General features: G+C 65.2%; 50 protein-coding genes and 1 pseudogene. 25 read left to right on the forward strand and 26 right to left on the reverse strand.

Going from position 1 to position 47,443, the window contains the following annotated elements; all coding sequences use genetic code 11:
* Positions 1–441: 441 nt before the first annotated feature.
* Positions 442–867 (reverse strand): PLDc N-terminal domain-containing protein, encoded by a 426-nt coding sequence (locus J2X01_RS09580; protein WP_310056214.1) that lies wholly within the window; start codon positions 865–867, stop codon positions 442–444.
* A gap of 170 nt (positions 868–1,037) precedes the next feature.
* Here J2X01_RS09580 and J2X01_RS09585 point away from each other — a divergent pair, with 170 nt between their 5' ends.
* On the forward strand, positions 1,038–1,346 hold the full coding sequence (locus J2X01_RS09585) for a DUF4229 domain-containing protein (RefSeq protein ID WP_310056216.1): 309 nt from the start codon (positions 1,038–1,040) through the stop codon (positions 1,344–1,346).
* A gap of 116 nt (positions 1,347–1,462) precedes the next feature.
* Here J2X01_RS09585 and J2X01_RS09590 read toward each other — a convergent pair whose 3' ends face one another.
* Genes J2X01_RS09590 through J2X01_RS09610 form a run of 5 tightly spaced genes read right to left on the reverse strand, consistent with a single transcriptional unit; the run spans position 1,463 to position 5,774 of the window.
* Positions 1,463–2,344, reverse strand: coding sequence for a 1,4-dihydroxy-2-naphthoate polyprenyltransferase (locus J2X01_RS09590; protein ID WP_310056219.1), 882 nt, complete (start codon positions 2,342–2,344; stop codon positions 1,463–1,465).
* 49 nt (positions 2,345–2,393) lie between these two features.
* On the reverse strand, positions 2,394–3,548 hold the full coding sequence (locus J2X01_RS09595; RefSeq protein ID WP_310056221.1) for an AMP-binding protein: 1,155 nt from the start codon (positions 3,546–3,548) through the stop codon (positions 2,394–2,396).
* A 9-nt stretch (positions 3,549–3,557) separates the two neighbouring features.
* Positions 3,558–4,511, reverse strand: a complete 954-nt coding sequence (locus J2X01_RS09600; RefSeq protein WP_310056223.1) for a 1,4-dihydroxy-2-naphthoyl-CoA synthase — start codon at positions 4,509–4,511, stop codon at positions 3,558–3,560.
* Between the two features lie 21 nt (positions 4,512–4,532).
* Positions 4,533–4,973, reverse strand: a complete 441-nt coding sequence (locus J2X01_RS09605; protein WP_310056226.1) for a VOC family protein — start codon at positions 4,971–4,973, stop codon at positions 4,533–4,535.
* A 39-nt stretch (positions 4,974–5,012) separates the two neighbouring features.
* Entirely contained in the window at positions 5,013–5,774 is a 762-nt protein-coding gene (locus J2X01_RS09610; protein WP_310056228.1) for a CPBP family intramembrane glutamic endopeptidase, read from the reverse strand.
* Between the two features lie 52 nt (positions 5,775–5,826).
* Here J2X01_RS09610 and J2X01_RS09615 point away from each other — a divergent pair, with 52 nt between their 5' ends.
* The 5 genes from J2X01_RS09615 to J2X01_RS09635 all read left to right on the forward strand — a co-directional run bounded on the left by J2X01_RS09615 (position 5,827) and on the right by J2X01_RS09635 (position 12,053).
* Positions 5,827–6,798, forward strand: coding sequence for a metal ABC transporter substrate-binding protein (locus J2X01_RS09615; protein WP_310056230.1), 972 nt, complete (start codon positions 5,827–5,829; stop codon positions 6,796–6,798).
* Positions 6,795–7,616, forward strand: a complete 822-nt coding sequence (locus J2X01_RS09620; RefSeq protein WP_310056233.1) for a metal ABC transporter ATP-binding protein — start codon at positions 6,795–6,797, stop codon at positions 7,614–7,616. Before J2X01_RS09615 ends, J2X01_RS09620 begins: the two co-directional genes overlap by 4 nt.
* 3 nt (positions 7,617–7,619) lie before the next feature.
* The gene (locus J2X01_RS09625) at positions 7,620–8,495 is read left to right on the forward strand and encodes a metal ABC transporter permease (protein WP_310056235.1); all 876 of its coding nucleotides are present in this window, start codon (positions 7,620–7,622) and stop codon (positions 8,493–8,495) included.
* A gap of 128 nt (positions 8,496–8,623) precedes the next feature.
* A complete protein-coding gene (locus tag J2X01_RS09630) occupies positions 8,624–10,297 on the forward strand; it encodes an ABC-F family ATP-binding cassette domain-containing protein (RefSeq protein WP_310056238.1) in 1,674 nt (557 codons plus the stop codon).
* A 295-nt stretch (positions 10,298–10,592) separates the two neighbouring features.
* A complete protein-coding gene (locus J2X01_RS09635; protein WP_310056242.1) occupies positions 10,593–12,053 on the forward strand; it encodes an amino acid permease in 1,461 nt (486 codons plus the stop codon).
* 109 nt (positions 12,054–12,162) lie between these two features.
* Here the strand turns inward: J2X01_RS09635 and J2X01_RS09640 are convergent, their stop codons facing one another.
* Positions 12,163–12,702, reverse strand: a complete 540-nt coding sequence (locus tag J2X01_RS09640; RefSeq protein ID WP_310056245.1) for a hypothetical protein — start codon at positions 12,700–12,702, stop codon at positions 12,163–12,165.
* A 488-nt stretch (positions 12,703–13,190) separates the two neighbouring features.
* Between J2X01_RS09640 and J2X01_RS09645 the strand changes: the two genes are divergently transcribed.
* The 3 genes from J2X01_RS09645 (at position 13,191) to J2X01_RS09655 (ending at position 14,564) form a co-directional block, all read left to right on the forward strand.
* Positions 13,191–13,607: a hypothetical protein gene (locus J2X01_RS09645; protein ID WP_310056247.1), complete on the forward strand. Its 417-nt coding sequence runs from the start codon at positions 13,191–13,193 to the stop codon at positions 13,605–13,607.
* Between the two features lie 94 nt (positions 13,608–13,701).
* Positions 13,702–14,088 (forward strand): SHOCT domain-containing protein, encoded by a 387-nt coding sequence (locus J2X01_RS09650; RefSeq protein ID WP_310056249.1) that lies wholly within the window; start codon positions 13,702–13,704, stop codon positions 14,086–14,088.
* A gap of 23 nt (positions 14,089–14,111) precedes the next feature.
* The gene (locus tag J2X01_RS09655; protein ID WP_310056252.1) at positions 14,112–14,564 is read left to right on the forward strand and encodes a universal stress protein; all 453 of its coding nucleotides are present in this window, start codon (positions 14,112–14,114) and stop codon (positions 14,562–14,564) included.
* A gap of 37 nt (positions 14,565–14,601) precedes the next feature.
* On the opposite strand, the gene J2X01_RS09660 is transcribed toward J2X01_RS09655, so the two are convergent.
* The 6 genes from J2X01_RS09660 to J2X01_RS09685 all read right to left on the reverse strand — a co-directional run bounded on the left by J2X01_RS09660 (position 14,602) and on the right by J2X01_RS09685 (position 18,774).
* Complete coding sequence (locus tag J2X01_RS09660; protein ID WP_310056255.1) at positions 14,602–15,369, reverse strand: dienelactone hydrolase family protein; 768 nt, start codon at positions 15,367–15,369, stop codon at positions 14,602–14,604.
* 183 nt (positions 15,370–15,552) lie between these two features.
* Positions 15,553–15,864 carry a thioredoxin family protein gene (locus J2X01_RS09665; RefSeq protein WP_310056258.1) on the reverse strand — a complete coding sequence of 104 codons (312 nt, stop codon included), beginning with the start codon at positions 15,862–15,864 and terminating at the stop codon, positions 15,553–15,555.
* A gap of 30 nt (positions 15,865–15,894) precedes the next feature.
* Positions 15,895–16,587 (reverse strand): DsbA family protein, encoded by a 693-nt coding sequence (locus J2X01_RS09670; protein ID WP_310056261.1) that lies wholly within the window; start codon positions 16,585–16,587, stop codon positions 15,895–15,897.
* Positions 16,587–17,477, reverse strand: coding sequence for a cation diffusion facilitator family transporter (locus J2X01_RS09675; RefSeq protein ID WP_310056265.1), 891 nt, complete (start codon positions 17,475–17,477; stop codon positions 16,587–16,589). Before J2X01_RS09675 ends, J2X01_RS09670 begins: the two co-directional genes overlap by 1 nt.
* Positions 17,474–17,800 carry an ArsR/SmtB family transcription factor gene (locus tag J2X01_RS09680; RefSeq protein WP_310056267.1) on the reverse strand — a complete coding sequence of 109 codons (327 nt, stop codon included), beginning with the start codon at positions 17,798–17,800 and terminating at the stop codon, positions 17,474–17,476. Before J2X01_RS09680 ends, J2X01_RS09675 begins: the two co-directional genes overlap by 4 nt.
* Positions 17,801–18,597: 797 nt before the next feature.
* Positions 18,598–18,774 carry a CsbD family protein gene (locus J2X01_RS09685; RefSeq protein WP_035739049.1) on the reverse strand — a complete coding sequence of 59 codons (177 nt, stop codon included), beginning with the start codon at positions 18,772–18,774 and terminating at the stop codon, positions 18,598–18,600.
* 178 nt (positions 18,775–18,952) lie between these two features.
* Here J2X01_RS09685 and J2X01_RS09690 point away from each other — a divergent pair, with 178 nt between their 5' ends.
* From J2X01_RS09690 to J2X01_RS09710, 5 genes are all read left to right on the forward strand, one after another.
* Entirely contained in the window at positions 18,953–19,411 is a 459-nt protein-coding gene (locus J2X01_RS09690) for an SRPBCC family protein (RefSeq protein WP_310056270.1), read from the forward strand.
* 14 nt (positions 19,412–19,425) lie between these two features.
* On the forward strand, positions 19,426–20,097 hold the full coding sequence (locus tag J2X01_RS09695) for a pentapeptide repeat-containing protein (protein ID WP_310056272.1): 672 nt from the start codon (positions 19,426–19,428) through the stop codon (positions 20,095–20,097).
* A gap of 155 nt (positions 20,098–20,252) precedes the next feature.
* A complete protein-coding gene (locus J2X01_RS09700; RefSeq protein ID WP_310056274.1) occupies positions 20,253–21,482 on the forward strand; it encodes a thiolase family protein in 1,230 nt (409 codons plus the stop codon).
* Positions 21,482–22,309 (forward strand): enoyl-CoA hydratase/isomerase family protein, encoded by an 828-nt coding sequence (locus tag J2X01_RS09705; RefSeq protein WP_310056276.1) that lies wholly within the window; start codon positions 21,482–21,484, stop codon positions 22,307–22,309. Before J2X01_RS09700 ends, J2X01_RS09705 begins: the two co-directional genes overlap by 1 nt.
* A 2-nt stretch (positions 22,310–22,311) precedes the next feature.
* Complete coding sequence (locus tag J2X01_RS09710) at positions 22,312–23,184, forward strand: 3-hydroxyacyl-CoA dehydrogenase family protein (RefSeq protein WP_310056279.1); 873 nt, start codon at positions 22,312–22,314, stop codon at positions 23,182–23,184.
* A gap of 113 nt (positions 23,185–23,297) precedes the next feature.
* Here the strand turns inward: J2X01_RS09710 and J2X01_RS09715 are convergent, their stop codons facing one another.
* Complete coding sequence (locus J2X01_RS09715; protein WP_310056282.1) at positions 23,298–24,311, reverse strand: medium chain dehydrogenase/reductase family protein; 1,014 nt, start codon at positions 24,309–24,311, stop codon at positions 23,298–23,300.
* Between the two features lie 290 nt (positions 24,312–24,601).
* Here J2X01_RS09715 and J2X01_RS09720 point away from each other — a divergent pair, with 290 nt between their 5' ends.
* Positions 24,602–25,210, forward strand: a complete 609-nt coding sequence (locus J2X01_RS09720; RefSeq protein WP_310056285.1) for a GNAT family N-acetyltransferase — start codon at positions 24,602–24,604, stop codon at positions 25,208–25,210.
* Here J2X01_RS09720 and J2X01_RS09725 read toward each other — a convergent pair.
* Positions 25,207–26,058 (reverse strand): SGNH/GDSL hydrolase family protein, encoded by an 852-nt coding sequence (locus tag J2X01_RS09725; RefSeq protein WP_310056289.1) that lies wholly within the window; start codon positions 26,056–26,058, stop codon positions 25,207–25,209. The two genes, J2X01_RS09720 and J2X01_RS09725, sit on opposite strands and share 4 nt — an antisense overlap.
* Positions 26,059–26,323: 265 nt before the next feature.
* On the opposite strand from J2X01_RS09725, the pseudogene J2X01_RS09730 reads away from it, so the two are divergent.
* Positions 26,324–26,647 (forward strand): annotated as a pseudogene (locus J2X01_RS09730) (tyrosine-protein phosphatase); the annotation flags it as partial.
* Between the two features lie 281 nt (positions 26,648–26,928).
* Here the strand turns inward: J2X01_RS09730 and J2X01_RS09735 are convergent.
* The 6 genes from J2X01_RS09735 to J2X01_RS09760 form a co-directional block, all read right to left on the reverse strand.
* The gene (locus J2X01_RS09735; RefSeq protein ID WP_310056295.1) at positions 26,929–27,162 is read right to left on the reverse strand and encodes an aldo/keto reductase; all 234 of its coding nucleotides are present in this window, start codon (positions 27,160–27,162) and stop codon (positions 26,929–26,931) included.
* Positions 27,087–27,704, reverse strand: a complete 618-nt coding sequence (locus tag J2X01_RS09740) for an aldo/keto reductase (protein WP_310056299.1) — start codon at positions 27,702–27,704, stop codon at positions 27,087–27,089. The genes J2X01_RS09735 and J2X01_RS09740 overlap by 76 nt, the downstream gene beginning before the upstream one ends.
* 17 nt (positions 27,705–27,721) lie before the next feature.
* Positions 27,722–28,702 carry an aldo/keto reductase gene (locus J2X01_RS09745; protein ID WP_310056302.1) on the reverse strand — a complete coding sequence of 327 codons (981 nt, stop codon included), beginning with the start codon at positions 28,700–28,702 and terminating at the stop codon, positions 27,722–27,724.
* Positions 28,703–28,718: 16 nt separating this feature from the next.
* Entirely contained in the window at positions 28,719–28,985 is a 267-nt protein-coding gene (locus tag J2X01_RS09750; RefSeq protein ID WP_310056304.1) for an SDR family oxidoreductase, read from the reverse strand.
* The gene (locus J2X01_RS09755; protein WP_310056307.1) at positions 28,982–29,416 is read right to left on the reverse strand and encodes an SDR family oxidoreductase; all 435 of its coding nucleotides are present in this window, start codon (positions 29,414–29,416) and stop codon (positions 28,982–28,984) included. The genes J2X01_RS09750 and J2X01_RS09755 overlap by 4 nt, the downstream gene beginning before the upstream one ends.
* A 174-nt stretch (positions 29,417–29,590) precedes the next feature.
* Positions 29,591–30,556, reverse strand: coding sequence for a helix-turn-helix transcriptional regulator (locus tag J2X01_RS09760; protein ID WP_310056343.1), 966 nt, complete (start codon positions 30,554–30,556; stop codon positions 29,591–29,593).
* Positions 30,557–31,571: 1,015 nt separating this feature from the next.
* Between J2X01_RS09760 and J2X01_RS09765 the strand changes: the two genes are divergently transcribed.
* A complete protein-coding gene (locus tag J2X01_RS09765; protein ID WP_310056310.1) occupies positions 31,572–31,853 on the forward strand; it encodes a hypothetical protein in 282 nt (93 codons plus the stop codon).
* A gap of 322 nt (positions 31,854–32,175) precedes the next feature.
* Here J2X01_RS09765 and J2X01_RS09770 read toward each other — a convergent pair whose 3' ends face one another.
* From J2X01_RS09770 to J2X01_RS09785, 4 genes are all read right to left on the reverse strand, one after another.
* Positions 32,176–33,138, reverse strand: a complete 963-nt coding sequence (locus J2X01_RS09770; RefSeq protein ID WP_310056313.1) for a carbohydrate kinase family protein — start codon at positions 33,136–33,138, stop codon at positions 32,176–32,178.
* 102 nt (positions 33,139–33,240) lie between these two features.
* Complete coding sequence (locus tag J2X01_RS09775; protein ID WP_310056315.1) at positions 33,241–34,035, reverse strand: ATP-binding cassette domain-containing protein; 795 nt, start codon at positions 34,033–34,035, stop codon at positions 33,241–33,243.
* On the reverse strand, positions 34,032–35,078 hold the full coding sequence (locus J2X01_RS09780) for an ABC transporter permease (protein WP_310056318.1): 1,047 nt from the start codon (positions 35,076–35,078) through the stop codon (positions 34,032–34,034). Before J2X01_RS09780 ends, J2X01_RS09775 begins: the two co-directional genes overlap by 4 nt.
* 114 nt (positions 35,079–35,192) lie before the next feature.
* Positions 35,193–36,311 (reverse strand): substrate-binding domain-containing protein, encoded by a 1,119-nt coding sequence (locus tag J2X01_RS09785; protein ID WP_310056320.1) that lies wholly within the window; start codon positions 36,309–36,311, stop codon positions 35,193–35,195.
* A 161-nt stretch (positions 36,312–36,472) separates the two neighbouring features.
* Here J2X01_RS09785 and J2X01_RS09790 point away from each other — a divergent pair, with 161 nt between their 5' ends.
* The 4 genes from J2X01_RS09790 to J2X01_RS09805 all read left to right on the forward strand — a co-directional run bounded on the left by J2X01_RS09790 (position 36,473) and on the right by J2X01_RS09805 (position 41,503).
* Positions 36,473–37,471 (forward strand): LacI family DNA-binding transcriptional regulator, encoded by a 999-nt coding sequence (locus tag J2X01_RS09790; RefSeq protein ID WP_310056344.1) that lies wholly within the window; start codon positions 36,473–36,475, stop codon positions 37,469–37,471.
* 53 nt (positions 37,472–37,524) lie between these two features.
* Entirely contained in the window at positions 37,525–37,818 is a 294-nt protein-coding gene (locus J2X01_RS09795) for a putative quinol monooxygenase (RefSeq protein WP_310056323.1), read from the forward strand.
* Positions 37,819–38,098: 280 nt separating this feature from the next.
* Positions 38,099–40,720 carry a GH32 C-terminal domain-containing protein gene (locus J2X01_RS09800; RefSeq protein ID WP_310056326.1) on the forward strand — a complete coding sequence of 874 codons (2,622 nt, stop codon included), beginning with the start codon at positions 38,099–38,101 and terminating at the stop codon, positions 40,718–40,720.
* Between the two features lie 450 nt (positions 40,721–41,170).
* Positions 41,171–41,503 (forward strand): recombinase family protein, encoded by a 333-nt coding sequence (locus J2X01_RS09805; RefSeq protein WP_445344434.1) that lies wholly within the window; start codon positions 41,171–41,173, stop codon positions 41,501–41,503.
* 85 nt (positions 41,504–41,588) lie between these two features.
* On the opposite strand, the gene J2X01_RS09810 is transcribed toward J2X01_RS09805, so the two are convergent.
* A complete protein-coding gene (locus J2X01_RS09810; protein WP_310056345.1) occupies positions 41,589–42,092 on the reverse strand; it encodes a MarR family winged helix-turn-helix transcriptional regulator in 504 nt (167 codons plus the stop codon).
* A gap of 67 nt (positions 42,093–42,159) precedes the next feature.
* On the opposite strand from J2X01_RS09810, the gene J2X01_RS09815 reads away from it, so the two are divergent.
* The 4 genes from J2X01_RS09815 to J2X01_RS09835 all read left to right on the forward strand — a co-directional run bounded on the left by J2X01_RS09815 (position 42,160) and on the right by J2X01_RS09835 (position 46,930).
* Positions 42,160–42,804, forward strand: a complete 645-nt coding sequence (locus J2X01_RS09815; RefSeq protein ID WP_310056328.1) for a lactate utilization protein — start codon at positions 42,160–42,162, stop codon at positions 42,802–42,804.
* A 21-nt stretch (positions 42,805–42,825) separates the two neighbouring features.
* Positions 42,826–43,287, forward strand: coding sequence for a Gfo/Idh/MocA family oxidoreductase (locus tag J2X01_RS09820; protein ID WP_310056331.1), 462 nt, complete (start codon positions 42,826–42,828; stop codon positions 43,285–43,287).
* Positions 43,288–43,368: 81 nt separating this feature from the next.
* Complete coding sequence (locus J2X01_RS09825; RefSeq protein WP_310056334.1) at positions 43,369–45,858, forward strand: ATP-dependent Clp protease ATP-binding subunit; 2,490 nt, start codon at positions 43,369–43,371, stop codon at positions 45,856–45,858.
* A 718-nt stretch (positions 45,859–46,576) separates the two neighbouring features.
* The gene (locus J2X01_RS09835) at positions 46,577–46,930 is read left to right on the forward strand and encodes a hypothetical protein (protein WP_310056337.1); all 354 of its coding nucleotides are present in this window, start codon (positions 46,577–46,579) and stop codon (positions 46,928–46,930) included.
* Positions 46,931–47,443 lie beyond the last annotated feature (513 nt).

Below are 47,443 nucleotides of genomic sequence, written 5' to 3' on the forward strand. Positions count from 1 at the left end.
CGAGATCCCGAGCCCGGGTTCGTCGTCGGCTCAGCCCGGAAGCGCGGGCTTGGGCCACGGTGAAGGGCTGGTTTCGAAGCTGCGGGGGAAGCTCACTAGGTGGGTGCATATGAGCATTCTGGCCGCGAGGGAAGGGGGCTCAGAGGTTATCCACAGTGTGGGGGAATAGTGCTCTTGTGAGCGGCCTACGCGGGTGCGGTTTAGTGGCGGCGATTCGACCAAGATGGCCGCCATGAAGCGTGGATAGCGGCCATGTGTGGCGAACGGACGCCGGGGGCGCCTTGTTGGCGGCGATTCGACGAAGATGGCCGCCATGAAGCGTGGATGGCGGCCATGTGTGGCGAACGGACGGGGAGCGCTCCGGCGTGGCGGGGGTTTTTGGTGGGGACGGCGGCCGCGGGCGAGGGTCGAAGGTGGCAAGGCCCTCGGGCCGGAGCGGTGCTACTTAATCTCGTCGGTGCCCTGAGTGTCGCCGCTGCCGCGGGTTTCGCCGGATTCGGAGCCGTGGGTGCCTGACGTGCCTTTGGCGCCGTCGGCCTTGCGCTCCTTGGCGTCCAGTTCGTCCTTGAGCTTCTTGAGCCTGTCGGCTTCGGCCTGCTGGCGGCGGCGGAGTTCGAGGTTACGCAGGAAGTCCGGGTCGTCGTCGGGCGCCAGCGTGTGGCTGTAAGTGGGACGCGCGGCGGTGGTGCCACGGGGTCGGCCGATCAGGAACCACAGGATGGCTCCGATCACGGGGATGACGATCTGCACCACAATCCAGGCCGGCTTCGAGATGCCCTTGGTCTGGCGCGGGTCGGTGCGGATCACGTCGACCAGTCCGTAGACGAATACGACGAGAACGGCGACGATGACCACTACACGGAGCATGTAATCAGTCTAGCCTCAGGGGGACGCTCCGGAGTCTCCCGTTCCCCTGTCTGGGACGACGTCCGCTGTTGGACGCAGGAACGCCCGGCTGGGCCGGTGGCGTGGCCTCGTTGCAGCCTCGTTGCAGCATCCGTGGGCCGGGGCAGCCGGCAGGCGGCTAAACTTGGAGTGTGGCTTTCCTGAAATACTCCCTGATCCGGCTGGCGCTCTTCGCGCCGCTGTTCGCGCTGTTCGTCTACCTCCAGCTCGGATGGCTGCTCGCTGTCCTCTGCGCGGGAATGATGGCGTTCGCGATCAGCTTCCTCTTCTTCCAGAAGCAGCGCGACGCCGCTGCCGCTTCACTCCAGCGGCAGTTCTCGGGCAAGGCCAAGCCGTTGCGCAGCGCCGGGGAAGTGGACGACGCCGACGCCGAGGACCGCCTGGTCGACGCGCACCCCGACATCACCGTCCACACGGACAGCCGCCCGAAGGACTCCTAGATCTTCCAGGGCTTCTGCAGCCGCGGGACCCGTAGCTCCCGCGGCAAGCAGCGCCAGCGCGGCCCGCATCAGCGCCGCCCGCATCAGCGCCGCGGCCCGCAAACCGCTCCGTGGCGCTAGAACCCGTGGCTGAGCACGAGGCCGAGCGAGAACAGCACCGCGTAGCCGAGGTTGATCAGTCCGGTCTGTTTGAGCACCGGGATCAGGCTCTTGCGCCGCCGGCCCGCGATCATCAGCCAGGACGGCATCAGGCAGGCCGGGATCAGCAGCAGCACAATCAGCATCCACGGCCGGGTCGGCGCCAGCACAATCGGCAGCAGGATCGCGACGGCCAGCATCAGCACGTAGCTTTCCCGGGCGTACTTGTCGCCGAGCCGCACCGCCAGGGTTTTCTTTCCGGCCTTCCGGTCGGTGGGGATGTCGCGGACGTTATTGGCCATCAGCAGGGCGCAGGCGATGAGGCCCGTGCCGATCGCGCCGATGATGGCGGCGAGGCTGATCTGCCCGGCCTGCGTGTAGGTCGTACCGAGGGTGGCCACAAGACCGAAGAACACAAAGACGAACAGGTCGCCCAGCCCCATGTAGCCGTACGGATTTTTCCCGCCCGTGTAGCCCCACGCCGCCAGGACACAGCCCAGGCCCACCAGGATCAGCCACCACGTCTGCGAGAGGATGACCAGCGCCAGGCCGAACACCATCGCCAGCCCGAACGCGGCGAAGGCGGCGTACTTGACGTTCTCGGGCTTCGCGGCGCCGGAGCCGACCAGCCGGAGCGGGCCCACCCGGTCCTCATCGGTGCCCCGGATGCCGTCCGAGTAGTCGTTGGCGTAGTTCACGCCAACCTGCAGCAACAGGGCCACCAGCGCGGCCAGCACCGCGTTAAGCGGACGGAAGGCGTCCATCTCGTACGCGGCCGCGGTGCCGATCAGGACCGGCGCGATCGCGGCCGGCAGGGTGCGCAGTCGGGCGCCTTGGATCCATTGAGCGGCTGTAGCCACGTGTCAGTACCTCGTGTTGGTTTGGCGAAGCCGGGAGTGCCCGGCCTATCTATTTTCCCTGATGCAGCTCTGTGAGCCGAACCGTCATCGAAAGGCGGTCCGGTTTCCCGTTCGGCAGCATCAGCAGTTCACCGGCCGCCAGCACGGTCTTCGGGGCCAGGCTGCCCAACGCCCGCGCCCAGGCAGCGCCGGCGGTGAAGTTCCGGAGGGCGTCCGGCGAGCTGTCCGCCACCGCCACGTACGCGACGAGGGCCTGGCCCCACTCGGCGGAGGGGACACCGGCGACGAAGGCGGCCCGCACGCCGTCGAGCTTTTCCAGCTCCGCCTGCACATGCCCGGCCGAGACCTTCACGCCGCCAGTGATGACGACGTCGTCGGCCCGGCCCAGGACGGTCAGCTTCCCCGCGTCGTCCAGCTCGCCGAGATCGTTGGTCCGGTACCAGCGCACGCCGCCGTCCGCCACGAACGTCGCAGCGCTGAGCTCCGGCGCGCCCAGGTAGCCGGCGGCGATGGTTTCGCCGCCGAGCAGGATGCGCCCGTCGTCGGCCACCCGGACCACGACGCCGTCCAGCGGGACACCGTCGTACACACAGCCGCCGCAGGTCTCCGCGGAGCCGTAAGTGGTCACCACCCGCACGCCGGCATCCCGCGCCGCCGCCAGCAGCTCCGGCGCCGCCGGACCGCCGCCGAGCAGGATCCCGTTGAAGCGGCGCAGCACGGCGAGGGTCTCGGCCGAGGGCGAGTCCAGCAGCCGCTGCAGCTGGGTCGGCACCAGCGAGGTGAAGCGGAGCTTGTCCGTGAGCTCCAAAGCCGCGGCGGTGAACGCCTCCGGGGTAAAACCGCCGCTGAGGTCCATCGCCCACGGCCGGGTCCCGGCAAAAAGCGAGCGGACCAGCACCTGGACGCCGGCCACGTACTGTACAGGCAGGGCGAGCAGCCACTGGCCTTCACCCTTGAGCGCCAGGGCGGTGGCCATCGAGGAGGCCGCCAGCGCATCGAGGGTCAGCACGGTCGCCTTGGGCGTGCCGGTGGAGCCGGAGGTCCGCACCACGACGGCGGCGTCCGCCACGCCGGGGGTCTCGACCGGCACCGCGACCGGGGCACCGTCCGGCCCCGCGGCGAGTTCGACGGCGGGGCCCTCACCGCGGAGGGCAGCGGCCAGCGCCGTGAGGGCGGGCTCGATGTTTACAGCTCCGGAAGTCACGGGGCCGCCTTAGAAGTAGTACGGGTACTTGGACCAGTCCGGATCGCGCTTCTCCAGGAACGCGTCCTTGCCTTCCACGGCCTCGTCCGTCATGTAGGCCAGCCGGGTGGCTTCGCCGGCGAAGACCTGCTGGCCGGCCAGGCCGTCGTCGGCGAGGTTGAACGCGAACTTGAGCATCCGGAGGGCCTGCGGGGACTGCCGGGCGATATCCGCGGCGTATTCCAGCGCCACGTCCTCGAGCCGCTCATGGTCCACGGCCTCGTTCACCGCACCCAGCCGGACCATGTCCTCGGCCGAGTATTCGCGGGCCAGGAAGAAGATCGCACGGGCGGACTTCTGGCCGATCTGGCGGGCCAGCAGCGCGGAGCCGTAGCCGGCGTCGAAACTGCCCACGGTGGCGTCGGTCTGCTTGAACTTGCCGTGCTCGCGGGAGGCGATGGTCAGGTCGGAGACGACGTGCAGCGAGTGCCCGCCGCCGGCTGCCCAGCCGTTCACGACGGCGATGACCACCTTGGGCATGGTGCGCATGAGCCGCTGGACCTCGAGGATGTGCAGCCGGCCGGCGCGGGCCGGGTCGATGGTTTCCTTGGTCTCGCCCTCGGCGTAGCGGTACCCGTCGCGGCCGCGGATCCGCTGGTCCCCGCCGGAGCAGAACGAGTGGCCGCCGTCCTTGGCGGAGGGCCCGTTGCCGGTGAGCAGCACGGTGGCCACGTCCGGGGTCATCCGGGCGTGGTCCATGGCGCGGTAGAGCTCGTCCACGGTGCCGGGGCGGAAGGCATTACGGACCTCGGGCCGGTCGAAGGCGATCCGGACCGTGGGCAGGTCGCGGACCACGGTGCCGTCCGCGGAACGCTCCACCTGCCGGTGGTAGGTCATGTCCTGAAAATCGTCGAAGCCGGTCACGGTGCGCCAGCGGGTGGGGTCAAAGACGTCGGACACCTTGGCGGGGATTTCGTTGCTCACAGTCCGAGTCTAGTAATGGCCTCAGCTGATGCAGAACTCGTTGCCTTCCGGGTCCGCCATGGTGTGCCAGGAATGCGGTCCCTGGCTGGCGGTCCAGAGGAAGGTGGCGCCGCGCGCTTCGAGGGCGGTGCGGGCCGCATCCTTGTCCACGCCGGCGAGCCGTACGTCCCAGTGGATCCGGTTTTTGACCGTCTTTTCTTCCGGGACGGTCTGGAACAGAATGCGGCGGGCCGGCGATTTGGCGTCGAGTTCCTCGGGCGGGCGGATGGCGGCGCCGGCAGCCCACACCAGGCTGCCGTGGTGCAGCTTGGTTTCAGCCTCAGTGGCGAAGCCCTGCTCGATCATGGAACGGATGAAGTTCTCATCCTGCGGCTCCACGGCCCACTCAAGGGTTGCGGCCCACCAGTCGGCGAGTTCATGCGGATTCCGGCAGTCGACGGCGATCTGGATGTTGAGTGTCATGGAAAGAAACTACGACGTCGGCGCGGGCGGCGGTAGGGGTCAGCCCTGGACCTGCTGGAGCTGCTCCATCAGTTCCGGCGGGATGGCGTAGATGAAGATAACCGCCAGCAGGTTCTTCGAGGCGTGCACGAAATAGGAGAACATAACGTTCCTGCCGGTCCAGACATAGACAAACACCAGGACCACGCCCATGGCGAGGTAGGGCATCACCACCGGCAGGGTCAGCTCTTCCTGCCCGACGATGTGCAGGGCCCCGAACAGCACCACCGACAAGGCACAGCACACCCAGAGGTTCACCCGCCGGCTCAGTTTGCCGATCAGCAAGTGCCGGAAGATGTATTCCTCCACAAAGGGCCCCACGATCACCAGTAGGGGCACCATCAGCCAGGCCGGCACTTGCTGCATCAGCGCCTGCAGGCCGGCCTGGTTCGCGGACATCTGCACCGGCCCCGTCAGCGAGACCAGGACCGCGGTGAGGATCATCATAGCCACCACGGCCAGCGGGACCATGAGCACCGTGAACCAGGGCCGCGTGGCGAGGACCCTGAGATCCCGGGCGGCGACCTGCCGGACGGCGGCCAGGGCCAGGATGCCGATGCTGGCGTAGAAGATCAGGTTGACGGAGTAGGACGCCACCGCCGGGTTGGGCGAGAGCTGGAGCATCAGCGGGACCAGCAGTCCGCCGGCCACCGCGAAAAATGCGGCCACCGCCACATACAGGCCTGCCGTGATGAAATCGAGCCGCGTGAACCGGTAAAGTTCCGGCCGCGGTGCGGGGAGTGTGCGGAGAACGGTGCCCATGCCACCAGCCTAGCGCCGCGGCCGAACGGCAGGGTCACGTACAATATTCGGTATGCCTAATATTTTGTTTCGGTGTGCCAAAGTCGTCCGCCGGACCCGTGGCCTCCGCGCCGCCGTAGCTGCCGCCGCCGTCGTGTTGTGCCTGTCGCTGGCCGCGTGCGGAACACCCGCCGCGGGGCAGGGTGCCGGTTCCGGGGGCGACAAGCCCGTGGTGCTGACCACCTTCACCGTGCTGGCGGACGTGGCACAAAACGTGGCGGGGGACAAGCTGCAGGTTGAATCCATCACCAAGGCCGGCGCTGAAATCCACGGCTACGAGCCCACTCCCGGGGACATCCGCAAGGCCTCCAAGGCGGACCTGATCCTGGACAACGGACTGAACCTCGAAGCGTGGTTTGCCCAGTTCGTTGAAGGCCTGGACGTTCCGCACGCCGTGGTGAGCGAGGGCGTGGAGGTGATGTCCATCAGCGAGGACTCCTACCAGGGCAAGCCGAACCCGCACGCCTGGATGTCGCCGGTCAATGTCCAGATCTATGTGGACAACATGGTGAAGGCGTTCTCGAAGCTCGACCCGGCCAACGCGGCGGTCTTCGAAGCGAACGGCACGGCCTACAAGGCCAAGCTGCAGTCCGTGAAGGACGAAATGGTCCAGAAGCTCGCGACCGTTCCCGAGGCGCAGCGGGCCCTCGTGACGTGCGAGGGCGCATTCTCGTACCTCGCCCGCGACGCCGGCCTCCGGGAGGTCTACATCTGGGCCGTCAACGCCGAACAGCAGGCCACGCCGCAACAGATCACCAAGGCCATCGAATTCGTGAAGGCCAACAAGGTCCCCGCCGTTTTCTGCGAGTCCACGGTCTCGGACGCTCCGATGCGCCAGGTGGTGGGTGCCACCGGTTCGACGTTCGGCGGGGTGCTGTACGTGGATTCGCTCTCCGAGGCGGACGGCCCGGTCCCCACGTACCTGGACCTGATCCGGCACGACTCCAAGCTCATCACCGAAGGCCTGACAGGAGCGGCATCATGAGCAATCCGGCGATTCTGGTGGAAAACGTCACCGTCCACTACGGCGAGGTCCTGGCGCTCGACGCCGCGTCGCTGTCCCTTGACGCCGCCCGGATCTGCGGCCTGGTGGGGATGAACGGCTCCGGCAAATCCACGCTGTTCAAGGCGATCATGGGAATGGTCAAGCCCGACGCCGGCCGTGTCCTCATCAACGGCGAACCGCCCGCCAAGGCACGCAAAAGGGGCGGCATCGGCTACGTCCCGCAGAGCGAGGACGTGGACTGGCAGTTCCCGCTGTCCGTCCGCGACGTGGTGATGATGGGCCGCTACGGGCACCAGGGCTTCACCCGCCGCGCGTCCCGGGCGGACCGCGACGCCGTCGACCTCGCCCTGGACCGGGTGGAACTGTCCGAGTTCGCCGGCCGGCAGATCGGCCAGCTCTCCGGCGGCCAGAAGAAGCGCGCCTTCGTGGCCCGGGGGATCGCCCAGGGAGCCACCATGATGCTCCTGGACGAGCCGTTCGCCGGGGTGGACAAGCGCTCCGAGGCCACCATCACACGCCTGCTGAAGGAGCTCGCCTCGGACGGCTGCACCATCCTGATCTCAACCCACGACCTGCACGCCCTGCCGCAGCTCTGCGACGAGGCCGTGCTCCTGATGCGCCGGGTCCTGATGCACGGCCCGCCCGAGGTGGTGCTGCAGCCGGAGCACCTGGCCATGGCCTTCGGCCTCGACGTCCTCAACCGGGACCTTCCCGACGCCGACCCCGCCGACGACCCCGCCCTTTCGAAACCCGGCCCGGCCGGCCCCGACCTTTCGACCCAACCCGGCAGGAGCTGAACCATGGATCTCTTCGACATCCTGCTGGAACCGCTGAGTTATGACTTCATGGTCCGTGCCATCGTCACCACGGCGCTCGCGGCCATCGTCTGCGCAGTGCTGAGCTGCTGGCTGGTGCTGATTGGTTGGTCCCTGATGGGCGACGCCGTCTCGCACGCCGTGCTGCCGGGTGTGGTGCTCGCCTACATTGTCGGGGCACCCTTCGCTCTGGGGGCACTGGTGTTCGCGCTGATTGCCGTGACCCTGATCGGGGTGGTCCGCAACACCAGCCGGGTGAAGGAGGACGCCGCGATCGGGATCGTGTTCACCTCGCTGTTCGCGCTGGGCCTGGTGCTCATCTCCGTCACGCCGAGCCAGACGGACCTGAACCACATCATCTTCGGCAACCTGCTCGGCGTCAGCATCCCCGACCTCATCCAGGTTCTTGTGCTGGGGGTGGTCGCCTTCACCATCCTGATCCTCAAGCGCCGCGACCTCACGCTCTACGCCTTTGACCCCACGCACGCCCACGCGATCGGGCTGTCCCCGAAGCGCCTCGGAGCGCTGCTGCTGGGCCTTCTGGCGCTGACCTCCGTGGTGGCGCTGCAGACCGTGGGCGTGGTGCTGGTGGTGGCGATGCTGATCATCCCCGGGGCCACGGCCTACCTGCTGACGGACCGGTTCTCCCGCATGCTGGTGATCGCTCCGGTCATTTCCGCCGTGTGCTCCATCGCCGGCATCTACCTCAGTTACTACCTCGACACCGCCTCCGGCGCCATGGTGGTCCTGACGCAGGGGGCCGCCTTCGCCGTCGTCTATCTGTTCAGCCCCCGGCAGGGCCTGATCGGGACCCGGCTGGCGAAGGCCCGCCGGAAGAAGGCGGTAGTGCTCGCCGCCTGAGCCCGGGTTCGACGGCGGCCTGCGCCCCGGTTCCTCCGCAATTGTCGACGGTGGCATACTTGACGACGCGGGCCCTTGACGACGCAGGCCGCCGCCGGGCAGGCCCGGCACCTACTTGCGAGGACTCCTTGAGCGAACATCTCCGCCTTTCGGGCGTATCCCACGGCTACGGGGACCGCCAGCTCTTTGCCGGCGTCGACCTTGCCATCACGGCCGGTGAGCATGTGGCGATCGTCGGCGAAAACGGCGCCGGCAAATCCACGCTGCTCCGGATTCTGGCCGGGCTTGAGGCCCCGGACGAGGGCACCGCCGCCAGGCAGGGCCGCGTGGGCTATCTTGCCCAGACCCTCGGCCTGCCTGATGCGTTCACCGTGAGCAACGCGATCGACGCCGCACTGGAATCCCTCCGCGACCTGGAGGCCGAGCTGGACCGTCTGGAGGACGGGCTTGCCGGCGCGGAAGCGGACGAACTGGAGCGCTACGGAAACCTGCAGACGCAGTACCAGCTCCGGGAAGGCTACGCCGCGGAGTCCCGGGTGGAGGCGGCGCTGGACCGGCTGGGCCTGGGCGGGCTGGACCGGATGCGGACCCTGGGCTCGCTGTCCGGCGGGGAACAGGAACGTGTGGCACTGGCCTGCGTGCTGGCCGATCCCGCGGACATCCTGCTCCTGGACGAACCCACCAACCACCTCGACGCCAGCGGGACGGCCTGGCTGGAGGCGCGGCTGGCCACGCACCGCGGAACCGTGGTGGTGGTTTCCCACGACCGGGTCCTGTTGCGCAAAGTGGCCTCAACCGTGATTGAAGTGGACGCCGAACGCCGGACAGTCAACCGGTATGGCAACGGCTACGAGGGATACCTGCGGGAGAAGGCGGCCGAACGCCAGCGTTGGGCGCAGCAGTACCACGGGTGGCTGGACGCGATGGCTGCCGAGCGGCTCCAGGCGGACACGGTCGCGGGAAGGATGGGCTACGCCCGCCAACGCGACGGCGACAAGATGGGGTTCGACTTCAAGGCCGGGACGTGGCAGAAGGCAGCCTCCAGCAAGGTCCGCAACGCCCAGGAGCGTCTCCGCAGGCTGGAGGCGAATCCCATCGACCGGCCGCCCGTGCCCCTGAAGCTGGCGACAGACCTGCGCGCCGACGGTGCGGCGGGCCCCGCCCTTGAAGCGAAGGGCGTGGCGGTGCCCGGCCGCCTGGAATTGACAGACATCCGCGTGGAGGCCGGCCAGAAGATCCTTATCACCGGTCCCAACGGTGCGGGAAAGTCGACGCTGCTCTCCGTCCTCGCGGGCACGCTGGAACCGGCCAAGGGCACCGTGGTGCGGCACGGCCGCGTCGGCTACCTGCAGCAGGAGCTGGAGCTCCCGCAGCGCCCGGGATTGCGTCTCTTGCCGGCTTTCGCCGCGGGACTGGGCGGCAACATTGACGAGCACGCCGAGGCGCTGCTGCGCCTGGGGCTCTTCCGGACCAGCGAATTCCACGTTCCGGTGGGCAGCCTGTCCGCAGGGCAACAACGCAGGCTGGCGCTCGCCCGGCTGCTGCTGGGCGGCTTCGGGACGATGCTCGTCGATGAGCCCACCAATCATCTGGCACCTGTCCTGGTGGAACAGCTTGAAGCGGCCCTTTCGGATTTCGCCGGGACCCTGGTCATGGTCAGCCACGACCGGGCGCTGGGGGAGTGGTTCGACACCTGCGCCCTTGAAACCAGCACCGGGCACCGCGCCGCGAACCGCGCCGGGCACGGGAATGCCGGCGGGAACTGGCTCCGGTATGCCATGCGCGACGGCGCCCTGGCCTAGCAGACGCCCGGCAGACGGCCTGCCCGACGGATTCCCCGGGACCTGGCGGGCTGGAATCGAACATCATTCGGCAACACAGACAAGATGGCATTCTTAATTGGGCTTAAAGCCGCCCTGATGTTGCCCGCGTCACGTCGGGCCCCCAATGCTAGTACGATAGATGAGCCGCGCGAACTTCGACACTTGTGAGGTTCGGTACATGTCTTGTTCCCTGCGAGGGATTCAAGCCCGAATTTTGTGTACCTGAGCCCGCCGTCCATTCCCGGCCATACCTCGACCTACAAGGAATACAGCTGTGTCAACACCTACCCCCACAGAACTTGAGAGCCCGACGGCGCAACCCGCCGTCGTCGACTCGACCCTCAGCGCCGAGGGCTATGCAAAGTCCCTGAGCGGACGTCAGGTCACCATGATCGCGATGGGTGGCGCAATCGGCGTCGGCCTCTTCATGGGCGCCGGCGGACGTCTGGCCTCCACCGGCCCCGCGCTGATCTTCTCCTATGTGATCGCGGGCGTCATCGCCTACCTGCTGATGCGCGCCCTGGGCGAACTCATCATGTACCGCCAGACCTCCGGCTCCTTCGTCAGCTACGCCGGTGAAATGTTCGGCAAGAAGGGCGCCTACCTGTCCGGCTGGATGTACTTCATCAACTGGGCCATGACCGGGATCGCCGAGCTCATCGCGATCGGGCTGTACTTCCAGTTCTTCTTCCCCAACGTGCCGGTCGAACTGACCGCCATCTCGGCGCTGCTGCTGCTCGTGGGAGTGAACCTCCTGAGCGTGAAGGCGTTCGGCGAATTCGAATTCTGGGCCTCCGTCCTTAAGGTCGCGGCCATCCTCATCTTCCTGGCCGTGGGCACCTTCATGGTGGTCACCAACGCCCAGGTCGGCAGCGGCCACGCCTCGGTCAACAACCTCTTCGCCGCCGAGGGGGGCATGTTCCCCAAGGGCGCCCTCGTGATGATCCTGGTGCTGAACGCCGTGATCTTCGCCTACAACGCGATCGAACTCGTTGGCATCACCGCCGGCGAAATGCAGAACCCGGCCAAGGAAGTCCCCAAGGCGATCCGCGCCGTCGTCTTCCGCATCGTGGTGTTCTACGTCGGCTCCGTCACGCTGCTGGCCATGCTGCTTCCCTCGGACCAGTACGTCGCCGGAACCTCGCCGTTCGTCACCGTGTTCGGCCAGATGGGTCTCAGCTGGATGGGCGATGTCATGAACATGATCGTCATCACCGCCGCACTGTCCTCCTGCAACTCGGGCCTGTACTCGATCGGCCGGATTTTCCGCACCATGGCCAACAATGGACATGCTCCGCAGTGGCTGACCCGGATGTCCAAGAGCCACGTGCCGTACGCCGCCATCCTGGCGATCGGCGGCGTCTACCTCGCCGGCATCCTGCTCAACATCTGGCTGGGCGGCTCGCATGCCTTCGACCTCGCGCTGAACACGGCGTCCATCGGCGTGATCTTCACCTGGGGCGCCATCTTCGCCAGCCAGATCGCACTCCGGAAGACCAAGGGCAAGGTCTCCTCCCTGCCCATGCCGGGGGCGCCCTGGACCAGCTGGGCCGGCCTGGTTGCCCTGCTGGCCATCACGGTCCTGATCGGCTTCGACACCATGACCAGCAAGAGCGGCGAGGTCTTCCACCTCGGCCTCTGGACCCTGGCGACCATCCCGTTCTTCGCACTCGTGCTGTGGCTCGGGTGGCAGAAGGTCAAGAACAACGAACCGAAGAGCGAGCTCTTCAGCTAAGTCCGGTACCGAAGCACGACGACGGCGGCCGTCACCGCCGGCGAATCACGACGAAAGGGGAGCGCCGAGGCGCTCCCCTTCCGTCGTTGGGACCTGTCCGAGGCGGTGCCTAGCCGATGCTGTACCAGCTGGTCCCGTCATAGGTGACCTCAAGGCCGCCGCCTGATCCTGCTGTCTGGGCGTTCTGGTCATAAACAAAGCCGCTCGGAGCGGCGGGGCAGGTGCCCACGGCGGGGCCGTCGGTCTCAAGCGTCGCGGTTCCCTCATAGCCCTGGAGCGAGAAACCGGTGACCGGGCCGTCCTTACCGTTGGAGTTGCTCCGGGGAACGGTGGCCACGAGGCCCTGGACACTCGTGGTGGTACGACGTTCCTGGACGATTTCCTTGGTCTGCCCGTTCCCCGTCGTGAGGGTTTTGGTGCAGGTCCAGGTCGTCTCGTTCACGGAATTCACGCGGAAGTCGACCGTTGAAGCGTGGGTCTGGAGCGTCTTGTTGCTCCATTCGAAGACTGTCTGGACATCGCCCTTGCCGACAAAGCCGGTGCCCGTGGCCGGGTCGAACGTGACGGAGGCCGCTGCCGGTGACGCCAGGGCCAGTGACGCCGCGAAGGCCGTGGCCCCTGCAGCGAACACGAATGACTTCTTACTCATGAGACCAATTCCCCTTTTAGCTGTTGCTCAGGCGCCGATCGCCAGGTCCGTGCACGGTGCAGTGGAAGCGCGGTACTTCCGTTGCTGGTGTTACTTCCGTTACTGGAGTCTACGAATGAGGCAGAAGGAAACCTATGAGTAGGGAGTACTCTACTTTTTCGCTCGGACTACTTGGTCCGCCTACTGGGATCACGAGGTTCCGCCACCTGCACTGTGGTGCTAAACCCCTCGGAGCTCTGGATGCGGGTGGCTGGTGTGATGGGCAACCGCTTCTGGTTTCTGACGGGGGTGGTCCGTGATCGGACCGATGCGCCCAAGCCCTCCCACTCCGAACGTAAATTGTTCTGCCCGCGAGGAGCGCTGCCGGTGAGTCACCGGGATTTCACCCGGACCGGGTGAGGCCGGGGATGAGCGAATGGATGACACTGGTGGTAGCTGTCAGCGCTCACCGGGCTGCCGGAAACGGTCCCTTTCGTAAGGAATGTCCAATGTTCAGAGCACATCGCGTAGTTGTGGGGTCTGTCGCGCTCGGCGCGGCAGTTGCGCTGTTGACCGGTTGCGCGCCAACCCCGCAGGAGAATGTCAGCCAGGCCTGTGCGGCCATCAGCGCCTACGGCTCGGCCCTAACAAATTTCAAGGACACGTTGAAGCCCAGCGCCACGGTGGAGCAGGTCAAATCGGCGCGGGCCGAGGTCGACAAGACCTACCAGGAGATGATCAAGCAGACCCAGGACGTGTCGCAGGACCGCGCCGATGCCGTAAAGACGGCCGATCAGAACCTCGATAAGGCGGTCAAGGACGTTCCTGATGACGCAACCCTGACGCAGGCGGCTGCCTCACTGCGGGACGAAGCAGCTAAGGCCCAGGCAGCGGTCAGTGACGTCAGGAGTCAACTGAAGTGTTAGGCGTACAGCAGTCTCCAGGCAGTTGTTCCCGTGCGGGGCTGGGTCCACGGCCAGAGCCGGGGGAAGCCGTTCCTGTGGAAAGTAGGAAAGACGCATGAGTTTCTGGGAGAATTTTTGGGAAATATTGTGGTGGTCTTTCTGTGCTTTCGTGTTCTTCGCCTATTTATTTGCCATATTTGCGGTGATTGTCGATCTTTTCCGCGATCACAAATTGAGCGGGTGGTGGAAGGCAGTGTGGATCGTCTTTTTGATTTTCCTCCCGTTCCTGTCCCTCCTGGTCTACCTGGCTGCCCGCGGTGAGGGCATGGCGCGGCGGTCCATGGACCGGGCTGGTCGTGACCAGACGGAAGTCAACGGGTACTTCCGACACACGGCCTCGGTGAGTCCTTCCGATGAAATCTCCAATGCCAAGGCCCTCCTGGACGCCGGCACCATCAGCGCTGCTGAGTTCGACCGGATCAGGAGCAGAGTCGTCCGCTGACTGCATCAGTGAAAGCTGGAACCATGAAAAAAGTGGATCCCTTTGTGATCGTGATCGGGTATGACGGCTCGAAACAATCGCATGAAGCCCTGGAATGGGCCATTGAAGAGTCCCGGTACCGCAATGCGGAGCTTCGGGTGTTGACGATCTGGAATAAAGCGCCGATGGCGTGGTATCCAGCGATGCTGGAAACAGCCGCAGGCGAAATCGTGGCGGAATCCTCCCCCGAGCAGCAAGCTGAAGCACTCAGCGCGAAAGCGGCACAGGCAGCAGCAGGTGTGAACGTCGTGACACGGACTATCAAAAACGACTCAGCGGCGTCAGCAATTATTGAGGCCGCACGGGAAGCCGACCTGGTGATCGTCGGCTCCCGCGGCCACGGCGGCTTCGCCGGCCTGCACATCGGATCAGTCTCCGCCCAATTGGCCAACCACGCTCCGTGCCCTGTCCTGGTTGTCCGCCCGAAAACCGCTTGAGCGTCCCGAGGTGACTTGCCCAATCACTGGGCGCTGATCACTGGGCGCTAGGCGAGGGGCCTTCCACAAGGTGCCGGGCGAAGTGGTCTTCAATCCGCTGCCAGGCTTCCGCTGCAGCGTCGGGGTCCGGTTTGACGCCCATGACGCGGAACAGGGGCCGGAGCGGACGCGGGCCTCCCTCGGCGTCGTTCATAAAGGCGTGGCCGGCGCCGTCGAATTCCTTGACGTCGTGCTCGATCCCCAGACCATCAAGGACGGTTTCGAGTTTCGCGGCCTCTCCGGGTAGGGTGCGGTCCGCCTTGCCGAAGTTGCCCACCACCGGACACGCGCCCAGCAGTGCTTCCTCCGGGTTCTTGGGCAGCCTGCCATAGTTCACGGCCGCCGCGTCGAAGCCGTCCTTGGCGATCAGTAGGGCGAAACCGCCGCCCATGCAAAATCCGATGACGCCCATTTTGCCGTTGGTCCGCCCCGACCGCTCCAGCCAGGCCTGCGCAGCGGCCAGGTCCGTGAAGGCCTTGCCGGTGCCCGACATGAGCGAGCGCATGGTGGAGACCAGGCAGCGGCGCGCCCCGCCGTCGCTGAACAGGTCCACCGCCAGCGTCAGGTAGCCGGCCCGCGCGAGCCGGTCCGCCTGGCGCCGCGAGATGTCATTGAGGCCGAACGCCTCGTGGATCATCAGGACGGCGGGAAACGGGCCGTTTCCCGCCGGTTCCGCCAGGTAGCCGCGCAAGTTCCGCGATCCGGTGAGGGCCGTTGCGGCTCCGGCCGATGCGGTGCCCGCCGCACTGAGGTCGATGAGCGTCATGATGCGGGCCTTCCCTTGGCGGATGCTGTTACCCGACAATCTCACAGAATCGGCGCACGTCCCCAGGAATGGCGGCCGTTTGTGGCGAATCGGCGCACGCAAATGTAGGCGGGTTCGGCGCCGAGGGCATGAAGCTTCTTGCGCTGCATGGTCCGGCCGCAGCAGGAACACTGGCAGTACATGTCAGAGGCCATGGTTTTTCAGCGCTTCCTTCACCTGATCGACGGTCGGCACCCCCGCATACCCGCCGGGCGTGGGGTAGATCCGGCATGCGAGATCACCGCTGGGCGCCCCGTCGGGGAAGATATCGGCCCCGTCTGCGGTGATCGTGGGCGAACCGGCAAATCCAGTCCCGGCGGTCTCGGCAACAGACTCAATGAGCCGCAATTGGACCGGGACGTCGTCGCGCCCCAGGGCGGCCAGAGCGGCTTCGACCTGCTCGAGCGCTTTTGCCGTGTTCGGGCAGTCATCGATGTGGAGCAGTTCTATTCTCATATGGTCGTTGTTCCTGTCCGGGCCCGCCGGCTATTGTGCGGCGTCGGTGAGTTTCTGGCGGAATTCCGCCTCGCTGTTGAGGATGAGCTTTTCACCGTCAAGGAAGAACGTGGGCGTCCCGGTCACGCCCAAAGCTGTGCCGTCGGCGACGTCTTTGCGGATCCGGTCTTTGGTCTTTTCATCCGCCACGACGGCGTCGTAGGCGTTCAAGTCCAGGCCGAGCTCCCGCGCGAAGGTCCTGAACAGGGCGCCTTGGGAGTCCTGCCTCTCGCCCCACTGGGGCTGGGTTTCGAACAGTTTTGCGGCCATCTGTTCGTACTTGCCCTGCGCGGCCGCGGCCTCGACGGCGAGGGCCGCGGTTGCGGAGTTCCGGTGCCCGGGGAGCGGGAAGTAACGGTGGACGAACGTGATCCTGTCCCCGTACTCCTGCTTCAGCTCCTGGACGAGCGGCTCGGCGGCGCGGCATGATTCGCACTCGAAGTCCAGGAACTCGACGAGCTGCGCCTTCTCGGTGGATGGAGATGTTACCCGGTGGCTGTCCTCCCGGACGAGCTGTGCATCCGCGGCTGCAGGCGGGGGTGTCGGTGCGGGTTTGGTGGCGGTGAAGACCGCGTACCAGATGACACCGCCGGTGACGATGACCGCCAGCAGGATCCATATCACCAGGCGGGCCGTCTTGGCCGGGTCGCTGGGGGCCGGCGTTTTTGTTAGGGTCCGTGTCATCAGCTGTGGTTGCTTTCCTGATCGCTGCGGGCTGGTTCTATGGCGGTCGTTTTTGGGGCCAGAGACAGGCTGAGAGCCGTCGGTCCGGGACCCGATCCGCAGCCCTCGCAGCAGTCGGAAGCCTCACTCGGTCCGGCAACAGTCGTCGGAGCTGTTGGCTTGGCCGAACCGGCCCGTGCGCCGTCGTTGCTTTTGCCGGTGCCCGGTTCGGCGGTGGCGCAGCATTCATCGGCATCCTGGTCGTGGTCGGCCGCGGCATGGGGGAGGGCGCAGCAAACGTCGCCTTTCCAGGCGTTGATGCCTTCACGGACGGCGATCCCGGCGATGACCAGTGCCGCGCCGGCGTCTGCCCACCACCAGCCCAGCGTGCTGTTCAGCACCAGGCCGACCAGCAGAACCGCGGAGAGGTACGTGCACAGCAGCGTCTGCTTGGAATCCGCCACCGCGGTCTTGGATCCGAGTTCCCGGCCGGCACGGCGTTGAAGCCAGGACAGGACGGGCATGATGGCCAGGCTCAGGGCAGCGATGACGATGCCCGGCGTGGATTGCTGGGCCTCGCCGCCTCCGGTCAGCGACCTGACGGAGTCGACGGAGACGAACAGTGCCAGGGCGAAGAAGGAGATCGCGATGATCCGCAGAGTTATGTGCTCGCGCCGTTCAGGGTCCTTGGCGGAGAACTGCCAGGACAGGGCGACGGCGGAGGCGACCTCGATCACCGAATCGAGTCCGAAGCCGATTAGGGCCGAGGAATCCGCCACGTTGCCCGCCCAGAGCGCGACGACGGCCTCAACGAGGTTGTAGGTGATCGTCGCGGCCGCGAACAGCCGGATCCTCCGGCTCAGGACAGCGCGCCGGGAGGCGGTGGGCACGGTCTGGAGTGTCGTGGTCATGCCAGGCACGTTCCGTCCGGGGCGCAGCAGGCCGGGTCAACGGCCAGCACTACGCCGAGCAGATCCCTGATCGCATGGCCCAACCGGGCGTCAGCGAGCTCATAACGGGTCCGCCGTCCATCCGGGACAGCCACGACGAGGCCGCAGCCACGCAGGCATGTCAGGTGGTTGGACATGCTCTGCCGCGAGACCCCCAGGGAATCGGCCAGGTCCGACGGATACGCGGGCGCATCCGCCAGGGCCAGCAGAATCCGCGCCCGGGTAGGGTCAGAGACCGCGTAGCCGAACCGGGCCAGCACCGGGGCATGCGTAAGAGTTTCCATGCCAACAAAATACAGTCCTGGATGTATTCACGCAATTGTGTATTCAGCTGCTGTTTGGCCGTTTGCGGCGAATGGGCGGTGCGGGAGCTGCCACCGAGGCCGGGGTCGCGCCGGAGTCGCATCGGTTGGACGAAGATGGCCGCTATCCGGCGTGGAATGGCGGCCCTTTGTGGCGAATCGGCGCATGTCGCCAGGAGTGGCGGCCGTTTGTGGCGAATGGGCGCATGTCGCCAGGGGTGGCGGCCGTTTGTGGCGAATCGGTGGTGCCGGAGCTGACTCGGAGGCCGGGGTCGCGCCGGCGTCGCATCGGTTGGACGAAGGTGGCCGCTATCCGGGGTGAAATGGCGGCCACTTGTGGCGAATCGGCGCACGTTCCCACGAATGGCGGCCACTCGTGGCGAATGGGCGGTGCTGGAGCTGTCTCGGAGGCCGGGGTTGCGCCGGCTACGCATCGATTGGACGAAGGTGGCCGCTATCCGGGGTGGAGTGGCGGCCACTTGTGGCGAATCGGCGCACGTCGCCAGGAGTGGCGGCCGTTTGTGGCGAATCGGTGGTGCCGGAGCTGTCTCGGAGGCCGGGGTTGCGCCGGGGTCGCGTCGGTTGGACGAAGGTGGCCGCTATCCGGGGTGGAGTGGCGGCCACTTGTGGCGAATCGGCGCACGTCCCCGCGAATGGCGGCCGTTTGTGGCGATCTGGCGGCGCGAACGGCGTCCGCCCCAGCCCACGCAGCCCACACGAAAGCGGCGCCGGACATCCCCCAAAGGAATGTCCGACGCCGCCGACTTCGTTGATGACTATCAATCCTTCTTGAAGGCGTCCTTGACGTTTTCGCCGACCTTCTTGGCGTCGGCGACGACCTGGTCCTTCTGGCCCTCCGCGCGCAATTCGTCGTTGTTTGTCGCGTTTCCAGTGGCTTCCTTGGCCTTGCCGCCCAGGTGCTCTGCTTCGTTCTGAATCTTGTCTCCGATACCCATGGTGGGAACCACCTTTCGTTTCCGGTTGATCGTTCACTCACCATAACACAAAGCATGCTTACTAATTCAAGAGGTGTTGGGTCTCAAGTGCGTCTCGGATCAAGCGGGCGCAGTTTCAAGGCGCAATCCCGTGCCGGCGGGATGAATTCTTCGGCGGCGCCGGGCTAGGCTCGATCCCATGGATCACACAATCAGCCTGACCCAGCACATCAACGCCCCGGCAGAAAAGGTGTGGGCGGTCATTTCTGACATTCCCGGATCGGCTGCCACGCTCTCCGGCATCGATTCAATCCAGATGCTGAGCGACGGCCCCTACGGCGAGGGGACCCGCTGGAAGGAGGCCCGCACCATGATGGGGCGGTCGGAAACGGTGGAAATGTGGGTGTCCCAGACCGACCCTCCACGGAGTACCACGGTGAAGGCGCTCCAGGGCGGGGCTGACTACACCTCACGGTTCACGCTGGCCGAGCGCGACGGCGGCACGGACCTGACCCTGACGTTCGGCGCCGAACTGGTCAACCCCTCCCGGCGGAGCAGGCTGGCGATGGCGCTCTTTGGAAAACTGGGCATGCGCATCACGCGCAGGGCGCTCGCGAAGGACCTGGCCGAGATCGCGGCCAAGGCCGAGTCGCTCTAATGGCGCGTGGCACCATGGCGCCGAAGGCAAACAAGGCGCCCAAAGTCACCCCGCCGCGGCTCAGCCCCGTCCGGCTGGCAGACCTCAGGGATGACCCGTCCCCGGCTTTCCAGTCCGGGGAGCGGTACGACGGCGTCCGGTACAGCAGGGCGTCAGCCGACGGGCTGGAACTTGGCGGCACCGACTTCGCTGAGTGCGACTTCCAGGGCGTGTCGTTCAACGAGACCCAGCTGCGGGGCGCCAGCTTCCGTGACTGCATCCTGGCCGAGGCGTACGCGCCGGTGTTCATGGCGGCCAGGAGTACGCTCCGCGACGTCGAGATCGGCAACCCCCGCTGGGGTTCCGCGGAACTCTACGAAAGCGGCTGGCAGTCCGTAAGGATCGACGGCGGCAAGCTCGACTATGTGAACCTGCGCGGATCCAAGCTCATCGACGTGCAGATCAGCGACTGCATCATCAACGAACTGGACCTGGGTTCCTGCGCCGCGACCCGGGTGGCGCTGAAGAACTGCACCATCGGCACCCTGGACGTCGCCGGCGCCAGGCTCAAGGACTTTGACATCCGGGGCACCGACTTCCGCGCCATCAGCGGGTTGGAGAGCCTTGCCGGCCTCGTCATCGACGACTACCAGCTCGGCCTGCTGGCCCCGCTGATGGCAAGCCACCTCGGTGTCATCGTCGCGTAATCCGGCGCGGCTCCGGTTGACCCCCTTGCGCCGCAGTGTAATCTTTATAGAACGAACGGTCGGTAAATTGGCGCACCAGCGGGTCGAACGTGGACGCCGCCGCCGATGAGAGTTCTTTCGATGACAGAGACGTTTATCGCGTGAAGGGTGTACCCATGGCATCAGCAGCAGCAGGACCACAGGCATTTCTCGTAGGCGGTGCCCGCACCGCGGTCGGCCGTTACGGCGGGGCCCTCTCCGCGGTCCGCCCCGATGACCTCGCCGCCCTGGTGGTCCGCGAGGCTGTCGCCCGGGCGGGGCTGGATCCGGAGAGCATCGACGAGGTGATCCTGGGCAACGCCAACGGCGCCGGCGAGGAAAACCGCAACGTCGCCCGGATGGCCACCATCCTGGCCGGCCTGCCGCTGCACATCCCCGGCATCACCGTGAACCGGCTCTGCGCCTCCGGCCTGAGCGCCATCATCATGGCCAGCCAGATGATCAAGTCCGGCGCCGCGGACATCGTGATCGCCGGCGGCGTTGAATCCATGAGCCGCGCCCCTTGGGTCCAGGAGAAGCCGCAGACCGCCTTCGCGAAGCCGGGACAGATCTTCGACACGTCCATCGGCTGGCGCTTCGTGAACCCGCTGTTCCGGAAGGGCGAACTCTCCCGCGACGGGAAGATGACCTATTCCATGCCCGAAACGGCCGAGGAAGTCGCCCGCGTGGACGGAATCACCCGCGAGGACGCCGACGCCTTCGCCGTCCGCTCGCACGAACGCTCCCTCGCGGCCATCGCCGCCGGCCGGTTCGCCGACGAGATCGTTCCGGTCACGGTCAAGACCCGCAAGGGCGAAACCGTCGTCGACACCGACGAGGGCCCTCGCGCCGGCACCACCATGGACGTCCTCGCCGGGCTCCGCCCCGTCGTCGCCGGCGGCTCGGTCGTTACGGCAGGCAACTCCTCCACGCTCAACGACGGCGCCTCCGCCATCATCGTCGCGTCCGAAGCCGCGATCGAGCGGCTCGGCCTCACCCCGCGCGCGCGGATTATCGACGGCGCCTCCGCCGGCTGCGAACCAGAAATCATGGGCATTGGCCCCGTCCCGGCCACGCAGAAGGTGCTTGCCCGGACCGGCCTGGGCGTCGGCGACCTCGGCGCCGTCGAACTCAACGAAGCCTTCGCCACCCAGTCGCTCGCGACCATGCGCCGACTCGGCCTGGACCCCGAAATCGTAAACCGCGACGGCGGCGCGATCTCCCTGGGGCACCCGCTGGGTTCCTCCGGCTCACGGCTCGCGATCACCCTGCTGGGCCGGATGGAGCGCGAGGACGCCCGGATCGGCTTGGCGACCATGTGCATCGGCGTAGGCCAGGGCACCGCGATGTTGCTGGAACGCGTCTAGTGGCGGCCGCGACGGGCCTCAACCCGCAGGAATTCAGCACGCTGAAGGTCGAGGAGCGCGAGGACCGGCTGGTGGTGCTCCTGAACCGGCCCGAGGTCCGCAACGCGATCGACCAGCAGATGGTCGATGAGCTGCACGCCGTCTGCGCCGCGCTGGAGAAGACGCCGAAGGTGCTGATCATCGCCGGCACCGAGGGCATCTTTGCCTCCGGCGCGGACATCGGGCAGCTGCGCGAACGCCGCCGCGACGATGCCCTCCGGGGCATTAACTCCACGATTTTCGTCCGGATCGCTAAGCTTCCGATGCCGGTCATTGCGGCCCTGGATGGCTTCTGCCTGGGCGGCGGCGCCGAACTCGCCTACGCCGCGGACTTCCGGATCGGCACCCCCTCGGTGCGGATCGGCAACCCGGAAACCGGCCTGGGCATCCTGGCCGCTGCCGGTGCGAGCTGGCGCCTGAAGGAGCTCGTGGGCGAGCCCGTGGCCAAGGAAATCCTGCTGGCCGGCACCGTGCTGCGCGCCGAGCGGGCCCTCGCCGTCAACCTCATCACGGAGATCCACGAGGCCCCCGAGCTGATGGCCGCGGCCCATGCCCTGGCCGACAGGATCGCCGGCCAGGACCCCCTCGCGGTGCGGATCACGAAGTCGGTGTTCCACGCGCCCGCCGAGGCGCACCCGCTGATCGACGAGCTGGCGCAGGGAATCCTCTTTGAGTCCCAGGCCAAATTCGACCGCATGCAGGCTTTCTTGGATAAGAAGGCAGCTAAAAAGGCAGCCAAGACGTCAGCCACGAAGTCCGAGCAGGATCCAGACCGGAAGAAGAACTGAAGATGAGCAATTCCGTACTCCCCGCGAACCTTCCCGACTTGGTCGGAGTCCTGGGCGGCGGCCGGATGGGAGCGGGCATCGCGCATGCCTTCCTGATCAACGGCGCCAATGTCCTCGTCGTCGAGCGCGACGAGGAAGCAGCCGAGGCAGCCCGTGAACGGGTGGAATCGGCGGCGGCCAAGAGCATCGAGCGCGGCGCCACGGACGGCAACCTGGACGAGATGGCCTCGCGGCTCTCCGTTACGGTGGACTATGACGACTTCCGGGACCGCCAGCTGGTCATCGAGGCCGTCCCCGAGGACTGGGACCTGAAAGTCGCCTCGCTGCGGGGGATCGAGGACCGCCTGGCCGCCGACGCGTACCTCGCCTCCAACACCTCGTCCATCTCGGTCAACGCGCTGGCCGGCGAGCTGCAGCGCCCGCAGAACTTCCTGGGCCTGCACTTCTTCAACCCGGTCCCGGCGTCGACCCTGATCGAGGTCGTCCTCGGCGAGCACACTTCCGGGCCGCTGGCCCAGGCCGCCCGCGGCTGGGTGGAAGCACTGGGCAAGACCGCCGTCGTCGTCAATGACGCCCCCGGCTTCGCCTCCTCACGGCTGGGCGTCGCGATTGCCCTCGAGGCGATGCGCATGGTCGAGGAGGGCGTGGCGTCCGCGGAGGACATCGACAACGCCATGGTCCTGGGCTACAAGCACCCCACCGGACCGTTGCGGACCACGGACATCGTGGGCCTGGACGTCCGCCTCGGCATTGCCGAGTACCTCGCCTCGACCCTGGGGGAGCGCTTCGCCCCGCCGCAGATCCTGCGCGACAAGGTGGCTCGCGGCGAACTCGGACGCAAGACCGGCAAGGGCTTCTTCGACTGGACCAGCTGATGTGACGGACTGCTCGACGGCGGTCCGGCCTTTGCAGGCGCCGCCGAGCAGGAACCGAATGACAGCGTGTCTCGTCAGGGCGATTGCCGACGAGAGGAGGCCCCCTCCCCGTCTTATGGCACGAGCACGATTTTTCCCGTCGCAGCCGAGGATTCAAGCATCTCGTGAGCGCGACGAGCTTCGGATAACGGCAGACGCTCCGCCACGACCGGGTGGATCTCACCACGACGGAGCAGCTCAATCAGGGTGCGAAAGTCTTCCCTGAACCAGTCCTGATGGCGAATTCGCAGTTTCTGGATCCGGTAGGCGAGTACCCTCCGGCGGGGTGAGAGCAGACCCCAGAGTGCGACGCTGGTGGTGGCCGCGTACCACCCGATCCACGCCCGCCAGCTCTTGCGCCCGCGTTTGAGTGTGGAGTAATGGCCGAACACGACGAGCCGGCCACCGGGCCGCAACGCGCGGAAGGAGCGAAGCGACAGGGCGCCACCGAGCCCGTCGAGTGCAACATCGACGCCTGTGCCGGTCAGTTCGCGCAGCCGGGCGACGAAATCTTCGTTGCGATAGTCGATCGCGACCGCGCCGAGCCTTTCGACCGCGGCGCGGTCGCCAGCTGAGGCGGTGCCGTAGAGGCGAAGACCTGCCAGCGCGCCGAGCTCGAGGACCGCGGTGCCTACCCGGCCGGCTGCACCGTGCACGAGCACAGATTCCCCGCTCTTGGTCATCGCAACGCGGTGAAGCAGTTGATAGGCGGTCATGTAGGGGAAGACGAGGCTCACGACCTCTGCCGGGTCGAGGTCCTCGGGCACCTCGACCGCGTAGGCCTCGGGCATGCAGACGAGCTCCGCGTTGGCGCCCCAAACGGTCAGCGCGCCGACGCGGTCACCTTCTCGCAGCCTCGAGCAGCCCTTGCCGAGCTCGTCGACGACACCGACGAGTTCGTAGCCGGGCGTGAATGGCGGCTTCGGCACCCCAAAATACGTGCCCGCGCGCAGCTGGGAATCGGTGAATGAAACGCCGGAAGCCAGAACCCTGACACGGACTTCCCCCGGACCCGGCCTAGGATCGTCAGCTTCAACCACTTTAAGGACCTCTGGTCCGCCGAAATGGTCGACGACAACGCGTTTCATTGGCTCAGCCTACGCCGGCCACTGTGTCTTGCGTCAGTGGCTTTGGTCCGGTCTCTTGCGCGAAGGCCGCCCGGAATTTCCTCTTGCCCTGAGATGCCGGCTTTGGCTCCGAAGGCCCTCCCAGGAGCCTACGTCTGACCGAGGATGGTTCCATCGATACCGTGCCGATGGAGACATGCGCCGTTGCCGGATGTGCCGGTCAAATCCCCGGGAGATACAGGTCAAGGTCTGGGGATTCGGCTGGGATTCCGCCGGGCCACCGCGAAGGATCCGCCCCCTACGATGGTCGGATGAGCATTCTTCGTCCCATCACCCTGACCGGCAAATACGTCGTCCTTGAGCCGCTGAGCCCGGACCACCACGACGGACTCGTCGAGGCGGCCCGGGACGGTGAACTGTGGCAGCTCTGGTACACCAGCGTGCCCGCCCCCGAGGAGATGGCCGCCGAGATTGAGCGGCGCCTGGCGCTGCAGGACAGCGGCTCCATGCTGCCCTTCACCACGCGGCTGATTGACCCCGCCACCGGCGGGCCGGGCGGGGTGATCGGGATGACCAGCTATATGAACATCGACGCCGCCACGCCCCGGGTGGAAATCGGCTCCACCTGGAACGCGGCGTCCGCCCATGCCAGCGGCAGCAACCCGGACTCCAAGTTGCTGCTGCTGAGGCACGCTTTTGAAACGCTGGGCTGCCCCGCCGTCGAATTCCGGACCCACTGGCTCAACCACCAGTCCCGCGACGCCATCGCGCGGCTCGGCGCCAAACAGGACGGTGTGCTCCGCAGCCATACCCGCAGCAGTGACGGCGCGCTGCGGGACACCGTGGTGTACTCCATCCTGGAGCACGAGTGGCCAATGGTCCGGAACGCCCTGGAGTTCAGGCTGGCCAGGCCGCGCTAGGGAGCCGAATAGACTTTCTCGGCGTTCAGGGCTGTGTAGTACGCCAGGTAGCCCTTGGCGTTCGGGTGGAAGCCATCGGGGCTACCGGTGGCGCCGTTAATCCATGGGTCGTCCGTCGAGAGAATGCCGTGGCCGGCGAAAGCGGCCCGGACGTCGACGAACTGCACGTCGGTGGTGTCGGTGTCGGTGGCCAGAACGGCTTGGGCGATGGACCAGTTCAGGCCGTTAGTCAGGTCAGTGGCCTGGTAGATGAACGCGGACATTGGATTGGTCGGATCAAGGGGGACCGGATCGTAGAGGTAGGGGTAGCCGGTCACGACAATCTTGGCGTTCGGCGCGGCCGCCTGCACACTCTGAATCATCGAGGCCACCTCGCCGGCCAGCTGCCCGCTGGCGATCTTGGCCGCCGCGGCAGCGCTGGCTGTCTGACACGCCGGACCTGCCGCGACAGGATCGCGAAGGGCGGCGCCGCAGTTCGTGATGATATCCCCGAACCCAAGGTTGTTGCCGCCGGCTGTGATGGTCACCAGTTCCGTGGTGTTGTTCAGCTGGCGCAGCTGGGAGTTCACGACATCCTGGGTGGTCCTGCCGCTGCAGGCCGCGTTGGTGACCAGCTTGATGGCTTTGGCGCCGGCCGCGAGTTCGGAATAGGCGTTCTCACTGCGGTAACAAACATCATCCCGGTACGGCCCCGCGCCCTGCCCCGCGGCGAAGGAGTCCCCGAGCGCGATGTACTTGGTCTTATCCACGGCCTGCGCCGGGACCGCCGACAAACCGACCGCCATTGCCACGGTGGCGAGACCGGCAGCCAGAGCCGTCCGCCGGCGTCGAAGATTCAAGATTCCCATGGTGTTCCCCTCAGTAGCACGTAGGTTCAGCGCCCCGCGCCGAGGTGGTGTCAGTCCGGCGGCAGGCGAGCTGAAAGAGCCCGGCAGCTACCGGGTTCACCGACACCTTACGCGGACGTCTGCACCCACACCATGCCAATAGGCCCCGTTGTGGGGATCTTTCGTGAATCGACCCGTGGATCGGCGCCGGTGCGTGTGCTTGACTTTCAGGATGACGATTCCCGCCGCGCCCGGAGGCCAGGCCAAGGGGACGGTCCTGCCCGGGATGGTGGACTGGGACGGGGCGGTCAATGCCTGGCATGTCGCCGGCAGCGTGTTCCGGATGGGACGCCGCGAGTGGCTCACCGACGCCGGCTGGCAGCAGGCGTACGACGGCGGCATCCGGACGGTGATTGATTTGCGCAACCCGGACGAGATCCGCCCCCGTGACACCGATCCCCGGGTGGGCGCCGAGACCCTGGCGGCGTTCGACGTCGTGCATGCGCCGACCGAAGACCCCGGCAACAGCGAATTCTGCGAGCTCTGCGTTCCCTACCTGAACGATCCGGCGTCGTATGCGGACAATGCCCGGATCTTCCCCGAGGAGCTGGTTGTCGCCGACGATGAGCGGCCAGGTCTGTGTGGGGTCTGTGTAGGCGTGCCGTAGGTGGTGCCGTCCTCGCGGAACGGGGAGACGAACTGGTCCTCGTTCCCGGCGATCGTCCTGAGCTGCTCAGCTGATCATTCGGCCATGGTTTCCCACCGTCCAGCGCAGCCACGGCGTCCGTCAGGTGGTGCTCTTCCGTCGCACCGACGATTGGGGCGTCGACGACGGGGTTTTTCAGCACCAGGCGAGGGAGATCGTCGCCATGGACACGTTGCGGCCCTTCGCTATGCGTTCGACCGCGTCGATTGTCGACTTGTCGCTGTCCTTCCATAGCGGGTTGCCGTCGAAGTCGGCCTGCGGGTTGTCCTTGCCCCTTGTGGTGTTGTTCTTCCCCCAGGGCTAGCAACGACGCCGGCGGCGAGCGGGCTCCACGGCAGGCTGCCTACGCCCTGGTCCCGGAGCAGGGGGAACATCTCCTGCTCCTCGCCGCGCTGGACCAGGTTGTACTGGTCTTGCATCGAGACGAACGTCGTCCACGCGTGCAGCTGGGCTGTGTGCTGCATTTCGCGAACTGCCAGGCGAACATGCTCGAGGCGCCGATGTAGCGGGCCTTGCCGGCCTTCACGACGTCGTGCAGAGCCTCCATGGTCTCTTCGACGGGGGTGTGCGGGTCGAACCGGTGGATTTGGTACAGGTCGACGTAGTCGGTGCCGAGGCGGGCCAGGGAAAGGTCGATCTGTTCCATGATGGCCTTGCGGGACAGGCCCTCACCGCCGGGGCCGTCGCCGACCTTCTGGTGCACCTTTGTGAGCACGACGTCGTCACGGCGGGTCTTGGCGAGGGCGCGGCCAACGATCTCTTCGGGGGAGCCGGCACCGTATACGTTCGAGGTGTCCCAGAGGTTGATCCCGAGGTCGAGTGCCTGGGCGAAGTATCCCTTGGCGTCTTCCCAGGGCAGCGCCCAGCTCCAGAACGGCACCTTCCCGTCGCCGAAGCCCATCGGGCCCAGGGCGATGCGGCTGATGTTCAGGCCCGAAGACCCCAGTCTTGTGTACTCCATGTCCTGCCTCCTTTGAATTAGCGGTCGATGGAGGACATGTTGGCCTCGTCGTGGCGTTCTCCGGCTGCGGGCCGGAGTGAGTTCAGGCGTTCGAGCTGATCGGTGGTGAGTTCGATGCCGTCCGCTGCGGTGTTCTCTTCGACCCGGGAGACGCGGCGGGTGCCGGGGATCGGGGCGATGTCGTTACCGCGGGTCAGCAGCCAGGCGAGGGCGGTCTGTGCGGGGGTCGCGCCGATCTCGGCGCCGATGGCCTTCACTTCGTCGACGATTGCGAGGTTCCGGTGGAAGTTCTCGCCAGTGAAGCGCGGGTTGGTCTTGCGCCAGTCGTCGTCGGCGAAGTCCTCGACGGACCGGATCTGGCCGGTCAACAGTCCGTGTCCGAGCGGGGAGTACGGGACGAAGCCGATGCCGAGTTCGCGCAACAGCGGCAGGATCTCCGCCTCCACGTCGCGGGTCCACAGCGAGTACTCCGTCTGCAAGGCCGAGACCGGCTGCACGGCGTGTGCCCGTCGGATGGTCTCAGGGGAGGCCTCGGACAGCCCGAAGTGCAGTACCTTGCCCTCGGCGATCAGGTCCGCGACGGCTCCGGCGGTTTCCTCGATCGGGGTGTTCCGGTCGATACGGTGCTGGTAGTACAGGTCGATATGGTCTGTGCCGAGGCGCTTCAGGGAGCCCTCGACGGCGGCCTTCACGTTTGCCGCGCTGCTGTCGATCACGCCGGGGCCGCCACCGGAATGCGAGACCAGGCCGAACTTCGTTGCCATTTTGACCTGGTCGCGGCGACCCTTGATCGCCTGGCCGACGATCTCCTCGCTCAGGAACGGCCCGTAGATCTCCGCCGTGTCAATGTGGGTGACCCCTAGCTCGAGCGCCCGGTGGATCGTGCGGATCGACTCCGCGTTATCCAGGGCGCCCTCGCTGGTGTAGGTGCCGGCCATGGTCATGGCGCCGAGTCCGATGCGGGAGACTTCCAGGTCTCCGAGGCGTGCGTTCTTCATGTTGTGTTTCCTTTTCTCAGGCCTGGGACGTGGGCATGGCCCACAGCTCGGCAATGGAGGATCGGCGAGGGCGGGTCACCATGAAGGCGATGCTGTCGGCGATGTCCCGGGGCTGCAGCGGCTCGGTGTCGACCGCCCCGGGCTCGAGCACACCGACGCGGACGTGTTTCTTGGTGACCTCTTGGCGCAGGGCCTCGGTGAAGCCGTTCACGCCGAACTTGGTCATGTTGTAAACGCCGAAGTTCGCCCACGCCTGCCGCCCGGCGATCGAGGAAATGTTCACGATGTCGGCCACTTCCCGCGGCCCGTGCTTGGCCGCCTCGAGCAGGTGCGGCCGTGCGCGTTGGTCATGTAGAGCAAGCCGTTCTGGTTGACGGGGATCATCCGCTCCCATTCCTCAACATCGGCACCAACGATGGGGCCGAGGTGCATGAGCCCGGCGTTGTTAATCAGGATGTCCAGGCGGCCGAAGCGATCGACAACCTCCGCTACAGCCTGTTCGGCCTGGGTGCGGTCGGTGATGTCAGCCGCGACGGCATGAGCGGTGCCGCCGGCGCCCTCGATCTCGGCCACGAGTTTGTCGAGGCGGTCCTGGCTCCGGGCGACGACGGCGACGGACGCCCCCTGCTCGGCGAGGCGGCGGGCGGTGGCGTCACCGATGCCGCTGCTCGCACCGGTTACCAGCGCATCGGTGCCGGTCAGTTTTGCTGTCATTGGTTTGTTCTCCTTCATACGGTGTGGCCGATATTTGGGCAGGCGCCAGCAACGTGCGTCCAACGGAATTGGGAGTTGCTTGAATTGGTCGGCCTGCCCGCGCCCTGGGTTCAGGGGGACGGCCGGCGCAGATAGGGGATGTCAGGCTTCTGCTAGTTCCTAGCGTCGTCTTGTTCAGTCATGTTCTGTCTTTCCTGGGTTAAGTGTTTTGGGCCGCGCGTGGGAGCGCAGATCCGGGGCAGAAGATCCGCTGGTGGCGGTTTTCTGGGCAGGTGATGCCGCCCAGCTGGCAAGGAACGCCAGCGCGTTTTCGGACGCGGACCCCGGCTCGGCCGTGAAGGTGAACAGGGTTTGTCCCTCATCGCCGGGAAGCTGAAGCGTCTCGAACTGCAGCGACAAGTCCCCGACGACCGGATGGTGAAATCGCTTGGTTCCCGTGGTGTGGATCCGTCCGTCATGGCCAGCCCACAATGCGGCGAACAGCCCGCTGCGTGTAGTCAGCTCCCCAACCAGCTCGTTCAACGCCCTGTCATGGGGATTGCGCCCCGCTTCCGATCGCAGCATCGCCACCGTGCTGGCCGCGATCGCGCGCCAATCGGGGTAGAGGTCACCAGCGCCCGGATCGAGGAAGAGGTAGCGCGCCTGGTTCGGCAGCTGGCTCGGAGTCTCCGGACCAGCAGCTGCTGTGGACTCGAACACTGGCCCGTACAGCGCGCGGCCCAAGAAGTTGGCGGCCAGCACGTCCGAACGTCCGTTCTGCACCATGGCGACCGCTCCGGTCATCCCGTCCAGCAAACGCAGTACTCCGGGCCGGACCCGCTGCTGTGGTGGTCGGCGCGCCGCGCGCCGCGACGGCGAGTCGGCCCTCCTCGCCAGGTCCATCAGATGCGCCCGCTCTGCCTCATCCAGCTGAAGGGCGGAAGCCACAGCCTCAAGCACAGCGTCCGAGACACCGCGCAGGCTGCCGCGTTCCAGCCGCGTGTAGTAGTCCGTGCTCACCCCGGCGAGCTGCGCCACATCCCCACGGCGCAGGCCCGGCACACGGCGCAGCTCCCCGTACTTGGGGATGCCGGTCTGCTCCGGGGTGATCTTCGCGCGTCGCGAGATCAGGAAGTCACGGATTTCTTCTCTTCTTTCCACATCCACCACGCTACGCAGCCTGGGCGCGCGGTGGCAGTGTCTATCAGACACCCCCACTTGAAGCGGACGCCCGGGTCTCGCCCCTCAGCCGGCAGCGCCAGCGGACGCCCGAATCCTTGATGGAGCGCAGCGGAGGCCAGGACTCCAGGAACGGGTCGGGCCCACTGGGGGCTCGTGAACGTCTACACATAGTCGCTGTCCCGGTGCTGACATCGAGGGCGTCGAGGCTGCCTGTCCGGAATGGAATGCCGGGATAGGCAACGCGGGCGTGCTCGATGAACTCGGGAACCAGATCCACTCCGAGTGCAGGATTCCCAGCTTCATTAAGAAAGTTTGTCCATTGGCCCGGACCGCTACGGATAAATGCCGGTAGCCGATCCCTCATCGGTCAGGCCGCGATAGCTCCGGTGTCTTCGTCTGTGTAACTCTTCGTCATGAGTAGGCGTGTCCGAAGCCCGCTGATGAAGACCGCTGAAGATGGCGGTGGTGCGGGCGGGCCGGGGGAAAATCTTGGGAGCGGCGGTGTAGGTGGCCGTGTCGTCCTTGGTGGGAAGTCGAGCACTCGGTCGGGGCCGGACCTCTGTCGCAGCGCTTCTTCGGCTTTGAGATCTGCGGAGCGAGAACATGGGCCTGACGGGTGTGCACAAGCGCGGTACCCGGGAACTCACGCACGGCCGAAGGGCAGCCCTGGAGGGAAGGCGCGACCTTTCAGTTTGCAGTGGAGTGCCATTTGGATCGGCAGGCAGTTCGTTATGTTGGCGGGAGGACTTTTCGTCCCGGGAGCACATAGGGTTTGTTGTGGAAGGGACAATGACAGGGTTCCGCATCCGTCGGGATAAGTAGTTCGCAGGCAACATGCGGACGCCCCCGGGTGTCCCTGGTGTTCCCACCCCGGGCATGCCTCATTTTGAGCTGAGGTCCGGGGCGAGATCTCGAGGTTCATGGCCGGAAAGTCTGATGGCGGCGCACGCATTCCCCTTTCAGTAAACGCCTGAGAGGATCTTTCATCGAACCGATGCCTGAAAGGCAAGTGACCACGATGCACATCAAGGAACAGTGGAACCGCCTCGATCCCGCCACCCAGCAGTGGCTGATAGAAAACCCGGGATGCATAATCCTGCCACGCACCCTGACAACCATTTTCAACGAAGCAACCGGGGAAAACGCCGACGCCGACGTGCATGGCGAGACGGTGCTGACCGAGGAGGACAGGGACTTCATCCAGGCCAAGGCCCGCGAAGCGACGGCCGCAGGTACTCCTTCGGACTTTCGGTTCTTTGACGCCACCCAGCCCTGACGAGACCCCCCGGGAAACCACCAGCCCGTTGCTTTTCGAGTCCGACGGGGATGGCGGGCAGATTGCCGTGGTGGAGTTGACGATGACTAAGCCGGCGCGAACGGGTGTGCTTAACCTGTTGTTGGCTGATCCACATCAGTCGCCATGGCATCCATGGTGTCGCTCTTGATCAGTCCTCCCCGCCAGGCAACGCCCGCAGACAGTCCCGGTGACATTTGCGCTGCGAAAACGCCGCCATTGAACGCTTTGTTCCACAGGGATCAGTCTCCATGGCAGTCTCAGAAACGGTCGTATGTGACAACCAGTCAATTCATGATGCAGTTCAGGTACGTGCGTATTGGGTGGCCGTGGTGTGGGCTTCTACTGCCAGGTTGAGTTCTTCCAGGGTCGGGGGGTTAGCTCCCGGGCGCTGTACGGTGATGGCCGCGGCTGCAGCTGCGGTGTGTCCGAGCTGGTCCAAGACAGCAGGGGCGAAGCCTTCGGTTCCTCGGGTGAGAAAGCCCAGGATCAGGGCGGCCATATAGGAGTCGCCGGCGCCGATGGTGTCTGCAACTGTGGTTTTCACGGCAGGAATGCTGATGTTAGCGACGGAGGTGGTGAATTGTGATCCTTCGGCGCCCTTCGTGATGACGGTGAGTCGGCTGCCCAAACCTAGGATGTGGGCTGCGGTTTCGTCCAGGCTTTTTTGGGGGTACAGCCATTGGGCGTCCTCGTCGCTGAGTTTGACGACGTCGGTTAACGGCACGAGCTCTTCGAAGGTGGCTTTCGCTTCCTCATGGCTGCCGAGCAGGGCTGGCCTGATATTGGGGTCGTAGGTGATCATGCAGTGTTTGTGGGCCTGTTCGAGCAGTGATTTCACGGCGCCGGCACCGGGACTAAGGAAAGTGGCGATTGATCCGGTGTGCAGGATTTTTGGGAACTGGGCAGGGGCTGTCGGGGCAAGGTCCCAGGAGACGTCGAAGTCGTACCGGGCGGAGCCGTCCGGTGCCAGGGTTGCTGTCGCCGACGCCGTCCGGGTCAGAGATCTTGAGCCGGGCAGAAGTACGACTCCCGCGCTGCTGAGATGGTTTTCGATGGAGATCCCCCGCGCGTCCGGGGCAATGGCCGTGAGCAGGCCTGTGGTGACACCGAGGCGGCCAAGTCCGTAGGCGACATTGGCCGGCGAGCCTCCTGGGTGTTCGACTTTGCCGCGTGACGTTGTAACGACATCGATCAGCGCTTCGCCTACCACTATGACGTCGAGCGTCTGGTGAGCGTCGGGCCGGGCTGTTGTGAGGTAATCCATGGGTGTATCTCTCGTGGGAAGCTGATGGCGGGGCCCGTCCAAGCCACATCAGTCCGCCGACCGGTGACCCGGTCCGCGGACTGACATGGCGGCAGCAGTTGTTCAGGCGGTGGCTGCACCGGTCATGATCGCAACTGCATCGGTCATGGTGTGTGATTGCGGGGTGATGGTGGCGGCGCACTTGCCGAGGCGCTGGATGTGGATCCGGTCCGCCACGTCAAACACGTGGGGCATGTTGTGGCTGATCAGGATGACTGGCAGGCCGCGGTCCCGGAGGTCCCGGACCAACTGCAGGACCTGGTTCGATTCCCGGACGCCGAGTGCCGCCGTCGGTTCGTCCAGCACGACCACTTTGGAACCGAAGGCCGCGGCGCGGGCCACGGCGACAGCCTGGCGCTGGCCGCCGGAGAGGTTTTCCACCGGTACGGTGACGTCCTGAAGGGTGGAGATGCCCAGCCGGGTCAATTCCTGTTTGGCCTTCGTGCGCATGCCTTTGGTATCAAGCATCCGGAACACGCTCCCGAGGAGCCCGGCACGGCGTTCCTCCCGGCCGAGGAAGAGGTTCGAGGCGACGTCCAGGGCCGGCGAGACCGCCAGGTTCTGGTACACCGTTTCGATGCCGTGGGCACGGGCGTCCTGGGGGCGTTTGAAGTGGACCGGCTGCCCGGACACCATCAGTTCACCCGTATCCGGAATCTCGGCACCGGTGAGGCACTTGATCAGGGTGGATTTGCCTGCACCGTTGTCGCCGATGATCGCCAGGACTTCGCCCGGGTACAGGTCCAGGCTGACGCCGTCCAGTCCCACGACGCGGCCGAAGGTTTTGACGAGGTTCCGGGCCTGCAGGATGGGCTCGCGGGTGGCGACGTGGGGGGCTGAAAATTCTGTCGTGGTCATGACTTGACCTTTCGGATCCACTGGTCGATGGAGACAGCGAGGATGATCAGGACGCCCACTGCCAGGGTCTGGTACAACACGTCCAGCCCGGCGAGGGAGAGGCCGTTGCGGAAGACGCCCACGATCAGGGCGCCGAGAAGGGTTCCCCAGACGGAGCCGCGGCCGCCGAAAAGGCTTGTTCCGCCGATGACGACGGCGGTGATGGAGTCCAGGTTAAGGTCTACGCCGGCGTTGGGGCTGGCTGCGTTGGTTCGGCCGATCTGGATCCAGGCGCCGACGGCCAGGACGGCACCGGCGGCGAGGTAGACGCTCATGAGGACCCTGTTCACGGCGATGCCGGCCAGGCGGGCGGCTTCCTTGTCATCGCCCACGGCGTAGACGTGCCGGCCCCAGGCGGTTTTGCCGAGGATGAACGCGATGGCGATGTAGAGCAGGAGCATCACGACGACTCCGGTGGAGATCCTGACCGGGCCCACCGGGAAGGTGGTTCCGGTCCAGGTGAGTAGGGGCGGCATGGCCGAGCCGCGCACTGTCGCGCCGTTGGAGTAGAGCAGTGTAAGGGCGATGAAGATATTCAGCGTGCCCAGGGTGACGATGAACGGCGGGAGCCGGAACCGGGTAACCAGGAATCCGTTGAGTGCTCCGGCGGCGAGTCCGACGATCAGGCCCGCGAGCAGCGCGATTGGCGCAGGCACTCCGTTATTGACAGCGAGTTGGGCCATGACCATGGACGAAAGGATCATGACGGCCCCGACGGAAAGGTCGATGCCTGCGGTGAGGATGATGAGGGTCTGGGCGATGGCCAGGGTGCCGACGACGGAGACCTGCTGGGTAATCAGGGAGAGGTTTTCAACCCGCAGGAACCTGTCATTGAGGAGGCCGAACACGACCACCGAGATGAGAAGTACAAGGGCGGGGCTGACCGCGGGGTAGCGGTGGAGGATATTGCGTATCCGGCTGAGCGGTGTCTGGCGGTCGAGGAATTCCTCCGCCAGGTCGGCATGCCCGGCGCTGGGCGGGCCGGCGGTCTGTTGCTGGGTCACGATTGGTCCTGATCTTCCGTGATGGTTGCTAGAGCGGGCCTAGCTCGATGGATGCGGGGCGGGGAGGCCGATAGCGGGCTCCGGCCTCCCCGCCCCGCAGTGAAGCTGGGTGTGCTACTTTCCCCAGCAGATGTCGGAGGCTTCGGTGGTGGTGATGCTCTTGACGCCGTTGGCCGGCTTGTCCGTGACGAGCTCGACGCCGGTGTTGTAGAAGTCCAGCCCCGGGGAGTTGGCCGGCTTCTGGCCGGTCTTGGCGAGGTCAACGATGGCCTTCACTCCCAGTTCGGCCATCTTGACCGGGTACTGCTGGGCCGTGGCGCCGATGACGCCGGCCTTGACGTTGTTCACGCCCGTGCAGCCGCCGTCCACCGAAACCACCAGCACGTCCTTTTCCTTACCGGCGGCCTTCAGTGCCTCGAAGGCACCCGCTGCTGCAGGTTCGTTGATGGTGTAGACGACGTTGATGTTCGGGTTCTTGGCGAGGAGGGTTTCCATGGCGGTGCGTCCGCCGTCCTCGGCGCCCTGGGAGGCCTGGCTGCCGACGATCTCGTAGTCGCCGCCCTTGCCGCCGGTGTACGTGCCGGTCTTGGCTTCGTCGCCGTTCTTCTTCTTGTCCGCGGTGTCGATACCCAGGCCGGTCAGGAAGCCCTGGTCCCGGTTGTAGTCCACCGAGACGACCTTGTCGTCAAAGAGATCGACGAGGGCAATGGTCGCTTTTTTCCCATCCAGCTGGGCTGCGGTCCATTTGCCGATCAGCTCGCCGGCGGCAAAGTTGTCCGTGGCGAACGTGATGTCGGCGGCGTCGGCGGGGTCCGGCGGGGTGTCCAGGGCGATGACGAAGAGCCCGGCGTCCTTGGCCTTCTTCAGGGCGTCCACTACGGACGGGCCGTTGGGGGTGATCAGGATGCCCTTGTCGCCCTTGGAGATGGCGTTCTCGATGGCCTGGATCTGGGTGTCCTCGTCGCCGTCAGCCTTGCCGGCTGCGAGCTTAAGGTCCACGCCGCCGGCTTCGGCGGCCTTCTTTGCCCCGTCCTGCATGGAGACGAAGAACGGGTTGGTCGTGGTCTTAACGATCAGGGAGACGCCGACCTTTTCAGCGGACGCGCCTTCCGTTGCTGAGGTGGAGGGGGAATTTCCACCACAGGCAGAAAGACTGAGCGCTCCCAGGGTCAGTACTGCTCCGGCAGCGAACAGGCGGGTGGCCGTTGAACGGGGTGCTTTGGAACTCAACATTGAATCTCCTGGTGTTTGAGGCCCTCACTGGCCTCGACAACGATGTCATGTACGATGTAAGCAGCATCACACCGGAGAGTCAATAGATGCACTTAGAAGGAGCGATTTTTTTGACAACGATGTCCGATCGTAGCCAGCCGGCCCTTTCCGCCCGTCCAACGATGCGCCACGTGGCTGCACTTGCCGGCGTCGGAATCAAGACCGTCTCACGGGTGATAAATGACGAACCTGGCGTGTCGGAGGCCACCCGGCAAAAGGTGCTCAACGCTTCCCGACAACTGAACTACCAGCTGGACATGGCGGCAGGCAGCCTGCGCCGCGCGGGCAGGAGAACGCTCTCCGTTGGGCTCCTGCTGCCGAGCGTCTCCAACCCATTCAGCGGAGAAATCAACCGGGCCATAGAAGATGCGCTGGGGGCCAGAGGGATAGCGGTTTTTGCCGCGAGCCTCGATGATGACCCCAGGCGGGAGCAGGCCATCGTTACGGCGTTTCTTGGCCGGCGCGTCGACGGACTCATCCTCACGCCGATCGCCCGAAGCCAGGCATATGTAATCCCGGAGCATTCTCGTGACCTGCCCCTGGTCTTCATTGACCGTGAACCGGTAGGGATGGAAGCGGACGCTGTCGTGACCGACAACGCCGCAGGCGCCGCGAGTGCGGCCGCTCACCTGATAAGCGGCGGCCACACCAGACTCGCCTACCTGGGCGACCGTACAGATATCCAGACTGCCCGGGAACGCCGGCGGGGGTTCGTGGAGGAAATCGGTCGCCACGGAATTCCCACGTCAACGATTCCCATCCGCGAAAACCTTCACAATGAAGAATCGGCGAGGCTTGCCGCGTTGGAGCTTCTCACCGCTGAGGACCCGCCGACTGCGATCTTCTCCAGTCAAAACCTGGTCACCTTCGGGGCCATGCGTGCCTTGCGGGAGCTAGGGCTAAGCAACCGCGTGGCCTTAATAGGATTCGATGACTTTACCCTTGCCGACATGATGGACCCGGGCGTAACCGTCATCGCCCAGCATCCCGAGCAGATCGGCAAGCTGGCAGCGGAGAGGCTACTGGCCAGGATTGACGGCGACGAACAGCCTCCACGTACCTATGTCGTCCCCTCCGAGCTGATACAAAGGGGCTCCGGCGAAATCCGCCCTCCGGCCTGATGCCGGCGAAATTGCTGAACACTCTGCCCAACCCATAAACCTGAGGAATCGTCATGACCAAAACCCTCTACGCCGAGTTCACCGTCAAGCCGGGCAGCGAAGCCCGAGTGGCCGAGATGATGCTTGAACTGACCCGGCACGTTCGCCAGGAACCGGGAAACGAGCTGTTCCTTCCCTACACCCGCCAAGAGAATGCCCGCGAGTACTTTGTCTTCGAGGTCTACCGCGATGAAGCTGCATTCCAGGAACACATCAGCGCCGACTATGGCGCAAGATTCAACGAGGAACTGGCACTCCACATCGAAGGCGACGGCTCGGAACTGACCTGGCTCCTGCCGATGGAATAGCGCTCGACCACGGTCGCCCACCCGCTTGATCGCGGGGGTGCATTTCGGCCCCGTGGGGGCTGAACGGACCTGTGCCCGGAAGAAAGAACCCCTCCAGCCTTCGTTGGCGGGGAATTTTCTCGTGCCTGCCAGGCCTTTCGCGTACCTCATCCAAGTGCCGGAAGTGCTCATGGTCGTGGCCGCCAAAACCGTTGACTTGTCCGAAGGACATCACTTAGAGTCCGACGCACTGACAACGTTGTCTATCTGAGACAAGCGCGATGAAGGGCAAAACAAGCAGATGAAGAAAACGACCACCCGCAGGATGCATGCCGTTTCTGGCCTGACCCTCGCGGGACTGACACTGGCTGCAGCACTGGCCGGTTCCATGCCAGCCTCCGCGGCCGAATTCGGGGATGAGCAGCACCGACCGGCCATTCATTACACCCCCGAAAAAAACTGGATGAACGACCCCAATGGACTCGTTTTCTACAAGGGCATCTACCACCTGTACTACCAGCACAATCCCTCCGGAAACACTTGGGGGAACATGTCCTGGGGTCACGCCACGTCCAAGGACCTTGTCCACTGGGAGGAGCAGCCCCTGGCGATCTCCACTGATGCCCAGCAGGATATCTTCTCCGGCAGCGTCGTGGTCGACAAGGACAACACGTCCGGTTTCGGTACGAAAGAGAACCCGCCCCTGATCGCTATCTTCACTAGCGCATACAAGGACGCTTCCCCGCATCGTGGCCTGCAGGCGCAGTCCCTTGCCTACAGCCTCGACGACGGGCAGACCTGGACGCAGTACGTCCAGAACCCGGTTCTGGACCGTAACTCGGCGAACTTCCGCGACCCCAAGGTCTTCTGGTACAACCAGCCCGGCGGCGGTGGCTACTGGGTAATGACCGCGGTCGAAGCCCAGGACCACAAGGTCGTCCTCTACAAGTCGAGCAACCTCAAGGATTGGTCGGCACTGAGCGAATTCGGGCCAGCCAACGCCACCGGAGGGCAGTGGGAATGCCCGGACCTGTTCCCGCTTGCCGTGGACGGCGATATGAACAACATCAAATGGGTCATGGTCGTCAATATCAATCCCGGCGGCGTTGCTGGCGGATCCGCCGGACAATACTTTGTCGGAAACTTCGATGGCACCACCTTCACCTCCGAGACCACCAAGCCGGCCGCAACGCTTCCTCCCGGCACGGTCCTGGCAGGGTTCAACGACGGAACCTACAACGGCTGGACTGTGAACAACGAGCCGGACAACTGGAAGAACGGTCCTTTCAGTGACGCCCCCGCCTCCGGGGCTCTTCCCGGCCAGAGCCCGGTGACCGGATTCGGCGCCACCGGTCTGGTCAACTCGTTCAACGACGGCGACTGGCCGCTTGGGTCCATACAGTCACCAACCTTTACGGTGTCTGACGATTATTTGAACTTTCTCGTGGGCGGCGGCAAGCACCCGCGGGTCTCCGACAAGCTGGACAACACCCCACCCGAGGGTGAACTCAAGTTCAACGGCTTCGAGGTTCCCGCAGGGACCACACTGGCCGACGCCGGCTGGACCGGAACCGGCGATCTGACACCCAATTTCCAGCCCGCTACCAGTGGTGGGGACTTCTACATCGGCGCTAAGCGGATCAACACCTTCGAGACCGGCACCGCACCGGGCGATGACCGGCAAGGCACCCTGACGTCACCGGAATTCCCCATCACCAAGAATTTCATGAGCATGCTGGTCGGCGGCGGCAACCGCTCCGCGGACTCCGGACAAATCCTGGCCGTCCAGTTGCTCATCAACGGCAAGGTGGTCCGCTCCCTCGCAGGAGACAATTCCGGAGTCATGAACTGGAAAGGCTGGGACGTCTCCGAATTCGCGGGGCAGAATGCACAGTTGCGTGTCATTGACCAGGCCACCGGCGGGTGGGGACACCTGACCCTTGACCACGTCATGCTCACCGACACCGCCGCTGTTCCCAGGTCCGATGAAGAATCCGTGAACCTGGTAATTAACGGACAGGTCGTGCGCACGGCCACGGGAAACGACAGCGAAACGCTCGACCGGGCATCATGGAATGTTAAGGAATTCGTTGGCCAACAGGCACAAATCAGAGTTGTCGACAACAACCGATTCGGCTGGGGCCACATCCTCGCGGACGAATTCATGCTCTCCTCCAAACCGGCAATATCGGCCCTGGAGACCTACGACTGGTTGGACTACGGCCGCGACTACTACGCCAGCGTGTCCTTCGGCAACATGCCAGATAATAAGCGGGTCATGCTCGGGTGGATGAATAACTGGGATTACGCCAACGAAATCCCCACCAACCCCTGGCGCAGTGCCATGGCACTTCCCCGCGAGGTCAACCTGACCCAGACCCCTGACGGCCCCCGCCTCACCCAAAGCGCCGTCAAACAAGTGGACAAACTGGACGGGAAGGTCTCCTACACAGACAACAAGGGCGGGCCTATTCCTGCAGGAACGCTCCAGTTGCCTGCCGCTGCCTCAGGCCAGGTCCAGCGGGTGGACATCACCTTCGCACCCGGCACGGCGAAAAAATCCGGCATCACTGTCCTGGGCGATGGAAACGTATCCACGGTCATCGGCTACGATGCCACGACCGGAAAGATGTTCGTTGACCGCACAAACTCCGGCAACACCGCATTCCACCCTGCGTTCGCTTCCATCGAGGATGCCCCCGTCACCCTGGACAAGAATGGCAACATCACCATGCGGATCTACCTCGACCGCTCCTCAGTGGAGGTGTTCGCCCAGAACGGACTCAGGACGATCACCGACCAGGTGTTCCCCAACCTCGGAGCAGACAAGATGGCCCTCTTCGCCGAAGGTGGGACCGCACAGCTCAAATCACTCAGCGTGACACCGCTGGAAAGGGCAATGTTTCTCCCTGAAAAGAAGTAACTTACTCACACTGTGACCGGCTCCCCCGAGAGTTGGAGCTAAAGGGACTGAGCTCGGTAATACACCGGGCCCAGTCCCTTCAGCTTTTCCAGCCGGGCTATGAAGCTTTCGCCTTGAGGATCGTCAAACGGCCAACAGGGGCGACATTTAGCGCTGCGAAAACGCCGCCACTTACCGCTGCGATTCACAAGCAGCGTTTCCGAAACCTCGTCCGGTCGGGCCGAACATCACCCGGGACTGGCTCGTTGCGCTGGCGGTGGTTGTCCTTCTCGCAAACGAAGGATTTCAAGAACACCTTGAATCGAGAATGGTGGTGCTTGCAGCGAGGGGCCGGAATGCCACGCCGTTCTGCCGAAAACCGCCATTGTGATGAGTAGCCCCGGCCAGGCGGGCGGTTCTCATAAATGGTTCTCGGAACTGTACAGTCGAGCCAGGAGTCCGAATCGAGTTTTGAGAAGCGAAACCCATATGGCTGCACGCCGTATCGGCTACGCCAGAGTGTCCACGCGCGACCAGAACCTTGATCTGCAGTTGGCTGCCCTAAAAAGTGCAGGATGCGACCGCATCTTTGAAGACACGATGAGCGGCACCAAAGCCGGGCGCCCCGGCCTCGCCGAGGCCCTGGAATCACTCCGTGAGGAAGACCCTCTCATTGTGTGGAAGCTGGACCGCCTTGGCCGCAGCGTGAAGGACCTCCTAGATTTCGCCGGAGGCCTGAACGAGCGCGGCATTGGGTTATGTCAGCCTCACCGACTCGATCGGTCGCGCCTGCCAGCTCTTTGAACGCCTCCGACTAATCCGACCTCCTCGTGGGCAACCTGAGTCCCACCAACGCCGGCAGCCGAGCCAGGCTCTCCCCGGCTTATCCTCAGCCGAACGTGCAGTCGACGATGACTTTTCTCAGAGCGGTCTCGAGAACGGCGAGTTCCTGTTCGTCGAGCCGCTCGACGAACAGTTTCGACACACCCTGAAGGTGGACCGGCATAGTTTCGGTCAGACGGGCGACGCCGGCCTCGGTCAGGGCGACAAGCACGCCTCGCCCGTCCCCGGCGGCGTTCGCCCGGCGTACCAGGCCCTCATCAACCAACCTCGCGACGCGGCGCGTCAACCCCGAGCGCGAGAGGAGCGTGCGGGCGGCGAGCTCCGTCATCCGCAGCTCACCGCCCGCGCCGGCGAGCTGGGCCAATACGCCGAAGTCGGCCAGGCGCAGGCCGGTGTCCTCCCTGAGATCGGTATCGAGTCGGCGCATGAGCGTCGCGTGTGCCTGCAGCAAAGCGCGCCACGCCTTCTCTCCGCGCCGACCCGGCAGCGACTCCTCGACAAGCCGGCCGAAAACAGCAGTTATGTCACCCGGTGAGGAATTTTTGTGCATAACCACCAGTTAACTCCATAGGTATTTGCAATCGCAAGTACCTCGGAGCGGTGAGGAGGACCGTCTCATGAGTGAAGTCCAGCCCCTCAACAGCACACTCGGCCGTGGGTTTGCCGCCTCGGCGGAGGAGACGCGGGTCGTGCGAGCCGTGGCGGCGCTGGAAGCGAACGGGATCACCGTCCTTCGCGTCGCGAACGCCGCAGAGGCCAAACGGATGGTCCTGGATCTCATCCCGGCGGGGTCGCAGGTGCATCACGGCGCGTCGCAGTCCCTGGAGGCTTCCGGTATCGCCGAGGAGATAGAGAGCTCCGGTCGGTACGAGTCCCTCCGGTCACGGGTCTTCGGCATGGACCGTGCGACGCAGGCCGACGAGATCCGCCGCCTAACCGCCTCGCCCGACGTCATGCTCGGCAGTGTCCACGCCGTCACCGAGACCGGGTCCCTGGTCACCGCGTCCGCGAGTGGTAGCCAACTCGGCCCCTACGCATCGGGCGCCGGGAAGGTGATCCTCGTGGTTGGGACGCAGAAGATCGTGCCCGACCTCGAGGACGCACTCCGGCGCATCGACGAATACGCCTTCCCGCTCGAAGACGTCCGTGCTCAGGCCGCGTACGGCGTGCACAGCGGTGTGAACAAAGTTCTCATCATCAATCGCGAGTGGACACCCGACCGGATCACCGTCGTCCTCTGCGATGACGCACTGGGGTTCTAGTCATGCCTGAATCGACGCTGGGTGTGGGGATCGTCGGGGTCAGCCTCGTCCGGGGCTGGGCCGCCACTGCCCACATCCCGGCACTGCGCGCACTGCCGAACTTGGAGATCCGGGCGCTCAGCGCGCACAGCAGGCGAAGCGTTCGGGGTCAGAGCGGTGTTCTCCGACCACGCAAGTCTTCTGGCCCAATCAGACATCGACCTGGTCGCGGTGACCGTCAAGGTCCCGCACCATCGCGAACTCGTCTCCGCCGCACTTGCCGCCGGCAAACCCGTCTACGGCGAGTGGCGACTTGGCCGCGACATCGACGACGCGCGAGCGATGGCCGCACTCGCCGCCGGGCAGGGAGTGCCTACGGTCGTCGGGTTGCAGGTCCGCCAGGGCCCCGCGATCCAGTTCCTCCAGGAGTTGCTCGGCGGCGGATACGACGGCGAGGTCCTGTCAACGACCATGGTCGGGCGTCAGCTGAATCCGGCTCACTAATATCCTGCCTCCGGCGAACGCCCCAAGCGTGCCTGAGGCGACGTAGCATCAAGGTATGGGGGCAGCCGGGAGTGTGGCGAAATGTTTGAGCGATTTACGGACCGTGCCCGTCGCGTAGTTGTGCTTGCCCAGGAAGAGGCACGCATGTTGAACCACGGTTACATTGGTACCGAACACATCCTCTTGGGTCTGATCCATGAGGGTGAAGGTGTTGGCGCCAAAGCACTTGAGTCCTTGGGCATTTCGCTCGACGGCGTGCGCGAGCAGGTACAGGAGATCATCGGCCCGGGCCAGCAGTCCCCGTCCGGCCACATCCCCTTCACTCCGCGAGCCAAGAAGGTCTTGGAGCTCTCGCTGCGCGAGGCCCTGCAGCTGGGCCACAACTACATCGGTACCGAGCACATCCTGCTCGGCCTTATCCGTGAGGGCGAAGGCGTGGCCGCCCAGGTGCTGGTCAAGCTCGGCGCGGATCCGAGCCGGGTCCGCCAGCAGGTCATCCAGCTGCTCTCGGGTTACCAGGGCAAGGAGGCCACAGGCCCCGGCCAGGATCACGTTGAAGCGGTTCCCTCTGGTTCCGTGGTTTTGGACCAGTTCGGGCGCAACCTGACCCAGGCGGCGCGGGAGAACAAGCTTGACCCCGTGATCGGCCGCGAGCAGGAAATGGAACGCGTCATGCAGGTCCTTTCCCGGCGCACGAAGAACAACCCCGTGCTGATCGGCGAGCCCGGCGTCGGCAAGACCGCCGTCGTCGAGGGCCTGGCCCAGGCGATCGTCCGTGGGGATGTCCCGGAGACCATCAAGGACAAGCAGCTGTACACCCTGGACCTGGGCTCCGTGGTGGCCGGCTCCCGGTATCGCGGTGACTTCGAGGAGCGGCTCAAGAAGGTCCTGAAGGAGATCCGCAGCCGCGGGGACATTCTTTTGTTCATTGACGAGATCCATACACTGGTGGGTGCCGGTGCGGCCGAGGGTGCCATCGATGCGGCCTCGATCCTGAAGCCGTTGCTGGCCCGGGGCGAGCTGCAGACCATCGGTGCCACGACGCTGGATGACTACCGTAAGCACATCGAGAAGGATGCTGCCCTGGAGCGCCGCTTCCAGCCGATCCAGATCAAGGAACCCTCCGTCGCTCACGCGATCGAGATCCTCAAGGGCCTCCGCGACCGGTACGAGGCGCACCACCGGGTCACCATCACCGACGGCGCGCTGGTCGCCGCGGCGAATCTCTCGGAGCGTTACATCTCGGACCGCTTCCTGCCGGACAAGGCGATCGACCTGATCGATGAGGCCGGCGCCCGCCTGCGCATCCGGCGGATGACCGCCCCGCCGGAGCTGAAGGCCATGGCCGAGCGCATCGCCGCCATGAAGCTGGAGAAGGAGTCCGCGATTGACGCGCATGACTACGCGGGTGCCGCGTCGCTGCGCGACAAGGAGCAGAAGCTCATTGCCGAGCGTAAAGAGAAGGAACGCCAGTGGAAGACCGGCGGCATGGACGACCTCTCCGAGGTGGATGAGGAACTGATCGCCGAGGTGCTGGCGAATTCCACCGGCATTCCGGTGTTCAAGCTCACCGAGGAGGAGTCCTCGCGCCTGCTGAAGATGGAAGACGAGCTGCACCAGCGCGTAGTGGGCCAGGATGAGGCGATTAAGGCGGTTTCGCGGGCGATCCGCCGCACCCGTGCAGGCCTGAAGGACCCGAAGCGTCCGGGCGGTTCGTTCATCTTCGCCGGCCCCACCGGTGTCGGCAAAACCGAGCTCGCCAAGGCCCTGGCCGAATTCCTGTTCGGTGAGGAAGATGCCCTGATTACGCTGGACATGTCCGAGTACTCGGAGAAGCACACGGTGTCGCGGCTCTTCGGTGCCCCTCCGGGCTACGTGGGCTACGACGAGGGCGGTCAGCTGACCGAGAAGGTCCGCCGTCGTCCGTTCTCCGTTGTCCTGTTCGACGAAGTGGAGAAGGCGCACGCCGATCTCTTCAACTCGCTGCTGCAGATCCTGGAAGACGGCCACCTGACGGATAGCCATGGCCGGGTGGTGGACTTCAAGAACACCGTGATCATCATGACCACCAACCTCGGCACCCGGGACATCTCCAAGAGTGTTGCCACCGGCTTCCAGTCCGGCACGGACACCCAGACCGGCTACAACCGGATGCGCGCCCGCGTCACGGAGGAGCTGAAGCAGCACTTCCGCCCAGAGTTCCTGAACCGTGTTGACGACGTCATCGTGTTCCCGCAGCTGACCCAGGACGAGATTATCGAGATCGTGGACATGTTCGTCGGCCGCCTGGAGAAGCGCTTGGCGGACAAGGACATGGGCATCGAGCTCACGCCCGCCGCCAAGGTCCTGCTGGCAACCCGCGGGTACGACCCCGCGATGGGTGCCCGGCCGCTGCGCCGGACCATCCAGCGCGAGATCGAGGACCAGCTCTCCGAGAAGATCCTCTTCGGCGAACTGCACGGCGGCGACATCGTTGTAGTGGATGTTGCCGGCGAAGGCGACGACGCCAAGTTCACCTTCGCCGGCAACACGAAACCGCGGATCCCGGACGCACTGCCGGCCGCAGGCTGATCGGATACCGTCGCTGGCCACCGCCGAGGTGGGCTGATAACCGGTGTCCCACCGCATTGCCCTGCAGGCTAAGGCATGCCGGACTCTTTAGTACCCGGCCGCGGCAGTGCTACCTTTTGGGCAATGTGGCGGTGTGGTTCGTCCGGACCACGCCACTTCCAATCAGCCGGAACCGGCATGTTCAATCCGGGGGCCGAGGGGTGCATCCGGAATCCGTGGCGCCAAGGATGACTGGGAATACGACGACGAGGCCGGCCGCAAGGACCATTTCATCCGGATCGTTCCTACGTCCATCAGCGGCCGCCGCTTCACCGTCACACCACCGCCAACCTGGTGGAGCTCCCTGGATGACGCCATCCGCCGGGTTGGAATGACATCCCGGTCATCTTCTCAAGGGCTGAAGCCCTCGGGTCGTCCGTCCTTAGCCGGACTTTCCACGATCGGCTGCTGAGGTAACTGCGCCGGAGAGCGAGGCATCCTCCGGATTCACAGGAGTGCTAGGAGAAATGAATCAACTAGTCAGAGACAGCGGCAAGTCTCGAGAATCCCGGCCGGGAACAGACCGACGAATTGAAGCAGCGCGATCGGCCGGCTGCTGCGGGTGGAGGACGAGCGGCACGTATGCGTCAAGGGCACCTGATCCGTCGGCCGCGGCGGCGTAGTCGCTTAGGTCAAAGGGGAGTAGATTTGCGGATGTCCACAGAACAAGGGAGTTTCCATGGGCGACGTGTGGATTCGTACCGCCGACCAGGGCCTGATTCGGGCCGCCAAAGTCACTGAAATTAGAACTTCTCGTGGATCGGTCCACGAGGAGACGGGATATGCGGTAACGGTGGTCGCGGGAGGCAAGGCTTTCCATGTTATCGACGACAGCGAGCTCGTGGGAGCTCAGGCTGAAAGGCTTGACTATGCACGGCGGCTGCAGGATGCGTTGTTGCTGGCCATGGATGCGGCCCGCGGCGCCGAGGCGCCGATGGTGATTAGCTACGAGAAGGACAGGGAAGGCTGGATGCTTACACCGACGTCTTATTTGGCCCGCAATTTCCCGCCCCTGAGTTACGCGAAGGACTAGCCATCCGAGGGCCAGCGCGAATTCCCCGGCCGCCGGCTGTGATCCCGACAAGAGAAGAAGCGCCAGTCCGACCGTGGCCGCAACGCCGCAACGCCGCAACGGCGAGCCTGGCGACTGTGGCCACGGCCGAGCCGCCGCCGGTCAGCTCCGCTTGAGCCTGTTGACGGGTGGAGGCTGTGGTTGGCGGCCAGGATCCGGAGGGCATCCATCGCGGGGACCGGCCGGCTCGAGCAGCTGCCAGGACCGGTGGCCAGCGTCGAAGAGCTCCTTATGCAGGCTCACGACTTCGGACATTCCGTGCAGACGACTTCTAAAAATGACAGCACAATGGCGTAACGGACCGGGAGTTGACTGCCATTCTGGCCAAATTGGGGCGCTAGCCAATATGTCCTTGTCGGACGCCCGTTCCGGGCTGAAGATGGTGCCGTGGTCGCCTGTCAACGCCGTGTCTCTATGGTTCTTTCAGGCCGTGCGCTAGCCGGACGCTGGGGATCACGTTGTGGGCCCTTCACT

The organism is Arthrobacter ginsengisoli (assembly GCF_031456935.1).
Lineage (GTDB): Bacteria > Actinomycetota > Actinomycetes > Actinomycetales > Micrococcaceae > Arthrobacter > Arthrobacter ginsengisoli.

Excerpts from the sequence above, each read along its gene's own strand:
- J2X01_RS09580 (WP_310056214.1), bottom strand. The coding sequence starts at position 867 with ATGCTCCGTGTAGTGGTCATCGTCGCCGTTCTCGTCGTATTCGTCTAC.
- J2X01_RS09605 (WP_310056226.1), bottom strand. The coding sequence starts at position 4,973 with ATGACACTCAACATCCAGATCGCCGTCGACTGCCGGAATCCGCATGAA.
- J2X01_RS09610 (WP_310056228.1), bottom strand. The coding sequence starts at position 5,774 with ATGGGCACCGTTCTCCGCACACTCCCCGCACCGCGGCCGGAACTTTAC.
- J2X01_RS09615 (WP_310056230.1), top strand. The coding sequence starts at position 5,827 with ATGCCTAATATTTTGTTTCGGTGTGCCAAAGTCGTCCGCCGGACCCGT.
- J2X01_RS09620 (WP_310056233.1), top strand. The coding sequence starts at position 6,795 with ATGAGCAATCCGGCGATTCTGGTGGAAAACGTCACCGTCCACTACGGC.
- J2X01_RS09625 (WP_310056235.1), top strand. The coding sequence starts at position 7,620 with ATGGATCTCTTCGACATCCTGCTGGAACCGCTGAGTTATGACTTCATG.
- J2X01_RS09640 (WP_310056245.1), bottom strand. The coding sequence starts at position 12,702 with ATGAGTAAGAAGTCATTCGTGTTCGCTGCAGGGGCCACGGCCTTCGCG.
- J2X01_RS09645 (WP_310056247.1), top strand. The coding sequence starts at position 13,191 with ATGTTCAGAGCACATCGCGTAGTTGTGGGGTCTGTCGCGCTCGGCGCG.
- J2X01_RS09650 (WP_310056249.1), top strand. The coding sequence starts at position 13,702 with ATGAGTTTCTGGGAGAATTTTTGGGAAATATTGTGGTGGTCTTTCTGT.
- J2X01_RS09655 (WP_310056252.1), top strand. The coding sequence starts at position 14,112 with ATGAAAAAAGTGGATCCCTTTGTGATCGTGATCGGGTATGACGGCTCG.
- J2X01_RS09660 (WP_310056255.1), bottom strand. The coding sequence starts at position 15,369 with ATGACGCTCATCGACCTCAGTGCGGCGGGCACCGCATCGGCCGGAGCC.
- J2X01_RS09665 (WP_310056258.1), bottom strand. The coding sequence starts at position 15,864 with ATGAGAATAGAACTGCTCCACATCGATGACTGCCCGAACACGGCAAAA.
- J2X01_RS09670 (WP_310056261.1), bottom strand. The coding sequence starts at position 16,587 with ATGACACGGACCCTAACAAAAACGCCGGCCCCCAGCGACCCGGCCAAG.
- J2X01_RS09675 (WP_310056265.1), bottom strand. The coding sequence starts at position 17,477 with ATGACCACGACACTCCAGACCGTGCCCACCGCCTCCCGGCGCGCTGTC.
- J2X01_RS09680 (WP_310056267.1), bottom strand. The coding sequence starts at position 17,800 with ATGGAAACTCTTACGCATGCCCCGGTGCTGGCCCGGTTCGGCTACGCG.
- J2X01_RS09685 (WP_035739049.1), bottom strand. The coding sequence starts at position 18,774 with ATGGGTATCGGAGACAAGATTCAGAACGAAGCAGAGCACCTGGGCGGC.
- J2X01_RS09690 (WP_310056270.1), top strand. The coding sequence starts at position 18,953 with ATGGATCACACAATCAGCCTGACCCAGCACATCAACGCCCCGGCAGAA.
- J2X01_RS09695 (WP_310056272.1), top strand. The coding sequence starts at position 19,426 with ATGGCGCCGAAGGCAAACAAGGCGCCCAAAGTCACCCCGCCGCGGCTC.
- J2X01_RS09700 (WP_310056274.1), top strand. The coding sequence starts at position 20,253 with ATGGCATCAGCAGCAGCAGGACCACAGGCATTTCTCGTAGGCGGTGCC.
- J2X01_RS09710 (WP_310056279.1), top strand. The coding sequence starts at position 22,312 with ATGAGCAATTCCGTACTCCCCGCGAACCTTCCCGACTTGGTCGGAGTC.
- J2X01_RS09715 (WP_310056282.1), bottom strand. The coding sequence starts at position 24,311 with ATGAAACGCGTTGTCGTCGACCATTTCGGCGGACCAGAGGTCCTTAAA.
- J2X01_RS09720 (WP_310056285.1), top strand. The coding sequence starts at position 24,602 with ATGAGCATTCTTCGTCCCATCACCCTGACCGGCAAATACGTCGTCCTT.
- J2X01_RS09725 (WP_310056289.1), bottom strand. The coding sequence starts at position 26,058 with ATGGGAATCTTGAATCTTCGACGCCGGCGGACGGCTCTGGCTGCCGGT.
- J2X01_RS09735 (WP_310056295.1), bottom strand. The coding sequence starts at position 27,162 with ATGCAAGACCAGTACAACCTGGTCCAGCGCGGCGAGGAGCAGGAGATG.
- J2X01_RS09740 (WP_310056299.1), bottom strand. The coding sequence starts at position 27,704 with ATGGAGTACACAAGACTGGGGTCTTCGGGCCTGAACATCAGCCGCATC.
- J2X01_RS09745 (WP_310056302.1), bottom strand. The coding sequence starts at position 28,702 with ATGAAGAACGCACGCCTCGGAGACCTGGAAGTCTCCCGCATCGGACTC.
- J2X01_RS09755 (WP_310056307.1), bottom strand. The coding sequence starts at position 29,416 with ATGACAGCAAAACTGACCGGCACCGATGCGCTGGTAACCGGTGCGAGC.
- J2X01_RS09765 (WP_310056310.1), top strand. The coding sequence starts at position 31,572 with ATGCCTGAAAGGCAAGTGACCACGATGCACATCAAGGAACAGTGGAAC.
- J2X01_RS09770 (WP_310056313.1), bottom strand. The coding sequence starts at position 33,138 with ATGGATTACCTCACAACAGCCCGGCCCGACGCTCACCAGACGCTCGAC.
- J2X01_RS09775 (WP_310056315.1), bottom strand. The coding sequence starts at position 34,035 with ATGACCACGACAGAATTTTCAGCCCCCCACGTCGCCACCCGCGAGCCC.
- J2X01_RS09785 (WP_310056320.1), bottom strand. The coding sequence starts at position 36,311 with ATGTTGAGTTCCAAAGCACCCCGTTCAACGGCCACCCGCCTGTTCGCT.
- J2X01_RS09790 (WP_310056344.1), top strand. The coding sequence starts at position 36,473 with ATGCGCCACGTGGCTGCACTTGCCGGCGTCGGAATCAAGACCGTCTCA.
- J2X01_RS09795 (WP_310056323.1), top strand. The coding sequence starts at position 37,525 with ATGACCAAAACCCTCTACGCCGAGTTCACCGTCAAGCCGGGCAGCGAA.
- J2X01_RS09800 (WP_310056326.1), top strand. The coding sequence starts at position 38,099 with ATGAAGAAAACGACCACCCGCAGGATGCATGCCGTTTCTGGCCTGACC.
- J2X01_RS09810 (WP_310056345.1), bottom strand. The coding sequence starts at position 42,092 with ATGCACAAAAATTCCTCACCGGGTGACATAACTGCTGTTTTCGGCCGG.
- J2X01_RS09815 (WP_310056328.1), top strand. The coding sequence starts at position 42,160 with ATGAGTGAAGTCCAGCCCCTCAACAGCACACTCGGCCGTGGGTTTGCC.
- J2X01_RS09825 (WP_310056334.1), top strand. The coding sequence starts at position 43,369 with ATGTTTGAGCGATTTACGGACCGTGCCCGTCGCGTAGTTGTGCTTGCC.
- J2X01_RS09835 (WP_310056337.1), top strand. The coding sequence starts at position 46,577 with ATGGGCGACGTGTGGATTCGTACCGCCGACCAGGGCCTGATTCGGGCC.